Source organism: Embleya sp. NPDC055664 (assembly GCF_053618075.1).
This window is the reverse complement of record NZ_JBSHGZ010000012.1, coordinates 164,027-221,697: the sequence shown is the minus strand read 5'-3', so window position 1 is coordinate 221,697 and position 57,671 is coordinate 164,027. Positions and strand designations below refer to the sequence as shown.

Here is a 57,671-nt window from a genome sequence, read left to right as displayed (position 1 = left end):
CCATCCAGGACCTGCCGCTCACGGGCGGCTCGATCGCCAATACGCCGATGGCGGTGTGGCTGCCGGCGGGTGCGCACGCGTTCAACGTGCTGCTGATGAAGCAGTTCTTCGACGGCATTCCGAAGGAACTCCTCGAGGCGGCCCGCCTGGACGGCGCCGGTCCGTGGCGGATCCTGACCCGCATCGTGCTGCCGATGTCCCGGCCGATCCTGGCCGTGGTGTCGTTGCTCGCGGTGATGAACGCGTGGAAGGACTTCCTGTGGCCGATGATCGCCATCACCGACACGGAAAAGCAGCCGCTGGCGGTGGCGTTGCCGAGGCTGGCCGACACCTCGAACCAGAGTCTGCTGATCGCGGGCATGCTGATCGCGATCATCCCGCCGGTGGTGGTGTTCCTGGTCTTCCAGCGGCAGATCGTGCGCGGGATCGCGTTCACGGGGCTGAAGTGAGGACGACGGTGCGGGATTCGGTGGGTCGTGTGCTGGTCACCGGTGCGGCCGGGCGGCTCGGTGGCGCCGTGCTGGACGAGTTGGCCGCTCGTGGGGTGGCGGTCACCGCGCTTGCGGTCGAGGAGGCACCGGGGTTGGCGGCCGATCGGGTCGTCGTCGGTGACGCCCGGGATCCGGGGGCCGTGGCCGATGCGCTCGACGGGGTCGACGCGGTGATCCACCTCGCCGCGCTGGCCTCGCCCGAAGTCGCGGCGCCGGAGGTGGTGTTCGGGACGAATACGCAGGCCACCTTCGTGGTGCTGAACGAGGCCGGGCGCGCGGGAGTGGGGCGGCTGGTGCTGGCGAGCAGTCTGTCGATCACCGGACTGCCGTTCGCCCGGTCCACGCCTCGGCCGCGACCGGCCTACCTGCCGCTCGATACGGCGTTGCCGTCGCGGATCGAGGACCCGTACGCGCTGTCCAAGCAGGTCGACGAGGCCACCGCCGCGATGATGCATCGGCGGTACGGGATGGCCTTGGCGGCGCTGCGCTTTCCGTTCCTCGGCGACCGGGACCGACTCGCCGCGCACGCCGCGCGGTTGGCGCGGGATCCGGCGAGTGGGGCGGCGGAGGTGTGGAGCTACCTCGATCTGCGCGACGCCGCTCGGGCCTGCGTGCTGGGGCTGACGGGGCGGGAAGTGGCGGGCGCTCCGGTGTTGTTCGTCGCGGCGCCGGACACGCTGTCGGCCACGCCGACGCGGGAGTTGTTGGCCGCCCACCTGCCGGATGTGCCGTGCCGGGTGGACTTTGCGGGGCATGCGGTGCCGATCGACCTGGCTCCGGCCCGGGCGGTGTTGGGCTTTACGGCGCGGTATCCCTATCCGGTCGAAGGGCGGGGTGAGGCGCGAGAAATGAGCGCTGATTCTCGTTCGAACCCCCTTGCACAGGAGCGACGCCCATGACTGACGCGGAGAGGCCCGTCCCGACTCCGGCCCCAACCCCGATGGCTCCCATGGTGGAGACACAGGCCCCGTGGCCCGCGCGGGACTCGTTGCGGATCACCTCGGTGCGAGCCATCGTGACCGCGCCCGGTGGGGTGCCGCTCGTGGTGGTGCGGGTCGATACCTCCGAACCCGGGCTGTACGGGCTCGGCTGCGCCACCTTCACCCAGCGCTTCCACGCGGTGACCGCGGCGGTCGAGCAACATCTCGGGCCGATGGTGGTCGGTCGGCATCCGGCCGACATCGAGGACATCTTCCGACTGCTGCACTTCTCGTCCTACTGGCGCGGCGGGCCCGTCCACAACAACGCGCTGTCCGGCATCGACCAGGCCCTGTGGGACATCGCCGGCAAACGGTTGGGCGTTCCGGTGTACGAACTGCTCGGCGGTCGGGTGCGCGGCGGTGCGGCGGTGTACACCGGCGCCCGGGGCGGCAGTGTCGAGGAGTCGATCGAGCGGGCCGCGGCGTTGGCCGAACAGGGTTACCGGCACGTGCGGTTGCAGTGCGGCGGCCCGGGGCTCGGTACGTACGGCGCCGAGGGTACGCCGGGCGGCTATCCCGGCAGCCCGTACCCGGACGGGTGGGACGTCGGCCACTATCTCCGCACCACGCCAGGCCTGTTCGAGCGGGCACGTGAGGTATTGGGCGACGACATCGGCCTGTTGCACGACGCGCACAACCGGCTCACCCCGAAAGAGGCCGTGGGGCTGGCCCGTTCGCTGGAGTCGTACCGGCTGTTCTTCCTGGAGGACCCGCTCGCGCCGGAGCACTTCGACCGGCTGCCGGAGGTGCGCGCCGCGGCGCCGATGCCGATCGCCTCCGGCGAATTGGTGACCTCGATGACCGACGCCACCCGCCTGGTCACCTCCGGCGGCGTCGACTATCTGCGGGTGCACGTCTCGGCGGTGGGCGGACTGACCCCGGCTCGCAAGCTGGCCACGCTGTGCGAGCTGACCGGGGTCCGCACGGCCTGGCACGGGCCGCCGGACGTGTCGCCCGTCGGCGCGGCGGTCAACCTGACGCTGGACGTGACCAGTCCCGCGTTCGGTATCCAGGAGCAACACGTCTACCCCGAACGGGTGCACGAGGTCTTCCCCGGCACGCCGCGCACGGTGGACGGCTATCTCACCCCCTCGGACCGGCCCGGCTGGGGTGTCGATCTGGACGAGGCCCAGGCGGCGAAGTACCCGCCGCAGACCCACCTGCACGAGCGTTGGGCGGCCCGCGTGCGGCGTCCCGACGGTGGGTTGGAAGCTCCGTGAATCACCCACCGTTACTGGATATACTCGATTTCCATCTTGATCTGATGCGTATTAGGCGGCCGTTGCCGCCGGGCACTTGGAGGATGACATGAAGCCGAGCGGCGGGCCCGGGCGGCCGGCCGGTTCACGGACGAACCGGCCCCGTCAGGCGGACATCGCCCGCCTGGCCGGCGTCTCGCAGCCGACGGTGTCCCTGATCCTCAGCGGCGGCTCGGCGGCGGTGGGCATCGCCGACGAGACCCGGCGCAAGGTGATGGCCGCCGCCGAACAACTCGGCTACGTGCCCGACCCGATAGCGAAGCGACTGGCGGCCGGGCAGAACAACCTGCTCGGGCTGTACACGTTCACCGCGACATTCCCCACCGAAATGTCCCACGCCTACCACCCGTTCCTGGTCGGCATCGAGCAGGAGTCCGCGATTCAGGGCTACGACCTGCTGATGTTCATCGCCTCCAGCGTGACCGGCGAACGGCCGCACGCCGAGGTGCTGAACCGGGTCCGGCTGGCCGACGGCTGCCTGTTCATGGGTCGGCATCTGCCGATCCGGGAGATGGACCGGCTCCTGGCCACCGATCTGCCGGTGGTCTACCTCGGCCGACACGACGACTTCGGCGACCGGCTGCCGTATGTCGGCGCGGACTACGTGACGGCGACGGCGGAGGTCGTCCGTCACCTGGCCGAGCTGGGTCACCGGGACATCCTGTACGTGCGCGAACTCGACGACGCGATCAGCGCCGTGGACCGCGAGGCGGGCTTTCGGCGCGGGATGGCCGAGTGCGGACTCGCGCTCGACGAGGGCGCCGTGGTCCGTACGGACGGCTCCGATCTGACCACCGATCGGCTGCGCGGCTGGTACGAGCGGGGCGTGACCGCGATCGTCACCGAGGCCACCGACACCGACGCGGCGCATCGGGCGCTGCTGGCCGCCGCCTCGGAGGCGGGATACCGCTTCCCCGACGACCTGTCCCTGGCCACCCTCGGCGCCCCCGAATACACCGAGCAGGGACCGCCGGCGCTGACCGGATTCGTGGTGCCGCGCCGGGAGATGGGCGCGGCGGCGGTGCGGTTGCTCACCGGGTTGATCGCGGGGGACGCGGACAACGATGCGCTGCCCAGGCATCAGTTGATGAGCTGTGCGCTGGAGATCGGGCGGACGGCCGCCCGGGTGCGCTGAGTTCGTCGCCGATGCTCGCGAGCCGTTCGGCCGAACGGCGATGTCGGTGCGCCCTGTTCGGCGTTTGTTCGGCGTACGCCCGGCGTTGCATGTGCTTATTCGATTCCGTTCACGAAGGGCTGCACCATGTCCGAAATCAATACCGAGATACTCGTCGTCGGCGGTGGACTCGGGGGAGTCGCCGCCGCGTTGGCCGCGTGCCGTGCGGGGCGCAGGGTCGTGCTCACCGAGGAGACCGACTGGATCGGCGGCCAACTCACCGCGCAGGCCGTGCCGCCGGACGAGCATCCCTGGATCGAGAGCTACGGCGCCACCGCGACCTATCGCGAACTGCGCACCGCGATCCGCGACCACTACCGGACCTGGTATCCGCTGACCGGCGCGGCGGCACGGCGGCGCGACCTCAACCCGGGGGCCGGCTATGTGAGCAAGCTCTGCCACGAACCGCGCGTCGCGCTGGCCGTGTTGCAGGCGATGTTGGCCCCGCATCTGGCGTCCGGGCGGTTGCGCATTCTCCTGGAGCACGTACCCGCCGAGGTGTTCACCGAGGGCGACCGGGTGTCCGGGGTGACCCTGTGGGGTCTGCGGACCGAGGAGTCGCACACCGTCACGGCGGACTACGTCCTGGACGCCACCGAGACCGGCGAGTTGTTGCCGCTGGCGAAGGCGGAGTACGTGACCGGCGCCGAGTCCCGGGAGGAGTACGGCGAACCGAGCGCGCCCGCCGAGTGCCGGCCGCTGAACATGCAGGGCATCACCTACTGCTTCGCGATCTCGCACCACGAGGGCGAGAACCACGTGATCGACCGGCCCGCCGACTACGACTTCTGGCGCTCGTACCGGCCGGACTTCTGGCCGGGACCGCTGCTGGGCTTCCTCGCGCCGGACCCGCGCACGTTGAAGCCCGAGGCCCGGACGTTCGATCCGGGTCCGACCGGCGATCCGCTGGCGATCACCGCCGACCAGAGCGCCAACGCGGGCGGCGACGACCTGTGGTTGTTCCGACGCATCCTGGCCAAGGGGCTGTTCGAGCCGGGCGCGATCGACTCGGACATCACGCTCGTGAACTGGCCGTTGAACGACTACTGGTTGCGGCCGATCATCGAGGTCGGCGCCGACGAGGCCGCCGCCGCGCACCGCGAGGCGAAGCAGTTGTCGTTGTCGGTGCTGTACTGGCTCCAGACCGAGGCACCGCGCCCGGACGGTGGCCGGGGGTATCCCGGACTGCGGCTGCGGCACGATGTGGTGGGCACCGCAGACGGGTTGGCCAAGTCGGCGTACGTGCGCGAGTCGCGCCGGATCCGCGCGGTGACCACGGTGACGGAGCATCACGTGTCCCGGGACATCCTGGGCGGGGACACCATCCACCACTTCCCGGACTCGGTGGGGGTGGGCGCGTACCGGATCGACCTGCATCCGTCGACCGGCGGCGACAACTACATCGACGTGGCCAGCGTGCCGTTCGAGATTCCCCTGGGCGCGCTGCTGCCGATCCGAATGCGGAATCTGCTGCCGGCGGGCAAGAACATCGGCACGACGCACATCTCGAACGGGTGCTACCGGCTGCACCCGGTGGAGTGGAACGTGGGCGAGGTGGCCGGCCGGCTGGCGGCATACTGCCTGCGGCGGGGCGTCGAGCCACACGCGGTGCGCGAAGACCCCGCGCTGTTCCCCGAGTTCGCCGCCGAGTTGGACGCCGCCGGGGTGGAACGGCGGTGGCCGGCGCCGGCGGGGTATTGAGTCGCTGCCCGTGGGCCGCCGTCAGGGTGTACCGGCGGAGCGGCCCACGGCGGGGCGGGTCGGTTCTCGGGTCGGCGCGCGCAGGTTGCTCCGCGGGTCGGTTCTCGGGTCGGCTCACCGCCGGGTTCGCCGGTTTGGAACCGGTGTTCGTCTCAGGATCCGGTGTTCTCCGGAGTCGTGTCGTGGCGCTGGAGGAGTTCGATCCAGTAGCAGGTCCATCGGTGGAGTCGGTCGATCATCGGGCCTCCCCTGAAAAGTTGCCGGCAGCGTCCAGCATGGCACGGGCCGGCGGGGGAGGCTGGCTCCGGTGGTCGATACCCGAGCGACGCGTCGGCGACGATGGCGCGGTGGATGCCGGTGTGGGTGGGGGCTCCAAGGGTCCTTTGAGGTTGGGGCGTTACACATGAGCCGTGACTGCGTCTGTTCTGGTTGTCGATGACGAGCCGAATATTCGGGACCTGCTGGCTCGAACCCTGCGGCTGATCGGGTTCGATGTCCGGGTGGCCGGTGACGGGCGGGCGGCGCTGGCCGCCGTGTCCGCCGCCGCGCCGGACCTGGTGGTACTCGACATCACGCTCGGTGATCTCGACGGTGTGGCGGTGGCGCGCCGGCTTCGCGCCGATGGGCACGACGTCCCGGTGCTGTTCCTGACGGCGCGCGACGCCGTCGAGGACCGGATCGCCGGCCTGGCCGCGGGGGGCGACGACTATGTCACCAAACCCTTCAGCCTGGAGGAGGTGGTGCTGCGAATCCGCGCCATCCTGCGGCGGACCCGCGCCGGCTCCGAGGCGCCCGCGGACGAGGTGGTGCGCTTCGCCGACCTCGAACTGAGCGACGCCACCCACATCGTGCGGCGCGCGGGTCGGGTGGTCGACCTGTCGCCGACCGAGTTCCGGTTGTTGCGCTACCTCATGGAAAACGCGGGCCGCGTGCTCACCAAGGCGCAGATCCTCGACCGGGTGTGGCGCTACGACTTCGGCGGTGACGGGCGGATCGTCGAAAGCTACATCTACTACCTGCGCCGGAAGATCGATCGGGACGGGCCGCCGCTGCTGCATACGCTGCGCGGGGTCGGCTACTCGCTGCGCCTCCCGCCGGAGGACGTATGACGAGCACGGGCCGCGGCGAAGCGGTCCGCCGCGCCGTGCCCCGGCCGGTCGCCGTACGCGGGTGGAGTCTGCGGTTTCGGCTCGCGGTGATCGCCTGCGCCCTGACCACGGTGGCTCTCCTGGCCGCGAACACCGCCGGATTGATGCTGCTCAGGGCATACCTGGTGGACCGGGTGGACCGGCAGTTGTCGGCGGTGGGCAGCGGGTTGTTCGTGGACAAGCCCGGCAAGGACGAACTCCTGGGCGAGGCGTTGAAAGAGAGCGCCGGGCGGGCCGACAGCGGCTTTCAGGGGTTCATCGGCGGTTGGTCCGGCAGCCAGACGCGGATCTACCTGATCGGACCGGACGACACCCGGCAAAACCTCCCGTACGGGGCGGTCGGCGCACCCCGTCTGCCGAGCCGGACGCAACTCGAACGGCGCGCCGGCCAGAGCGCGTTCACCGTGCCGGACCGCGACGGCGGCGACTCGTGGCGTGTCCGGGTACGGGCCGACCGGGACGGTACCCGGCTCATCGTCGCGGCCACGTCGATGGATTCGGTCGAGGCGACCTATCGGCGCATGGTGCGGATCGACCTGGTCGTCACGCTCGGAGCCCTTGCGATGCTCGGCGTCGCCGCGTGGGCGACGGTGCGCGCGGGGCTACGCCCGCTGACCCGGATGGAGGTGGTCGCCGGGCAGATCGCCGGGGGCGACTTCGCCCGGCGGGTACCGGACGCGGACGCGCGTACCGAGCCCGGGCGGCTCGGGCTGGCCATGAACACCATGCTGGATCGTGTGGACAGCGAGATCGCCGCCCGTCGTGAATCCGAACAGCGCCTGCGCCGGTTTCTCTCCGACGTCTCGCACGAGTTGCGGACTCCGCTGACCAGCATCCGCGGGTTCGCCGAGTTGGAACGGCGGCAGCGAGGGGATACCGGACATCCCGGCGACGGCCTCGCCCGGATCGAGGCGGAGGCGGCCCGCCTGGGCAGGTTCGTCGACGACCTGCTGAACCTCGCCCGGCTCGACGAGCACCCGCGCCTGGACGTCGGTCCCGTCGATCTGCTCGATCTGGCCGCGCAGTTGTTGCCGGAGGTGCGGGTGAGTGCTCCCGACCGTCCGCTCATGCTCGCCGCGTTGGACGAGGACAGCCGGATCCTGGTGCCGGCCGTCGTCGCCGGCGACGAGTCGCGGCTGCGTCGGGCGATCGGCAACCTGCTGGCCAACGCGGTGCGGCACACCCCGGACGGCACGCACATCCGGATCCGGGTGGGCGTCGCGACTCCCGCCGCGCAGGTGGCGGCGGTGTCCGGCGCGGGGTGCGAACTCGCCCCGGAGGAGGCCGTCGCGGTCGTCGAAGTCGCCGATACGGGGCCGGGAGTTCCGGCCGAGCACGCCCCCCACGTCTTCGATCGGCTGTATCGCGGCCGGTCCGGGCCTGGTGGTGGCAGTGGAGCCGGCCTCGGCCTGGCCATCGTCGCCGCCGTGGCCGCCGCGCACGGTGGGCGGGTCGAACTGGCTGCTCCGGGGCCGGCGGCGGGTGCGGTGTTCCGTCTTCTGCTCCCCCTCGCGGAGGGGCCGGTCGAGCCTTCGCAGACTGCCGGCTCGCTTTGAGTCGGGGCCGAGGTCCTCCCGAGGCGCGACGCACAGGATCTCCTGCGTGCCCGGCGACAGCCGCCGGCGGCACCGAACGAGGAGCACCGACGATGCGATCCCTGACGCCTGCACGGCCCGCCCGCCCGGTATCGGACCCGACACCGCCGGCGGGGCGGCGCCCACCGCGCGCTCGGCGCTTTCGGGCCGCCGCGGCGGCTGCGGTGGTCGTGGTGCTCCTGCCGGCCACGGCGGCGTGCGGAGGGGGCTCGGAGGGCCGGAAGGTCGCCAGTGCCGACGGCGGAACGAAGCGCACCGCCGACGCGCCCGGGACCGGGGACGGGCGGGACGACACGGCCCGCGCCCGGGACTTCGCCAAGTGCATGCGCGACAACGGCGTCCCGGTCCAGGACCCTGATCCGAACACCGGCAAGCTCGACCTCGGCCCCCTGCGCGGTGGCGCGGACGCGCCGACCGTACGCAAGGCCATGCAGGCGTGCCGGGACCGGGCCCCGCAGTCCGTTACCAACGGCTCGAAGCCGACCGAGAAGCAGTTGGAGGCGATGCGGCAACTGGCCCGGTGCATGCGTGATGCCGGGATCGCGTTCAACGACCCGGGCCCGGACGGGTTCGACAAGAGCTCGTTCCCGACCGGTGCGCCCGGGTTCGCCGCCGCGATGCAGAAGTGCCAGGCCGGCGCACCTGCCGGCGGTGCGAAGTGAACCGCCGGCTCCGGGGAGGCATGGTGGCGGCGGCGATCGTGGCCGGGGTCGGCACGGCGGGTGCGGTGGCGACCGGCGTCATCGGTGCGGCGCCGGCGGATCGCCACCCTTCCGCCGCCGAGCGGCCCGCGACGGCGACCGTCGAACGGGTGACCCTCGTCCGGTCCCAGACGGTGCCGGGCACGCTGGGCTATGGGGCTGCCACCTCGGTCGAACACCCTTCGGTGGGCGGGCAGTCGGGGGGTGGTCAGACGGGCGGCGGCTCGACGGGTGGTGGGTCGACGGCCGGCGGACAAACAGTCGGGGGGCAGACGGGCGGCAAACAAGCGGCGGGTGGTCAGACGATCGGTGGGTCGACGGCCGGTAGGCAGACGGTCGGTGGGTCGACTGGTAGTGGGTCGACGGCCGGTGGGCAGACGGTTGGCGGGTCGACCGGTGATGGGCAGACGGCGGGTGGGCAGACGGTCAGCGGGTCGACAGGCGGTGGGGCGACGGCCGGTGGGCAGACGGGCGGTGGGGCGACAGGCGGTGGGCAGACGGTCGGTGCCGCGACGGGCGGTGGGGCGACAGGCGGTGGGCAGACGGCGGGCGGCCCGGCCGGTCACGAGCAGACGGTCGGTGGGTCGACCGGCGGCGGACAGGCGAGTGGTGGGCAGGCCGCCGGTGGGCGGAGGGTTGAGCGGCAGATCGTCGATGGCCAGACGGGCGGTGGACGACTGACCTGGTTGCCCGCTCCCGGGGCCGTTGTGGAACGCGGCAAGCCGGTGTACGCGGTCGACGAACAACCCGTGCCGCTGCTGTACGGCTCGACGCCGTTGTATCGGGATTTGTCCGCGGACATGGATGGTCAGGACGTTCGAGTCGTCGAGGACAACCTCGCCGCTCTCGGCTACACCGGGTTCACCGTCGACGACCACTACACCTCCGGGACGGCCGATGCCGTGCGCAAGTGGCAGCGGGATCTCGGTATCCCCGACACCGGCATCCTCGGGCCCGGCCGGGCGGTCGTCGCCCCCGGCGCCCGTCGCGTCGCCACGGTCGCCGCAACTCCCGGCCGTGCCGCGGCCGGTCCCGTATTGACCTGGACCGGCACCGAGCGCACCGTTGCCGTGGACCTGAACGTCCAGTACGAGGACCTCGTGCAAACCGGCACCAAGGCCACGGTCAAACTGCCCGACGGGACCACCGCGGAGGCCCAGGTCACCGACGTGGGCACCGCGGCCTCGGCCCCGCCCGGAGCCGGCGGTGCGGGCAATGGTCGCCCCGCCGACGGGACTTCGGCCCGGCCCCAGGACGCCACCCTCCCCGTTGCCCTCGCCGTCCCGCAGCAGGACAGGCTGGGTCGTTTCCAGGCAGCGCCGGTGGAGGTCACCCTGGTTGCCGAAACCCGGTCCAACGTGCTCGCCGTTCCCATCAATGCGCTGGTGGCACTGCGTGAGGGTGGCTACGCGATCGAGGTCGTCGGCACCGGACCCCCCGGAAGCCCCGGGGACTATCGCCCGGTGACGCTGGGCATGTTCGTCAACGGTCGCGTCGAAGTATCCGGTCCCGACATCGCCCAGGGCCTGGCCGTGGTGGTGCCCCGATGACCGCGCCCGCTCCGCTGGTCGAACTCGTCGCCGCTCGTAAGGACTACGGCACCGTCACCGCCCTGGACGCCACGCACCTCACCGTCGTGCCCGGGGAACTGGTGGCGGTGGTCGGCCCCTCGGGGTCCGGCAAGTCCACGCTGCTGACCATCATGGGCACGCTGAGCCGGCCGAGCCGCGGCCGGGTGCGCATCGCCGGACACGACCTGGACAGCCTCACCGATCGCCGACTGTCGGCCCTTCGCGCCACCACCATCGGCTTCGTCTTCCAGCAGTTCCACCTGCCTCCGGGTCCGGTTCTGGATGCCGTCGCCGACGGCCTCCTGTATCGGGGCGTGGCCCGCCGACGCCGCCGCGAACTTGCCGAAAAGGCGCTGAACCGGGTCGGATTGGCCGACCGGGTCGGGCACCACACCCACCAACTGTCCGGAGGACAGAAGCAGCGGGTGGCCATCGCCCGCGCCGTGCTCGGCGATCCTCCCCTGCTGCTCGCGGACGAACCGACCGGTGCCCTGGACTCCCGTTCCGGCCGGGTCGTGACGGAACTGCTCCGCGAACTCCACCGCGACGGGACGGCCGTGGTGATCATCACCCACAACCAGGACATCGCTGCCGCAGTGCCCCGCCGGATCGCGCTCCAGGACGGCCGGATCGTGCACGACGGGGTGGCGGATGTGGCGGATGTGGCGGATGTGGAGGCCATTCGATGAGCCGAACACGCCTCGCTCGCGTTCCGGGTGCCCAACCGGCAGGCCGGTCTCGGTCGTGGTCGCGGTCACAGCCTCGGCCGACTCGCATGAAAGCCGCCGATGTCCTGCGTGTCGGGGGCGCCGGACTGCGCAACCGTCCGACCCGGGTCCTGCTGTCGGCGCTCGGCATCGCGCTCGGCGTCGCGGCGCTGATCGCCGTGGTCGGCGTATCGGCGTCGGGGCGCGAAAACCTCGACCGCCGCCTCGACGCCCTCGGCACCAACCTCCTCACCGCCGCGCCCGGGAAGACCGCCACCGGCGCCGCCGCCGGACTGCCCCCCGACGCAGTCGCCATGGTCGCGCGCATCGGCCCGGTGGAGGCGGTATCCGCCATCGGCAAGACCGGTGCCAAGGTCTACCGCAACGACCGCATCCCGTCGCAGGAATCCGGCGGCATCGGCGTATACGCCGCCCGCCTCGATCTACCCGCGACCGTCGGCACATCCCTCGCCCACGGGACCTGGCTCAATCCGGCGAACGAGGGCTACCCCGCGGTCGTGCTGGGGCCGGTCGCCGCCGCGCGACTGGGCGTCCGGGCCCCCGGGCCCGACGTGCAAGTGTGGCTCGGCCGACGGTGGTTCACCGTGATCGGCATCCTGGCCCCGACGCCGCTGGCCGGCGAACTCGACACCGCCGCGCTCGTCGGCTGGCCCGAGGCCCGGCGCGACCTCGGCTTCGACGGCAACCCGACCACCGTCTACACCCGCGCCGACAATGCGTCGATCGCCGATGTGGCCGCAGTCCTGGGCGCCACCGCCAATCCGGCCAACCCGAACGAGGTGGAGGTGTCCCGCCCCTCCGACGCCCTGGCCGCCCGCGAGGCGGCCGACGACGCACTCAACGGCCTTCTGGTCGGGCTGGGTTCGGTCGCGTTGCTCGTCGGCGGCGTCGGTGTGGCCAACACGATGGTGATCTCCGTCCTCGAACGCCGCGCCGAGATCGGCCTGCGCCGCGCACTCGGTGCCACCCGAGGCCACATCGGCACGCAATTCCTCGCCGAGGCGCTGCTGTTGTCGATCCTCGGCGGCGCCGGCGGCATCCTCCTGGGTTCCGCGGCGACGGTCGGATACAGCACGTACCGGCACTGGCCCGCCGTGGTACCTCCCTGGGCCATGGCCGGCGGCCTCGCCGCGACCCTGGTCGTCGGCGTCTGTGCCGGGCTCTATCCGGCGCTGCGGGCGGCCCACTTGGCGCCCACCGAAGCGCTGGCGGCGGCATGACGTCGGCGCGTCGTCAGCCCAGGTAGCCGAGGGCGGCCACCGCGCCGAGGCCGCCGGCGCCCATGAACAGGGGCATCAGGACCTTGACTTCGACCTTGGCGCCGGCGCGGAAGCGCATGGACTTCGGGGGGCCGAGGGGGTACCAGCGTTTGCGGCCTATGGGGATCGGCCACAGGATCGGGCAGCCGGACACGGTGAGCGCGTCGCCGATGCAGTGGGTGAGGGCGCCGAGGGCGATCGGGAGGCCGACCCACCAGTACTCCTGGCCGGGCCCGGTGAAGAACCAATCGGAGCCGTTGCCGGGGCGGTTGAGGATTTCGACGAGCATCCAGGTGCTGGTTCCGCCGAGCAGCCAGACGAGGATGTCGCTGTGCAGGCGGGCGGCGCGCCACAGGAGCCCCTCGATGGCCAGGACCATGTGCACGAACAGCACGCCCAGGACGCCCCACCGGCCGCCGTAGGCGCAGATGGCCGAGGCGGCGACGCCGACGAGTCCCGCCCAGACCCAGGTATGGGTGAGGGTGCGGTGGCCACCGTTGCGGCGGGGGTCGCCCTTCATGCGGGTGGCCCTGTACGTGGCGCTCGCGAGGGCGTCGACGACGCCGCAGAGGACCATGGATATCGGCCCGAAGGAGCGGGAGACGGTGGCGGCCTTGTGGTCCAGGTCCGGCCCGAGCGCGGCGCCGGCGCAGATCAGGCCGCCGACCACGAGGACGGGCCAGGGCATCGGTTGGCCGTAGGCGTCGGCGGCGGCTCCGACGCCCATCCAGGCGCAGGCTCCGGACAGCGAATGGGCCGGTCCCATCATGCGGTTGGTGCTCCTTTGGTGCCCGGGCGAACCCCGAGCCCGCACAGTGGGGGCAGCTTATCGGTGGCGATCATGGGGAGTTGCGCGGGCGCACCGGGGAACGCCTGTGCATCGCGCCCGCGAACGGGCCCGTCGAATATGCAGCCCCACCGCAAGGGGCCCCGGCCGGGCCGACGTTCGAGGTTGGCTCCCGCGTACGTCGCGCGGAGACCCGCCGGCGCGACAGCGGTGAGGTCATCGGCGTGCGAGTCGCCGAGGAGGGACCGATCCTGACCGTCCGCCGCTGGTCGGACCGCGCTCTCTACGACGCCCCCGTGTCCGAACTCATTGCCGACCCGGTCGTGTTCCCGACTCGGCCCCTCCGACCGGACCGCGCGAACCCTTGGCCTTGTGAATTCAGACCGCCACGAAGCGACGGGGCCCGCCCGCGCGTACGACCCGTCCGAAGCGCAGGTCCGGGAAGTGGGCGCCGATCACCAGGTCTTCGGTGTCCGCAACCTCGTCGGCGATGCGGTTGCGCACGGCCGTAGCCGCCACCGGATCGATATCGAAGACCACCTGCCAGTCCGGCTCGCCCAGTTGCACCACCGAGTGCACGACATCCCCCAACAACAAGGCGCGTTCCCCGCCGGACGAGACGACATAGACGGTCGAGCCGGGGGTGTGACCGGGGACGTACCGGGCGTCCAGGCCCGGCGCGACCGTGAAGTCACCGTCGAACGGCTCCAGTCGGGGTTCGATCGGCGTCAGCTTGTCGATCGCGCCGGCGTTCGCGGTCGGGCCCGTCACGAAGTGTTCCCAGTCGGCGCGATGCAACCGGTAGGTCGCGTTCGGGAAGACGATCCGCCCGTCGTGGCTCGCCCACCCGACGTGGTCGAAGTGCAGATGGGTGAAGACCACGTCGGTCACATCGGCGGGGGTGATGCCGTGTGCGGCCAGGGAGCCGAGCAGGTTTCCGCCCGCGTACTTGCCGTCGTCCACATCCCCCACGCCCGCGTCCACGAGCACGATCCGCTCGCCGGTCCGCACGCAGAATCCGCCGAGCGGCAGCTCCAGCGTCCCGTCCGGGCCCAGGTGCTCGGCATGGCACGCCCACGCGTCGGCGACACCGGGCCGACTCAGGATGTCCGCCGCCACCTCCACGCCGACCCCGTCTCGCACGGGGATCACCTCGATGTCCCCGACCTTCACGCGCACCCCCACATAGCCTTCATGGTGAGGCCCAACGAACCGGCTGAGGCGGTTATTCCCTCGATGGCCGAACATCCGACGGTCTGCGCTGCCGCTGCATGCGCGGCATCGACGGGCCGACGGTCGGCTCGCGCCACGAGGCGGCCGGTGCCGGTGCCGCTGTTGGCTCCCGGGGCGGCGAGGGCTCTGGGCGGTGTGGGAGCGAGGCTGACACCGGGGGAGCGAGCGAGATCGGGTCGAGTCCTCCAGGCAGCCTTTCCGGGTGGGGCGGGCAGGGCATCGCGAGGTGCGGTGGGCGTGTGCGGGGCGTGAGTTCACGAAACCGGATGGCGTGGAGTGCCGTGGTCTCGGTGTGGGAGAAAACCGCAGGTCAGCGCGAAGTGGGAGTGTTTGAGGTGCCTCGGGATCCGGACGTGGTTCGTGGTGGCTCCGGCCCGTGGTGGGCCGGCGTGGTTCCTACGCTCGGTCCTATGTCGGATGCGGTGATGCCGGAACCGATCGCCGCTCGTCGTGCCGAGCGGGACGAGTCGGTGGTGGCCGAGCGTGTCGTACAGCGGATCAGCGGGCAGATCTACGCGGCACAAGTCCGGTCTCGTAGGCGATGATCGCCAGGTGGACGCGGTCCCGGGCCGCGAGCTTGGCGAACAGACGCGCGACATGCGTCTTCGCCGTCGCCGCGCTGATCACCAACCGCTCGGCTATCTCGGTGTTCGACAGTCCCTGTCCGACCAGTGCCAGCACCTCGCGCTCCCGGTCGGTGATCCCCGCGATGAGACGCGAGTCCGTGGCGGGCTCGGTGTCCGGTTCGGGGGCCGCCGGGCCGGACGTTCCGGCGAAGTCCGCGATCAGCCGTCGGGTCACGCTCGGCGCGATCAACGCGTCGCCGGCCGCCACCACGCGGATCGCGTCCAGGATCGCGTCCAGGGCCATGCTCTTGAGCAGGAATCCGCCGGCCCCGGCACGCAGTGCGCCGTAGACGTACTCGTCGTCGTCGAACGTCGTCAGCACCAGCACCTTGGGCGGGTCCGGCTCCGCGGTCGCCTGCCGGGTCGCCTCGATCCCGTCCATGCCCGGCATCCGGATGTCCATCACCACGACGTCCGGCCGCAGCTCACGCACCAGGCGCACCGCCTCGTGGCCGTCGCCGGCCTGTCCGACCACCTCCAGGTCGTCGGTGTCGCCGATCAGGATCCCGAGCCCGACCAGCATCAGCGGCTGGTCGTCGACCAGCAGCACTCGCACGCTCATGCCGGAAGCCTCGCCGCGACCCGGAATCCGCCCTCCGGACGCCGGCCGGCGCTGAACTGGCCGGACAGCAACGTCACTCGCTCGCGCATACCGAGCAGGCCGAAGCCGCTCCCACCGGTCGCGGAGTGCCTCGGACGGCCCGGCCCGCCGAGACCGTCGTCCCCGTCGTCAACCACCTCTATGCTCACTCCTTCCGGCTCGTAACCGACCGCGACCCGGCACATCCGCGCCCCGGAATGCCGCACCACGTTCGTCACCGACTCCTGGATGATCCGGAACGCCGACAGTTCGATCTCCTGCGGCAGTGGACGCTTCTCGCCCCGCCAGGTCACGTGGACCCGCACTCCGGCGTGGGCCGTGCGTTCGGCCAGCTGCGGGACGTCGGCCAGGCTGCCGGCCGGCGCCAGCGGGGCGGCCTGCGGCATGGCGTCGTCCGGCTCGGCGCGGCGTAGCGCCCCGAGCATGCGCTGCAGCCCGAGCAGCGTCTCCCGGCTCGTGGTCTCGATGCCGATCAGCGCCTGCCGCGTCTGCTCGGGCTTGGTCTCCACGACCCGCGCCGCCGCTCCCGACAGCACCGTGATGATCCCGATGCTGTGCGCGACGCTGTCGTGCAGTTCACGGGCGATCCGCAGCCGCTCGGCCATGACGGCGTGGGCCGCGGTCTGTTCGTCCAGGGCTCCGAGGTATTCACGGCGTTTGCGATACACGCCTCCGAAGACCCACGCGACCGCGAACCACAACGCGAGCCACCCGGCCCACTGGAGCGCGTCGCCGACGGAGTGCCCGCTGATGGGGAGGTCGTTGACGAACGCGGCCACGACGCCCGCGACGGAGCCGATGGCGGCAGCCTTCGGCCGCCGGGCGGCGATGTACCCGTTCAAGGCGACGAGCAGGATGAACACGGCCAAGGGCCGCGCGCCGAAAATGTCGCCGAGGGCCGACTCGCCCAGGACCGTCGCGAAGACGGCCACCGGCATACGGCGCACCAGCAGGACGGGAAGGGCGAGCACGACGCAGAGACCCGTCGTCTCGTAGCGCCCGAGGTCGGGGAATCGGAACAGGCCGTCGTCAGGGCTCGGCGTCGTCAAGGCGAGCATCAGCATGTAGATGCCGGCGATCGCCAGCACCACGCCCTGTGACATCAGCCAGGTCACGCGCTTCGATGTCGACAGACGCCGGAGAAGCTCTTCCACACGGAGATCGTATTCAGTGGCGTCGGCTCCGCGCGTCGCCCCGGGGATGTACGCGGGTACACCGCCGGGCCGATGACCTCGGGAGAGGTGACATCCGTCGGCCGACGCGAGGCGTCCCGGCCCGTTCCTAGGTTCATGGCCATGACGAATCCGCCGATGATCGCTCTCCAAGACGCGATGAAGAAGTACGACGACGGCCCGCCCGCGCTGGCCGGTGTGACCTTGTCCGTGGCGTCCGGTGAGTGCGTGGCGATCCTCGGCCATTCCGGCAGCGGGAAGTCCACGCTGCTGAATCTGATCGCCGGTCTGGACAAGCCGTCCAGTGGCACCGTGACCGTCGACGGCATCCGCGTCGACCGGCTCGGTGAGGCCGGTTCGGCGAAGTACCGCCGGGCTTCCATCGGCATGATCTTCCAGTTCTTCAATCTGCTCGACGACCTGACCGTGTCGGACAACGTCATGGTTCCGGCGCAGCTGGCCGGGATGGGCAAGGGCGAAGCGAAGCGGCGGGCCGTCGAGTTGCTCGGTTCGCTGGGCATCGACCGGCATGCCGAGGCCTACCCGCAGCGGCTGTCCGGCGGGCAACGGCAGCGGGTGGCGGTGGCCAGGGCCCTGATGAACCGGCCGGCTCTGCTGCTGGCCGACGAGCCGACCGGCGCGCTGGACTCGCGCTCGGCCGAGGACGTGCGTCGGCTGCTGATGGACCTGAACGACGAAGGGCAGACCATCTTGTTGGTTACCCATGATGTGCAGCTGGCCGCCGTCACCGCGCACCGCACCATCGAGTTGGTGGACGGTGCGGTCGCGCGGGACGTCGTCAACAACGGCAGCGGTGCCGGCCCGGCCGCCCACACGTCGCCGACCCGTCCGGCGGGAGCGATCGGATGACGCTGCGCAAGCCGCCGATGCCCCGGCGCCTCTTCGAGGCCGGATTCCACGCGATGGCCCGCATGCTGCCGGCGGTGAGCCGGTGAGCGCGCTCGGCAAGGTCGTACGCTCCGGCGTCGGCCGACGCCGGCTCCAGTCCCTCGTCATGGCTCTGACGACGTTCGCCACGGTGACGTCGTCAGTGCTCTGCCTCGGTCTGCTGACCGTCGTGCAGGCCCCGTTCGAGCACGCCTTCAAGGCCCGGAACGGGGCGCACCTGGCGGTTCAGTTCGACAGTTCGAAGGCCACGGCCGCGCAGGTCGCCGCCACCGCGCACACCGCCGGCGTCACCGAGGCGGCCGGACCTTACCCGGTCGTCGCCGCCCTGGACACGATCGTCGGCACGGACTGCCCCAAGAAGGATTTCGCCGGTCGCGACAACCATCCGATCACCGTAACCACCCGGCCCGACCCGGGGAGCACCTCCGGGATGGACCAACTCGTGCTGACCCGGGGGCGCTGGCCGGCCGGCCCGGACGAGATCGCCCTGCCGGCGCAGAACTATGCCTACGCCTGCTTCGGCTCCTCGGTGGTGTTCTCCTCCCTGCCGGGCAAGCCGTCGTTCCAGGTCGTCGGCTTCGGCGGCTCGGTGACCAGCAGCGCGACCGCCTTCGCCACCGCCGACGGTTTCGCGCGGCTCACCGCCGCCGGGGCCAAGTCCGACGAGCAGATGCTCTACCGGTTCGCCAAGGCCGGCACCGACGCCGACATCGCCGCCGACAAGCAGGCGATCGCCGCCGCCGCGCCGGCCGGCTCGGTCGAGGCCGGACAGTCGTACCTGACCGCGGAGCAGCAGGCGACCGGCAACGCCAAGGCCTACGTGCCGTTCCTGATCGCCTTCGGGATCCTCGGGATGTCGATGTCGGTGCTGATCATCTCGATCGTGGTCAGCGGGGCTGTGGCCTCGGGAATCCGGCGCATCGGGATTTTGAAGTCGCTGGGCTTCAGCCCTTCGCAGGTGGCCCGCGCCTACACCGCGCAGGCCATGATCCCCGCGATACTCGGTGTGGTGCTCGGCACGGTGTTCGGCAACCTCCTGGCTGTACCGATTCTGGACGGGGCCGGCAAGCAGCTCGGCGGGGCCGGTGCCACGATCCCGTTGTGGGTCAGCGCCGTGGTGCCGCTGGGCACGCTGCTGATCGTCGGCGTCACGGCTTTGGTCCCGGCGCTGCGGGCCGGCCGGATGCCGGCGGTGCGGGCTCTGGTGGTCGGCCGCGCCCCCAAGGCCGGGCGCGGCCAGGCGGCGCATCGTCTGGCCGCGCGGCTGCCGCTGCCCCGGGCCGTGTCGCTGGGGCTGGCCCAGCCGTTCGCCCGGCCGGCCCGGGCCGTACTGGTCGGTGCGGCGGTGCTGTTCGGCGTGGTGAGTGTCACGTTCGCGGTGGGGCTGGAGTCCGGGTTCAACAAGTATCTGGACAGCAGCACCGCCGGCTTCAACGTCGGGTCGAAGGTCGTGGAACCCGCCGCCGACGCAGACGTGCCCCGGGGTCTCTACGGGCCCAACGACCCGCGCAGGCCGCACCTGGATGCCCCCAAGGTGGCCGCCGCGCTTGCCGGGATCCCGGGCACGAAGGCCGCGTTCGGCTGGGGCGAGAGCGGCGCGACCATCGTCGGCGCCCCGCCCGGCGGCGAACCTCCGACGGTGTTCTCGGTCACCGGCGACTTCTCCTGGACGGGCATGGAACTGTTGTCCGGCCGCTGGTTCTCGGCGCCCGGCGAGGCCGTGGTCGGCGACAAGCTGGCCACGACGGCGGGGATTCACGTCGGTGACAACGTCACCGTGGTGCAGCAGAGCCGGCAACTGCCGCTGAAGGTCGTCGGTATCAACTTCGACACCAACGTGGGCGACTATACGGTCATGACGGATGCGGCCACCTTCACCGCCGCCGGCCTGGACCCGCACATCGAGCAGTTCAACGTCGAGTTGGCCTCGAACGTCAGCGGTTCGCACTGGTCCGCCTCGGCCGCCGCCGCGCTGACCCCGCTGAATGCCTCGGTCCGGCCGATCTCGAACGGGGGCAAGGCCATTGTGGTGCTCATCATGGGCACCCTGGTGGCCATGCTCACGCTGATGATGGTGGCGGTCGCCGCGCTCGGGGTGCTGAGCACGGTGGTGCAGGACACCCGGGAGCGGGTTCATGACCTGGGGATCTTCAAGGCCCTCGGGATGACGCCCAAGCAGACCATTGCGATGGTGCTCACTTCGGTGTCCGTCACCGGCCTGATCGCCGGGCTGATCGGGGTTCCGCTCGGGGTCGCGGTGGAGAAGGCGACGCTGACCGCGATGGGGCACGCGATCGGCCGGCACCTGCCGCCGAGCGTGTCCCACGTCTACACCGCAGGGCTGCTCATCCCCCTGCTCGCCGGCGGGATCGTCATCGCCCTGCTGGGCGCACTGCTACCGGCCGGTTGGGCGGCAAAGACCCGGACCGCCACCGCGCTGCGGACCGAGTAGGACCGAGCAGAGTTGCCGGTCCCGGCATCGGCCCGTCGAGTTCACCGGTCCGGCTGCTGCGCCTGGTCGACGATCCGAGGAGCCAGGGGCCGACGTTCGATGACGGGCCGCGCGGTTCGGCGGCGCCGTAGGCAGCGCCATAGTCGGCGGTCGGGACGGGTGCACGTGGGCCGGCCTACCCCCACCCGCCCCGACCCGTCGTCGTGAAGCCGCCTTCGTACGCGGCGATCACCGCCTGTGTGCGGTCGCGGACGCCGAGCTTGGTGAGGATGCGGGCCACGTGGGTCTTGACCGTTTCCGGGCCCAGTCCCGTGCGTTCGGCGATCTCGGTGTTGGCCAGGCCGGCGGTGATCAGGCGCAGGACCTCCTGCTCGCGCGGGGTGAGCCGGGCGATGCGCGTGCGCAACTCCGCGTTGTGGGCCCGCTCTTGGGTGCGGGCGAGGGCCAAGTCGCGGATGGCGGCCGGGAAGAGCAGCGAGTCGCCTCGGGCCACGGTACGGATCGCGTGCACCATGTCGTCGGCGCGGGCCCGCTTCAGGAGGAAGCCGTGGGCGCCGGCGCGGAGCGCGTCGTAGACGTATTCGTCGTTCTCGAACGTCGTGACCACCAGCACCTTCGGCGGGTTCGGCGACTCGCGCAGGACGCGTGCGGTGGCCTCGATACCGTTCAGGTCGGGCATCCGGACGTCCATCAGCACCACGTCGGGCCGCAGTTCGCGGACCCGATCCACCGCCTCCGCGCCGGTCGCCGCCTCGCCGACCACGGTCAGGTCGGGTTCGGCGTCGACGATCGCGTACAGGCCCGCGCGGACCAGGCTCTCGTCGTCGGCGATCACTACGCGGGTCGGGTGGGTGCTCACGGGTGGCCTTCCAGGGGTATTCGGGCGCTGAGGTGCCAACGGCCGTCGCGGGGACCGGCGGTGAAGGTGCCACGCAGTACGGCGACGCGCTCGGCGGTGCCGCGCAGGCCGCGTCCGCCGCCGTTTCGGGTGAGTCGGGTGCCGGTGGTGGGGTTGTTCAGGTCGATCGTCAACTCGCCTTGCGCTACTCGGAGATGCAGACTGACCGGCACCTCGCCCGCATGCCGCAGGACGTTGCCGAGGCCCTCCTGGACGATCCGGTACGCCTCGCGCGAGACCAGGCGGGGCAGCGCCGCGACGCCGTCGGCCGGGTCGAGGCGGAGGTCGACGTCGGCGCCGGCTGCGCGGGTGCGGGCGACCAGCTCGTCGAGGTTGGCCAACGAGGGCACGGGCGTGGCGGGTTCGGGGGTCTCCTCGCGCAGGAGGCCGAGGACGTGGTCGAGTTCGGCGACGGCGTCGCGGGCGGTGTCCTCGATCGCGGTCAACGCGCGGGCGACGAAGGCCGGATCGCGGTCCAGCAGGCGGCCGGCGGCGGCTGCCTGGATGCCGACCGCGCTGAGCGCGTGGCCGACCGAGTCGTGCAGGTCGCGGGCGATGCGGGCACGTTCGGCGAGGCGTTCGGCGCGCTGCTCGGCGAGGGCCAGGCGGTCGGCGGGGGTGGGGCCGAGCAGGATTGGGGCGATCCGGGCGAGCCAGGCGCCGGCGGCGGCGGATACCGGCAGGGGGAGCAGGATCAGGGCGAGGCCCAGCGGGGCCCACGCGAGGGGGAGTGAGGTCGCCGGTTCGGCCCAGCCGAAGACGTCGGCCAGGTTCGCGAAGAGCGGCAGGAGGAGCAGGACCAGCCCGCCGGGGGGCGCGGCCAGCGACACGCCGGCCACCACGCCGCCCGCGAGCGCGTGCAGGGTGAACCACGCGGCGGCCCGTCGGCGGGCGGCGGCGCTCGTCGCGGGCAGGCTCAGTACCTCGCCGGTCGGCGCGCACAACACCCGCGCGGCGCTGCCTTCGAGGGTGCGCACCAGCGGGACCAGGCCGGCCGCCGCGACGAACGGCAACGCCAGGGCCAAGGCCAGGAGTTGCGAGGTGAGCGGCTCCGCCGGGGTGTCGCGCGGCAGTCCGGTCGCGGTGAGCACGGTGAGCGCGGCGAGGTGGAACGGGGTCAACAGGGCGCCGCCCAGAACCAGATGTACCCAGCGCAGCCGGGCCCGCCGACCGAGCAGCCGGCGGGTGAGGCGACGCACCATCAGGTCGCCCGCGGGGCGGGGGCAGGGGCGGTCGCGGTGGCAAGTTCGAGGACGGTCGGCTCGGGGAGCGTGGTGCCGCCGGTGTACTCGCTCAGGAAGAACCAGCCGATGGTCAGGACCAGGACACCGGTGATCATTTCGGCAGTGTAGACAAGGTGCAGAAGCGCGGATGTGCGCTCCGCCATCCGACTGCCGGGCGCCGCGCCGGCGCTGATCAGGCCCATCCAGCCACCCCACCCGAACGCGCTGCCCGCACCGAACCAGACCATCGCCAGCGGTCCGCGCACCCGGGCGCCGCCGATCCGATACACCAGCAGGAGCAGACCCACCCCGCCCACGAGTGCGAGGCCGCCCTGGACGCCGTCCATCCATCGGCCCGACGCGTCGCGGTCCGCGATCCAGCCTTCGCTCATCCCCACGTCGGCGCCCAGCCCCCAGGCCAGTCGCGCGACGCCGACGAAGCCGAGCAGCGCGGCGGCGGCCGTACCGAGGAAGCGCTGCGCGTCGCGGGTGCCGGCCGGGTCCGGGAGCGCGCGGACCCGGGTGCGCAGGAGCGCGCCCCAGCGCTCGTGGGCGTACAGGGTGAAGGCGGCGAGCAGTACCGCGCCCTCGACGATGAAGCCGCCGTAGACCACGCCGTACACCCACGGGCGCAGGAAGTCGTCGCCCGCGAACGGGTTGCCGGTAAGCCCGACCGCCGCACTCGGCAGGTCGGCCGGCACGACCAGCATGATCACCACGAGCAGGCCCGACGCGACCCACAGCGGCAGCAGGATCAGCCAGGCCCGGACGCGGACCTCGCGGGGGCGGGCCAGGGTGTAGGCGATCAGCGCGGCGATGGCATCGAGGAGAAAGGTGAACGCGTTGGCCGCCACCCACTGGACTCGGTCGAGGTCGTCGGGGTGGACGACGCCCACGTCGATGCCGAGCACCCAGAGCAGCTTGAGGGTCAGGTAGGGGGAGCAGGCGGCGACCGCGAACCAGGCGAGGCGTTTGCGGAGGTTGTATGGGGGTGGGGCCGGTGTGGGCTGTGCGCTCCCAGGAGCGGGTGCGGCCGGTGCGGGTGCCGCGGGCTGCCCGGGCGACCGGGGAGTCGGCGAGGCGGATCGTGGAGCGGTCGGGTCGGTGAGCGCCGGGGTTTCCATGACCGCAACCCTCGCGGCGGCGGCCCGTGTGGCGCGTCGGCGCGAATGTGGAAGCCGGTCCCCCGGATGGGGGACGGGGCGGTCGTCCGGACGCCAACGGGGCGGTAGCCCGGAGGCGCCTGCGCGACGCGCTCGCGGCTCGCGGCGAGCCGGCCCGGCGCGGGCGCGTCTCGGGCTCGGGCGCGGCCCCCGGCGTGGCCCTCGGCGTCGCCCCCGCGGCGTCGCCTACCCGGCGTCGCCCACTCGGCGTGGCCCTCGGCGTCGCCCCCGGCGTCGCCCACTCGGCGTGGCCCTCCGGCGCCGCCCGCCTGCCGCCCCACCCCCGGGCCGAGGACGCGCTTGCGGCTTTGGCCCGGTTCGCCCTCCCCGCCGCCGATCCGGGCCTCCCGAAGCGGCCGACGCCTTCTGTAACAGCCCCGCTCCGATTTCACACCCCCGCGCCCGCGCCGGACGGTGTCGGACAGCGCCGGATCGTGCCGGGCCGCGAGTCTCCGACTCCGACCAGGCATCCCCGCATCACCCCGGGGCCGCTGCGAATTCGGCCACCCGTCGGCGCGTCAGCGCCCACGAGGTCGTCGTCGGCCGGGGATCGACGAGCGCAGCGAGGTGAGCGGCCGGAGGCCGCCGCCCCGGCCCGCAGGGCCGTTTCCACAGCGGCCGGAGGCCGCCGGAGAATTTCGTGCATGGCAGGATTGCGCCGGTGAGGATCCCCACGCTTCGTCGTCGACGGCACACCGAGGACACCGGCTCGTTCGCCCGGGTCGATCGGCGTACCAAGGACCTCACCAAGCGGCTCCGCCCCGGCGACATCGCGATCATCAACCACGTCGACCTCGACCGGGTCGCCGCCGAGGCGCTGGTCAAGTGCCGCCCGGCCGCCGTGGTCAACGCCGCCGCCAGCATCAGCGGGCGCTACCCCAACATCGGGCCGCAACTGCTCGTGGAGGCCGGCGTACCGCTCCTGGACGAGGTCGGCGGCAGTGTGCTGGACCGGATCCGCGAGGGCGAGCTGGTCCGGGTGGAGGACAACGTCCTCTATCGCGGCGACGACCCGATCGCCGTCGGCACGCTGCTCGACGCGGATTCCGTGGCCGCCGCGATGGAGAAGGCCCGCGCCGGGCTGTCCGAGCAGATCGAGGCATTCGCCGAGAACACCCTCAAGTACATCCGCGAGGAGCGCGAACTCCTCCTCGACGGCGTCGGCGTCCCCGAGATCCGCACCCGGGTCGACGGCCGCCAGGTGCTCATCGTGGTGCGCGGCTACCACTACCGCGAGGACATCGCCGCGCTGCGCCCCTACATCCGCGAGTACCGCCCGGTGATGATCGGCGTCGACGGCGGCGCCGACGCGCTGCTCCAGGCCGGCTACAAGCCGGACATGATCGTCGGCGACATGGACTCGGTCTCCGACCAGGCGCTGCGCTGCGGCGCGGAGATCATCGTGCACGCGTACCGGGACGGCCGCGCCCCCGGGATGGAACGCCTCGACGAACTGGGCGTGGAGGGCATCGCCTTCCCCGCCACCGGGACCAGCGAGGACATCGCGATGTTGCTCGCCGACGACGGCGGCGCGAGCCTGATCGTCGCGGTCGGTACGCACCTCACGCTCGTCGAGTTCCTGGACAAGGGCCGGGCCGGCATGGCGAGCACCTTCCTCACCCGGTTGCGGGTCGGCGGCAAGCTCGTGGACGCCAAGGGCGTCAGCCGTCTGTACCGCAGCCGCATCTCCACGACTTCGCTGCTCATGTTGTGCCTCGCCGCGCTGATCACGATCGCGGTGACCGTGCGGGTGACCCCGCTCGGGCGCGCGTACTTCCACGTGTTCGGGGCACAGTGGGACGCCTTCGTCTACTGGCTCCAGGGACTGTTCAGTTGATCGACTTCAGATACCACGTCGTCTCCATCATCGCGGTCTTCCTGGCCCTGTCGGTCGGGCTCGTCCTCGGCGCGTCCTTCCTCAAGGAGGCCGCCGTCTCCGGGCTCGACCAGTCGGTTCAGGACCTCGCCCGGAACAACGAAGGGCTGCGTCGCGAAGTCGACCGGGCGAACGCCGGTCAGCGCTACCTCAACGGCATCATGGGCACCGTCGGGCCCGAGCTGACCAAGGGCCGGCTCGCCGGGCACAAGGCGGTCGTGGTCGCGCTGCCCGGCGCGGACACCAAGCTGGCGGACAGCACGGTCAAGCTGCTCGACGGGGCGTCCGCGACGGTCACCGGCCAGGTGTCGGTGAAGGGGCAGTGGACCGACCCCAAGCGGGAGAACGAACTGGTCGCGGCGCTGGGCACGAACGCGCTCACGTTCCCGACCGGGTCGGCGACCGAGCGGGCCGCGAAGGTGTTGGCGGGGGCGATCACCGACAAGACGCCGCCGATACAGAGCGGGACGTCGGGGGGTACGCCCGGCGGTTCGACCACGCCGCCCGCGTCCGGGGCGCCGGCCACGGGGGCGCCGGCCTCCGGGACGCCCGCGACGGGGACGCCCGGGTCGGGCGCGTCCGCCGGGGCCGGCGGGACCACCTCGGCGCCGCCCGCCGGCGGGGCGAACACGGGCCAGCAGCCCGGGACGGGCACCACCACGCCGGGTACACACAACGCGCAGGCCGCGGCCGAGGCGCTGACCCGGCTCAAGGAAGCCGGCTTCATCGACGTCAAGGACAATCCGGCCGTCGGCGCCGACATGGTCGTGGTGATCGCGCCCTCGGGAGCCACCTCCGGCGACGACCCGGGACGGACGAACAACGCGTACCTCGCGCTCGCCCGGGCGCTGGACGGCGGCGGCAACGGTACGGTCATGGCCGGCACCGCGTCCGCCGCGCAGGAGAACGGCGCGATCTGGGCGCTGCGCCGTAACGATCAAACAGCCAAGGCCGTTTCCACCGTGGACACCGCCGACACGCCCGTGGGTCAGGTCGCGGTCGTGTGGTCCCTGGTGGTCGAGGACAAGCAGGGCATTTCGGGTCAGTACGGGACGACGGGCACCACCGACGGTCCGCTGCCGGAGCTGCCGAAGAAGGAGACGCCGTGACGAAGGCCGCCGTGACGCCGGGCGCCGGTACGGGGGGCGCCGTGTCCCGTCGGGGTCGAGCCGGTCGGCTGGTGACCGGCCTGGCCGCGACCGGCGCGGCCCGGACCGCGTACGCCGCGCTGACCCGCCGCGCCCCGGGCGGCGCCGCCCTCTGGGAGCGGCGCAACCACCGGGGCGAGACGCTGACCCTGCTGGAGGGGCCGGCCGCGGCGATCGGCGCTACCGTGGCCGCCGCGTGCGCTCCGGGCGTACCGGGGCGGTGGCGGGCGGCGGGTGCGCTGGCGGCGGTCGCGGGGGCCGGGTTCGGGACGTACGACGACCTGGCCGGGTCGACCGACCGGCGCGGCTTCAAGGGCCACCTCGGGGCGCTCGCCAAGGGCGAAGTGACCAGCGGGGGCGTCAAGATCGTGGGGCTGGGCGCGGCGGGGCTTGCGGCGGGCGCGCTGGTTCAGCGGCATCCGGTGGATCGGCTGCTGGCCGCGGTGGTGGTGGCCGGGACCGCGAATCTGATCAACCTGTTCGACCTGCGTCCGGGGCGGGCGGCCAAGGCGGTGCTGATCGCAGGCGCGCCCGGGCTGGTACGGGGCGGCGCGGCGGCGGCTCTGGCGGCGGCGCCGGTGGGCGCGGCGGCGGCGCTGCTGCCCGAGGACCTGGGCGAGCAGGCGATGCTCGGCGACGCGGGCGCGAACGCGCTGGGCGCGGCGCTCGGGGTGGCCCTGGCGGCGGGCGCGTCCCGGACAGGACTGCTGACCAAGGCGGCGGTGCTGGTCGGCCTGACGGCGGCGAGTGAGCGGGTCAGCTTCACGAAGGTCATCGCGGGCAACCGGGCACTGAACACGATCGACATGCTGGGCCGCCGACCGGCGCCGGCCGCGAACGCGGGGCCGGGGCCGGGATCGGCCAAGGACGCCGGCTCGGTCGCGGCGCCGGATGCGGGGTCGGGTTCGGCCGCGGGTGCAGGGTCGGGGCTGACCCCGGACGCCGGCGTGGCCACGGAGACCGGCGCGGAGTCCACCGCGGACGCCGGCCCGGGGTCGGTCACGGACGCCGGAGCGGGTGCGGAGCCGAGCGCGGCAACGGGCGCCGGCACGGCCGGCGACGCCAACGTCGTGCCCGGGCGGCCGGGTGTCGAGGGGTCCGTCGCGTCGGCATGACGATCGGCCGCCCCCACCATCGCCCGCCGACCGGCTCGGTCGGTCGCCGGTGACCGCCCCTCGCGACGACGTTTCGGTGGTGGGCGGCTCCGGTGCCACGCGGGCGGTTCGGGGGCTGGCGGGGGCCGCCGCGTTGATGGGGCTCGTCACCGTGTTCGCGCGGTTGGCCGGGTTCGGGCGGCAGTTGGTGTTTTCCGGGACCGTGGGTGACACCGCTCTCGGAACCGCCTACAGCACCGTCAACTCCGTTCCCAACATCGTCTTCGAGATCGTCGCCGGCGGGGCGCTCGCGAGTGTTGTCGTGCCGGTGCTGGCCGGTCCGGTGGCCCGGGGCGCCCGCGAGGACGCCGGGCGGATCGCGTCCGCGCTGCTGACCTGGGTCGTGCTGGTCCTGACGCCGATCGTGCTGCTCGGGGCGTTGCTGGCGCGGCCGATCGCCGAGGTGCTGCTGGCCGGCAAGGCCGACGGGCCCGGGGTGGTGGACGTGGCCGCGCGGATGTTGGTCGTGTTCGTGCCGCAGGTGCTGCTGTACGGGGTCGCCGTGGTCGCCGGCGGCATCCTCCAGGCGCATCGGCGCTTCCTGGCCGGCACCCTCGCGCCGCTGGTGTCCAGCCTCGTGGTGGCCGGCACCTATCTGCTCTTCGCGAACCGGTACGACGTCGACCTCGACGACCTCGCGCACCTGCCCCGCGGCGCCGAATTGACGCTGTCCCTGGGGACGACGGCGGGTGTGCTGGCGCTGGCGCTCGTCACCGTCGTGCCGCTGCGCTCGACCGGGCTGCGGCTGCGTCCGACGTTGCGCTTTCCGGACGGGGTGGGCCGCCGGGTACGCACCCTCGCGCTGGCGGGCGTCGCCACGCTGGTCGCCCAGCAGGCCGCGACGATCGCGGTGATCCTGCTCGCCAACGGGCGCGGGACGCACGGGTCGCTCGTGGTGTACCAGACGACCTGGATGGTGTATCTGCTGCCGTACGCGGTCCTGGCCGTGCCGATCGCCACCGCCGCCTTCCCGCGCCTGAGCGCGCACGCGCACGACGGCGACCGGGACGCGTTCGCCGACGCCGTGGCCGCGACCACCCGGACCGTGCTGCTGGTCGGCGCGGCGGGCACCACGCTGCTCTTGGCCGCCGCGGCGCCGGTGGGGCGGTTCTTCGCGCTGTTCATGGCCGGCTCCACCGAGGCGGACCAGATGGCGTGGGCGCTGGCCGCGTTCGCCCCCGGGCTGATCGGGTACGCGCTGGTCGCGCACCTGAGCCGGGTGCTGAACGCGTCCGGGCACGGGCGGGCCGCCGCCGGGTGTGTGGTGGTCGGCTGGTGTGTGGTGGTGGTCGCCGACGTGATCCTCGCGTACGTGTTGCCCGCGCGCTGGACGGTGGCCGCGCTCGGCCTCGGCAACTCGATCGGGATGACCGTGGCGGGCCTGCTGCTGGCGTATCCCGTCGCCAGGACGGCCGGGCCCCGGGCACTGCCGATGCGGGCGCTGGGCCGGGCGGCGATCGCCTCGGTGGTCGGTGCGGCGGCCGGTGGCCTGGTCGGATTCGGGGTGTCGCGGGCATTGGGCACCGGGGGCATCGTCTTTACGTTGATCATCGCGACGGTTGCCGCCATCGTGGGCACCCTGGTGTTCGCGGGAGTCGTCCTCGCCACCGTCGGCGAGGCCGTGAAGGCGGCGTTGCCCGGGCGGCGGACGGCCGAAACGGAAGGGGAGCAGCGACGTGGACACGACGACTGAGTCGCGGGAGCGTACCGAGCCGGCCCGGCTGCGGGCCGTCCTGGTGCTGGCCACGTCCACCGGCGGGATCGGCGCGCACGTGCGCTCGCTGGCGGCCGGGCTGGTCGGGCGCGGGGTCGCGGTGACGGTCTGCGGGCCGGCCTCGACCGAGGAGCACTTCGACTTCGCGGGCACCGGCGCGCGGTTTCGGGCGGTGGAGATCCCGGCCGCGCCGCGGCCCTCGGACCGGGGCGCGGCGCGCGAGTTGCGGGCGGCGTGCGCGCACGCGCACGTGGTGCACGCGCACGGGCTGCGCGCCGGGTTGGTGGCGGGCAACGCGCTCGGTCGGCATCGCGTGCGGCGGACGCCGTTGGTGTTGACGCTGCACAACGCGGTGTTGGCGGGCGGTGCGAAGGGTGCGCTGACCCGGGTGCTGGAGGGGCGCGCGGTACGGGCGGCCGACGTGGTCCTGGGCGCGTCGGCCGATCTGGTGGACCGGGCGCGGCAGTTGGGGGCGCGGGACGCGCGGCTCGGCCCGGTGTCGGCGCCGCCGTTGCCGCCGGCGTCCCGGGACCGGGGCGCGGTGCGGGACGAATTCGCGGCGGGGGATCGGCCGTTGGTGGTCGCGGTGGGCCGGTTGGCGGCGCAGAAGGCGTATCCGGTGTTGCTGGACGCAGCGCGGGAGTGGGGCGAGGTCCGGCCGGCGCCGTTGGTGGTGGTCGCCGGGGACGGGCCGTTGCGCGAGACGCTTCAGGAACGTATCGACGCCGAGTCGTTGCCGGTTCGGTTGCTGGGGCATCGGTCGGATGTGGCCGACCTGTTGGGCGCGGCGGACGTGGTGGTGCTGCCCAGCCGGTGGGAGGCGCGGGCGCTGGTCGCCCAGGAGGCGCTGCGCAGCGGGGTGCCGCTGGTGGCGACGGCGGTCGGGGGAGTGCCGGAACTCGTCGGCGAGGCGGCGGTGCTGGTGCCGTACGGCGACGCCGAGGCCCTGGCGGCCTCCGTCACCGCGCTGCTCGCCGACCCGGACCGCCGCAGCGAACTCGCGGCCGCGGGCCCGGTCCAGGCCGCCACGTGGCCCGGCGAACGCGAAACCATCGCCCAGGTCCTCAGCATCTACGAGGAACTGGGCCCGGTGTAGCCGGCCGGCCCCGGCTCCGGTTCGCCCAACCCGCCCCACGCACGCCTTTCGGCCGCCCCCGCCGCCGACCGCCCGGCGTGGCCCGCCCCCTCGGCTCAACGCCGACGCGGGCGACGAACCGGTCGGCTCGTCGCCCGCGTCGGCGTCGGTGGATCGGGCGGGGGGCGTGGTGTCCGGAGGTACCACCCGGAACCGGTACGCACACCTGCACAGCGCGCCCACCGGCTTCGAACGCCACACCGAATCGGGCCGGCCCGCGGGATCCCGCGCGACCCGGCCCCTACTCCGCCGCCACGACCGCCCCCGCGCGCATCGTCGCGGTCAGCCGCAGTGCCGTGTCGATCAACGGCACGTGGCTGAACGCCTGCGGGAAGTTGCCCACCTGGCGCTGGAGGCGCGGGTCCCATTCCTCGGCGAGCAGGCCCAGGTCGTTGCGCAGCGCGAGCAGGCGTTCGAACAGCTCGCGCGCCTCCTCGACCCGGCCGATCATGGCCAGGTCGTCGGCGAGCCAGAACGAGCAGGCCAGGAACGCGCCTTCGTCGCCGGGCAGGCCGTCCAGGCCGACGCTGGTGCCGTTGGTGGGGTAGCGGCGTACGAAGCCGTCCTCGGTCAGTTCGCGCTGGATCGCCTCGATCGTGCCGATCACCCGTTTGTCCTCCGGCGGCAGGAAGCCCACCTGCGGGATCAGCAGCAGCGAGGCGTCCAGCTCGGTGGAGCCGTAGTACTGGGTGAAGGTGTTGCGCTCGGCGTCGTAGCCGTACGCGCACACCTCGCGGTGGATCTCCTCGCGCACACCCTTCAGGTGCTCCAGCATCTTCCCGGTGTCGGAGTCCTCGGGCTGGTCGACCAGCATCTTGATGGTGCGGTCCACCGCGACCCACGCCATCACCTTGGAGTGCACGAAGTGCCGGCGCGGCCCGCGCACCTCCCAGATGCCCTCGTCCGGGTCGCGCCAGTGCTGCTCCATGTAGTCCATCAGCTTGAGCTGGAGCGCGTGCGCGTGGTCGTGGCCCTCCATGCCGGCGACCCGGCCCAGGTGCAGCGCGTCGACGACCTCGCCGTAGACGTCGAGCTGGAACTGCTCGGCGGCGGCATTGCCGATCCGTACCGGGTGCGAGCCCTCGTAGCCGGGCAGCCAGGTCGCCTCGTACTCGGTGAGCCTGCGCTCGCCGCCCACGCCGTACATGATCTGCAGATTCTCCGGGTCGCCCGCCACCGCCCGCAGCAGCCACTCGCGCCACGCCTTGGCCTCGTCCACGAAGCCGGTCTTGAGCAGCGCGCCCAGCGTCATCGCCGCATCCCGCAGCCACGTGTAGCGGTAGTCCCAGTTGCGCACGCCGCCCACGTCCTCGGGCAGCGAGGTGGTCGGTGCGGCGACGATGCCGCCGGTGGGGGCGTACGTCAGCGCCTTGAGCGTGATCAGCGAGCGCACCACCGGCTCGCGCCACGGGCCCTGGTAGGTGCAGCGGGTCATCCAGTCGGCCCAGAAGACCTCGGTGTCGGCGAGCGCGGCGAGCGCGTCGGTGCGCAGCGGGCCGTCGACGTGCGAGGGATGCCACGTGAGGGTGAACGTGACCCGGTCGCCCTCCCCGAGGGTGACGTCCGAATAGGTGGTCAGCCCGCGTCCGTAGGTCTCGGTGTCGCTGTCGAACCACACCGCGTCGGGCCCGGCGACCGCGACCGTGCGGCCGTCCGCCTCGCGGCGCACCCAGGGCACGACCTTGCCGTAGTGGAAGCGCATGCGCAGCTCCGAGCGCACCGGCACCTGGCCGGACACGCCCTCCACGATCCGCACCACCACCGGCGCGCCGATCAGGGCGTCGGCCGGCGGCATGAAATCGATCACCCGAACGGTGCCCCGGGGGGTCTCCCACTCCGATTCGAGGATCAGCGAGTCGCCGCGATAGCGGCGGCGTGTCGCGGGGCCGCCGGAGAGCGGCGCGACCCGCCACGAGCCGTGTTCCTCGCTGCCGAGCAGGCCGGCGAACACGGCGGGCGAATCGAAGCGGGGGAGGCAGAGCCAATCCATGGAACCGTCGCGGCCCACGAGAGCGGCGGTTTGCATGTCCCCGATGAGGGCGTAGTCCTCGATGCGGCTGGTCACGGGCAGCGCTTTCCGTTCCTGGTCGTCCTGTGAGGCCGGTGGTCCCGTCGTGCGCGGCGGGGATCGGCCGGGGGCTGGGCACGTACGAGGGGTCGGCTCGTACGGGTTGCTGTGTTCGGTGCCGGCGGGTCGTGCTGTGTTCCGGTACCGGTGGGTCGTGCTGCGGGTGCTGCTGCGGGTGGTACGTACCCTGCGCGCCGATGTCGTGTTCTGGTCGGCGATCGATCGATTCGTTGCCTCGGTTGCCTTGATCGATTCATTCCAGGGTGCACCACGCGCGCGTGATCGACCGCCGGAACGGTGGTCGGATCGACCGGTACTCCCGAAATGTCGTCCCGTCGGGATCCGGGGGACGCGCACCCGTCGCGCGCGTGGGTTCCGCTGCGCGCGGGTGTCGGCGAACGGAGAGAGGCTCGCGCGCCGCCTGCGTAGCATAGTGCGCCGTCGGCGCTGAAACGTGCCTGCTTTCGCCGACCCGATCGTTGACTCTGCGTGGAATCCGACTCGGCCGTTCCGTCGGCATGCGTCCGGATTCTCCCGTGCGTTGTCACTCTGGGCAATCGCCGGGTGGTGTCGCAGTTGTTCCGCCCCGGGTGCGGGACCTCGACCCCCGACGCTGTTAGGCTGGTATCCCGTGGACTTGGTGGGACTGTTCCGGGCCCGCGTCGGCCCAGCAGCGTCCCCTTCGATATCCCTCGGATGTCCCCAGGACATCCCCCTCATCGCAACCACGGGAGCCCTTCCTTGGCAGTGCCTCAGACGCCCAGTCGCACCCGGCAGGCGAAGCACCTCTTCGTCACCGGAGGCGTCGCCTCCTCGCTTGGCAAGGGGCTCACCGCGTCGAGCCTCGGAGCGCTCCTCAAGGCGCGCGGCCTGCGGGTCACGATGCAGAAGCTCGACCCCTACCTCAACGTCGACCCCGGCACGATGAACCCCTTCCAGCACGGCGAGGTGTTCGTCACCAACGACGGCGCCGAGACCGACCTGGACGTCGGCCACTACGAGCGCTTCCTCGACGTCGACCTGCACGGCTCGGCCAATGTGACGACCGGTCAGGTCTACTCGACGGTGATCGCCAAGGAGCGCCGCGGCGAATACCTGGGCGACACCGTCCAGGTCATCCCGCACATCACGAACGAGATCAAGTCGCGGATCCGGGCGATGGCCGTGGCCGACGTCGACATCGTGATCACCGAAGTCGGCGGGACCGTCGGCGACATCGAGTCGCTGCCCTTCCTGGAGTCGATCCGCCAGGTCCGGCACGAGGTCGGCCGGGACAACGTCTTCTTCCTGCACGTCTCGCTGCTCCCGTACATCGGCCCCTCGGGCGAGCTGAAGACCAAGCCGACCCAGCACTCGGTCGCCGCGCTGCGCAGCATCGGCATCCAGCCCGACGCGATCGTGCTGCGCGCCGACCGCGCGGTGCCGCAGGACATCAAGCGCAAGATCTCGCTGATGTGCGACGTGGACGAGGAGGCCGTGGTCGCGGCCATCGATGCCCCGTCCATCTACGACATCCCCAAGGTGCTGCACTCGGAGGGCCTGGACGCGTACGTGGTGCGCCGGCTCGGGCTGAACTTCCGGGACGTGGACTGGACCGAATGGGACGACCTGCTGCGCCGGGTGCACCAGCCCGAGCGCGAGGTCACCGTCGCGCTGGTCGGCAAGTACATCGACCTGCCCGACGCCTACCTCTCGGTCACCGAGGCGATCCGCGCGGGCGGCTTCGCCAACAACGTGCGCACCCGGATCAAGTGGGTGACCTCGGACAACACCGCCACGCCCGAGGGCGCCGCGCGCGAACTCGGCGACTGCGACGCGGTGCTGATCCCCGGCGGCTTCGGCGACCGGGGCGTCGAGGGCAAGGTGCAGGCGATCGCGTACGCCCGGGAGCACCGGATCCCGACCCTGGGGATCTGTCTGGGCCTGCAGTGCATGGTGATCGAGGCCGCGCGCAACCTGGCCGGGCTCGACGGGGCCAACTCGCTGGAGTTCGACTCCGAGGCCGCGCACCCGGTCGTGGCCACCATGGCCGACCAGCTCGACATCGTGGCGGGCCAGGGCGACCTGGGCGGCACGATGCGGCTCGGGCTGTACACCGCGGACCTGGCCGAGGGCTCGATCGCGCGCGAGGTGTACGGCGCGGCCCGCTCCGAGGAGCGCCACCGGCACCGCTACGAGGTCAACAACGCCTACCGGACCCGGCTGGAGGAGACCGGCCTGGTCTTCTCCGGGCTCTCCCCCGACGGCCGACTGGTGGAGTACGTCGAACTGCCGCGCGAGCAGCACCCGTACTTCATCGCGACCCAGGCCCACCCGGAGCTGAAGTCGCGCCCGACGCGCCCGCACCCGCTGTTCGCGGGCCTGGTCGCGGCGGCGGTCCGCCGGATCAAGGGCGAGGACCGGGTCGTGGAGACGACCTCCTGACCGATCGCCCGCCGTAGGATCGCTCGACGCGCCCGACCGCTCGACCCGCCCGAGCGCTCGACGACCCGGGAAGCCACCCACCCGCGCACGCGGGCGGGTGGCTTCCCGCGTTTCGCCGGTCTTCGGGGTCGGTGCGATCACGGTCCTGCTCGTGGCCGGCGCGCGGTCGAAGACCATTAGGCTGGCCGATCGGGGCGGCGGTATTCGGCCGGCGGCCGGGTGAGAGGGAGCGCATCGTGAACGACCCGCGGATTCGGGCGAGGATCGGCGACACCCCCGAGTCGTGGCCGGTCTCGGCGAGTGAGACGCCGTTTCGGGGGCGGGTCTGGTCGATGCGCAGCGACGTGGTCGAGATGCCGGACGGGAGCAGCGCGCGGCGCGACTACCTGGACCACCCCGGCGCGGTCGGCGTGGTGGCGCTGGACGAGCAGGGGCGCATCCTGGTGCTGCGGCAGTACCGGCATCCCGTGCGGCAGAAGTTGTGGGAGATCCCGGCCGGGTTGTTGGACGTGGCCGGCGAACATCCGCTGCACGCGGCCCGGCGGGAGTTGTTCGAGGAGGCGCACCACGAGGCCGCCGTCTGGAACGTGCTGGTGGACATCTACACCACACCCGGCTCCTCGGACGAGGCGATCCGGGTGTTCCTCGCGCGCGGGTTGTCCGAGTCCACCGCCGAGCGGTTCGCGGTGGAGCACGAGGAGGTCGGGATGGAGCTCGCCTGGCTGCCGGTGGACGAGGCGATCGAGCTGATCCTGGCGGGCGAGCTGCACAATCCGACACTGGTTTCGGGAGCGTTGGCGCTGGCTGCCGCGCGGGCGGGGGACGGGTTGGACGCGCTGCGGGCCGCGGACGCGCCCTGGCCTGCTCGACCGTTCTGACCGGCCGCGGTCGGGTCCTGGTGGGCCCGGGATATTTGTGCCCACTCGCCCACCCGTCGCCTCGGGGGCGAAAGGCTGCGGATTTCGTGACTCGGGGTTGGCGAGTCGGGCCCTGTGGGCCCGTGCGTGGTCGTAATCTGCGCGATGGGTGTGGGTGAGACAGGGGGCGTCTGCGGTGGGTGTGACCGGGGAGTCCGAGGTCGCGTGTGCGTCGACCGAGGGGCTGGTTCCCGGAATGCGCGCGCCGGTCCCGGCGTTGCCCGCGATCGTGGACCAACTGCCGCCCGGCGGACCCGACTTCGTCGGGCGTACCGACGAACTCGACACCCTCTATACCTGGGTGACCGGACCCGGCGCGGCGATCCCCGCGCAACTGGCGCCGACCGACCCGGAGCACCCCGGCACCACCCGCACGGTGTGGCTGCCCCGGGACCGGGTGGTCGCGATCACCGGACCGGTGGGCGTGGGGCGGACCGAGTTCGCGGTACGGCTCGCCCATCGGCTGGCCCCGCACTTCCCCGACGGGCGGCTCTACGCCCGGCTCACCGGGCCGCGCGGTGAGCTGATCCCGCCGGGCGACGTGCTGGAGTCGATGTTGTACGCGCTCGGCACGGCGAGCATCCCCTCCGCGCACGAGGAGCGCATCCGGCTCTTTCGCGAGCACCTGGACGGCAAACGGTTCCTGATCCTCCTCGAGGACGTGACCGGGACGCCGCAGTTGCGGCCGCTGCTGCCGGAGAGCCCGACCGCACTCGTCGTGGTCACCTCGGTGGCCCCGCTCACCGGCCTGGGGCGGGCCGCGGCGGTGCGCAGTTGTGCGCTGGACATGCTCGACCCGCGCGCCGCGGCCGAACTGCTCGGGAACCTGGCCGGGCACACCCGGGTCGCGTGCGATCCGCGGGCCGCGGACGAGTTGGCCGCGCTGTGCGACCACCACCCGGCGGCGCTGCGGATGGCGGGCGCGTGGTTGCGGGCCCGGCCGCGCTACGCGATGGCCGACGTCGGGCGGCGGTTGCGGGCCGAGCGGTTGCGGCTGCACGAGCAGGCCGGGGACGACCTGGCGGTGCGGGCGTGCTTCTCGCTGATCCATCGTGAACTGGTGCCGTCGGCCGCCCGGTTGTTGCGGCTGCTTGCGCTGGTGCCGGGGCGCGAGTTCGGCGCGGACGCCGCCGCGGCGCTGGCCGACTGCGGGCCGGACGCGGCGACGCGGTCGTTGATCGAGCTGCGCGAGCTGCACCTGCTGGAGCAGGGCTCGGTCCCGGGCCGCTTCCGCTTCCACGATTTGGTGCGCGGCTATGTACAAGAGCGCCTGGACGCGGAGGAGCGGCCCGGCGAGCGGCGCAACGCCCGGGTGCGGCTGCTCGACCGGTATGTGCGCCTGGCCCGCTCGGCGGAGCGGATCATCATCGGCACGGGCGGTCCGGACCCGGCCGCCGACGTGCGCTTCGACAGCGCCGACGAGGCCCGCGCGTGGTTGCGCGACGAGCGGCCCGAACTGCTGGCCGCCGCCCGGGTGGCCGCCGCGGCCGGACTGGACGCGGCGACCCGCCGGCTGGTCTCGGTGCTCACCCGGCTCCTGGACCGCCGCGCGCACTGGAGCGACGTCCGCGAACTGCACGAACTCGCGCTGACCACCGCGCGCCGGGCCGGCTCCGGCCGGCAGGAGGCGGTGGCCCTGCTCAATCTGGGCAACCTGCACGTCGCGCGCGCGGAGCTGGAGGAGGCGCTGTCCTGCTACCGCGCCGCGCTGGAGGTCTCCCGCGGACTGGGCGACCCGGCCGGCGAGGGGCGGGCGATGGTCAACCTCGGCAATGCCTACGCCGACCTCGGCGACCTGCAGCGGGCCGCCGACTGGTACGACCGGTCGCTGCTGCTGCGCCGCACCATCGGCGACGCGGCCGGCCAGGCGCGGGTGCTCTCCCACCTGGGCCGGCTGCACGCGCGGATGGGCCGCTTCGAACAGTCGGTGCGCGACCACCGGGCGGCGCTCGGGGTGCGTCGGCGGATCGGCGACCCCGCCGACATCGGCCGGGTGCTGGCCGACATCGCCGCCGTGCTGGGTGAGGCGGGCCGGGTGCCGGAGGCGCTGACGGTGTACCGGGACGCGATGGAGGCGTTTCGCGCGGCCGGCGACGAGCGGCTGGAGGCGCTGGCGCTGTTGCAGAGCGCCGAGCTGGCGCTCGATTCGGGCGACGCCCGGGACGCCCGATCGCGCCGCCGGCAGGCATTGGCCCTGCTCGTGGACGCGGGCGCGCCCGAGGCCGACGAGGTTCGCCGCTTCCTGGGTGACGAGTAGACCCCTTGTGGGTACTCGCTGCTGTCCAAAGTTTTGGGCGCAACCTACGAAATAGACAAGCGGTCCGGTCCTCACTGCCACTTTGTAAGGTTGGCGGGGGGTTCCAACCGCACTAAGCTAGGGACACCACGAGGTACAGCGTGCTTTCGCATGCTCGGGCTCGCTGGTGCCCAACCCTCTGTCGACAGGACTTGATAGCCGTGAAGGTCGGTATCCCCCGCGAGGTCAAGAACCACGAGTACCGCGTGGCGATCACGCCCGCCGGCGTGCACGAGCTGGTGCGCAACGGTCACGAGGTCTTCATCGAGCACGACGCCGGCGTCGGCTCGTCCATCCCCAACGAGGAGTACGTGGCCGCGGGGGCGACCATCCTCGGTACGGCGGACGAGGTCTGGGCGACCGGCGAGCTGATCCTGAAGGTCAAGGAGCCGATCGCCTCCGAGTTCGGCCGGCTCCGCAAGGACCAGACGCTGTTCACCTACCTGCACCTCGCCGCAGGCAAGGAGTGCACCGAGGCCCTGCTCAACGCCGGGACCACGTCCATCGCCTACGAGACGGTGCAGCTGCCCAACGGCGCGCTGCCGCTGCTCGCGCCGATGTCCGAGGTGGCCGGTCGGCTCGCGCCGCAGGTCGGCTCGTACCACCTGATGGCGCAGGGCGGCGGTCGCGGCACCCTCATGGGTGGCGTCTCCGGCGTCTACGCCGCGAAGGTCGTCGTGATCGGCGCCGGTGTCTCGGGGATGAACGCCGCGGCGATCGCGCTCGGCATGCAGGCCGAGGTGCTGCTGCTGGACCGGAACATCCAGGCGCTGCGCGACGCGGACCGGATCTACCAGGGGCATCTGCAGACGGTCGCGTCGAACACGTACGAGATCGAGAAGGCCGTGCTGGACGCGGACCTGGTCATCGGCGCGGTGCTGATTCCGGGTGCGAAGGCGCCGAAGCTGATCACCAACGAGCTGGTGTCGCGGATGAAGCCGGGCTCGGTGCTGGTCGACATCGCGATCGACCAGGGCGGGTGCTTCGAGGACTCGCACGCCACGACGCACGACGACCCGGTGTACAAGGTGCACAACTCGATCTTCTACTGCGTGGCGAACATGCCGGGTGCGGTGCCGCACACGTCCACGTATGCGCTGACGAATGCGACGCTGCCGTACATCGTGCAGTTGGCGAATCGTGGGTGGCGTGAGGCGGCGAAGGCGGATCGGGCGCTGGCGCTGGGTCTGTCGACGCATGAGGGTCGGCTTACGAACGCGGCTGTGGGCGAGGCGCTGGGGATTGACGCCGTTTCGCTCGAAGAGGTCCTGGGTTCCTGACCTTTGCTTGGTCGGGCTTGAGGGCTGCGGTTTACCTGCTTGGCCTCAAGCGCCGGCCGGGCTGGGGTTGGCTTGGTTGGGGCTTGAGGGTTGCGGGTTGCCTGCTTGGCCTCAAGCGCCGGCCGGGCTGTGTGGCCTCATGCGCCGGCCGGGCTGGGGTTGGCTTGGTTGGGGCTTGAGGGCTGCGGGTTGCCTGCTTGGCCTCAAGCGCCGGCCGGGCTGAGTGGCCTCATGCGCCGGCCGGGTTGCGTGGTGGTTTGGCTGGGGCTTTCGGGCTTTGGGTTGCCTGCTTGGCTGAGGTTGGTCTGGTCGGGCGGTTGGTTGGTCTCTGGTCGAGGCCGTGCGCATGCCGTACACCCCCAATGACGTGGGTGTGCGGCATGTGGTGTTTTGGGCGCCAGAATTAGGGGCGTGGAGACTGTTGTTGAGGAGTACTTGGGGTATTTGGGGCTTCGGCGTGGGTTGGCTCGCAATACGTTGATTGCTTATCGGCGGGATCTTGGGCGGTACCTCCTCTATTTGCGTGGGCTCGGGATCGAGGGGTTGGGCGGGGTTCGGGGCGCGGATGTACGGGGGTTTGGTGGGGCGTTGCGGGATGAGGGGTTGGCGCCGGCTTCCGTGGCGCGGGCGCTTGTGGCCGTGCGTGGGGTTCATGCGTTTGCGGTGAGTGCCGGGTTGGTTGCCGTGGATGTGGCGTGTGGGGTTGCCGCGCCGGATCCGGTGGTTTCGGGGCGGCGGCGTGGGGATGTGCTGTCGGCGGAATCGGTGGAGGCGTTGTTTGTCGCGGCCTCGGCTGCCTCCGGGGTGTTCGGGCTTCGGGATCGGGCCCTGGTCGAGGTGTTGTATGGATGTGGGGCTCGGGTTTCGGAGGCGGTGGGGATGGACCTCGCCGATGTCGATTTGGCGGCCGGGACGATCGGGCTCCGCGGTTCGGGTGGGCGGCGGCGGGTCGTGCCGTTGGGGGCGAGTGCCCTGGCGGCGCTCGATGTGTACCTGCTGCGGGCGCGCCCGGAGCTGGCCGCTTCGGGTTCCGGTGGCGCCGCCGTTTTTCTCAACGCGCGAGGCGGCCGACTGTCACGGCAGAGCGGATGGGCCGTGCTTGCCGACGCGGCCGGCCGGAGTGCTCCGGAGCGGGGCATCTCCCCACGTACACTTCGGAGTTCGTTCGCCACACATTTGCTCGACGGTGGGGCCGATGTCCGGGTCGTCCAGGAACTCCTGGGTCATTCCTCGGTGTCCACGACCCGAGTCTACGTGCGCCAAACCCCCGATGAACCACATCAGATGTACTGAGGATCCCACCCTCGGGCGCTTGACTGGATCACCTCACATGTTGCATACGTCGGGCGGTTCGCCTTGCTGCGACCGTCCGCAACGCCATAGAGTCGCGATCCGTCGGCAAGGACTCAGGCTGACGAAGCAAGAAATGACCTGGTCGGCAAGGAGGTAAGACGACTTGTGAACGAGTCGACATTTGCTCCCGGGGGTGCCCAGCCAGGGGCGGCGCCGGGCCGTGCAGCGCCGACTACCTCTTCCTACGGGCCCGCCGACGGCCCGCAGGACCAGCAGGGGACGCGCACGGACGCCGCCGTCCAGGCGGGCCACACCGCCCCGGCCGGCCAGGCCGGGCCCGACGGGCTCGATGGCCCGGACGCGCACGAGTACGCCTACGATATGTACTACTACGACGACGAGTTGCGCTACGCCGAGGAACTGCGTGGCGGACCGTTCGACCCCGACGCGGACTACGAACCGGATCCGGAATACGCCGCGACCCTCGCTCCCGACGCCGCCACGCAGCGGCGCGAGCGGGTCGGCCCGACCGGCCGCGCCCTTCCCTACTTCCCGATCCCGGCGCCGGTGAGCGAACACGGGCCGGCGAAGATCATCGCGATGTGCAACCAGAAGGGCGGCGTCGGCAAGACCACGTCGACCATCAACCTGGGTGCCGCGCTGGCCGAATACGGTCGCCGGGTCCTGCTCGTGGACTTCGACCCCCAGGGCGCGCTTTCGGTGGGCCTGGGCGTCAACCCCATGGAGCTCGAACTCACGGTCTACAACCTGCTGATGGAAAGTCATCTCAGCGCGGACGACGTGCTGCTGAAGACGATCATCCCCGGCATGGACCTGTTGCCCAGCAACATCGACTTGTCGGCCGCCGAGGTGCAACTGGTCACCGAGGTCGCCCGCGAGACCACACTCTCGCGCGCGATCCGGCCGCTGGTCAACGACTACGACTACATCATCATCGACTGCCAGCCCTCGCTCGGTCTGCTCACGGTCAACGCGCTCACCGCGGCGAACAGCGTCATCGTGCCGCTGGAGTGCGAGTTCTTCGCGCTGCGCGGCGTGGCGCTGCTGACCGAGACGATCGAGAAGGTGCACGAGCGGCTGAACCCCGACCTCGTGCTCGACGGCATCCTGGCGACGATGTACGACGTCCGCACCGTGCACGGCCGCGAGGTCCTGGCCCGGGTCACCGAGGCGTTCGGCGACCAGGTCTTCCACACGGTGATCGGGCGCACTGTCAGGTTCCCCGAGACCACCGTCGCGGGCGAACCGATCACCACCTACGCCTCCAACTCGGTGGGCGCCGCCGCCTACCGCCAGCTCGCCAGGGAGGTGCTCGCCCGGTGTCGCGCCGAGTGAGTCTCCCGGGTGCCGACGAGCTGTTCCGCACCACCGGCGGCGCGATGTTGCGACAGCAGCAGAGTGCCGGCGGCGACGCGGGAGAGCAGCGCGGCACCGTACCCGCGCAGGTTCCACCGGTCGGGGCCACACCCGACAGCACCGAGCGACACGAGTCGTCCGGTGCGGACGGCGGATCCGGCGAGGCCGAACAGCACGCCGTACAACATCCCGTGCCCGGTCGCCGCGAGGCGCCCACGCCGTCGGGGGCGTCGTCGATGTCCGCCGCCGCCGCGGGGGTCGACCCGACCGCGCGTCCGGCCCATCGGCGCACCCGTGCGCAGCGCCGCCCGAGCGGGCGCGAGCGACACGACGAGAAGATCACCGTCTACGTCTCCGCCGAGGAACTGATGGACCTCGAACACGCGCGGCTGAGCCTGCGCGGCGACTACGGCCTGGCCGTGGACCGCGGGCGGATAGTGCGCGAGGCGGTCGCGGTGGTCCTGGCCGACCTGGAGGCGCGCGGCGAGGCGAGCATTCTCGTCCGCCGGCTGCGTGGCTCTTAAGCGACAAACCCGATTCGAGCGGATGCCCGCTCGGTGAAGTCTCGACGGACCCGCCGGTCCCCTGAGTGGCCCAATTCGGACCACCGCCCGGCGGGTCCGTGCCGTTTCCCGCAGTCGCGGCCCGCACCATTGAGCGCACGATGTCCGACACCCACGGTTCCGCCCGCCCCCGACGCGCGCTCGGGCGCGGCCCGGGCCGGCCCGCCGCTTCGGTCGGGCCGGACGGGTCGCCGCCGCCGACGTCCGCCGCCGGGGCCGGATCCGGATCCGCCGATCCCGAGGCGGGGCCCGCCCCGGTCCGCGTCCCCGGGCCCGCCTCGCCCCCGCCCGCCGAGGCGCCGGCGCCGATTCCGGTACCGGACGACGGCACCGGCTTCCGGGTCAGCCTGGACAACTTCGAGGGCCCGTTCGACCTGCTCCTCGGCCTGATCACCAAGCACAAGCTGGACGTCACCGAGGTGGCGCTGTCCCGGGTCACCGACGAGTTCATCGCGCACATCCGGGCCCAGGGGCCGGACTGGGACCTCGGCCAGGCCACCGAGTTCCTGCTGGTCGCGGCCACCCTGCTCGACCTCAAGACGGCCCGGCTGCTGCCCGCCGCCGAGGTCGAGGACGCGGAGGACCTGGCCCTGCTCGAAGCCCGGGACATCCTGTTCGCCCGGCTGCTCCAGTACCGGGCGTACAAGCAGATCGCCGGCATCCTGGCGGACCGCTGGGCCGAGGAGTCCCGCCGGTATCCGCGCGACGTGCCGCTGGAGCCGCGCTACCAGGGGCTGCTGCCGGAGGTGGTGATCACCACCGACCTGGAGCGGTTCGCCCGGATGGCGGCCAAGGCGATGACGCCGAAGGCGCCGAAGGTGGTGTCCATCGAGCACATCCACGCACAGCGGGTGAGTGTGCGCGAGCAGGCGGCGATAGTGGTCGAGCGGCTGCGCCGGATGGGCAGCGCGACCTTCGCCGAGCTGGCCGCCGACGCGCCGGACACGCTGCACGTGGTGGCCCGGTTCCTGGTCCTGCTCGAACTCTTCCGCGAGTTGGCGGTGGGGTTCGACCAGGTCGAGGCGCTGGGGGAGCTGACCGTGAAGTGGATCGCGAGCGCCGCCGAGGACGTGGCGGTGAGCGCGGAGTTCGACGAATTCGACACCGTGCTGCGGGACGCGGACGAGGAGGAGGGCACGTGAACGACGACGGCCGGCGGCGCGAACCGGGACTCGAACCCGGGGGCGAACCCTTGGTCGACTCCGGGGTCGAATCCGCCGTGGGACCCGAGGCCGCCCCCGAGCACGATCCGCCGCCGGCGCCCGTCGAGGCCGCGGTGCCCGCTCCCCGGGCTGCGCGGGCCAAGACCCCGCCTCCCACCCTCCCGGTGTCCGACAGTCCGCTCGCGGCGGCCCTGGAGGCCGTCCTGATGGTGGTCCAGGAGCCGGTGTCCGAACACCTGCTCGCCGAGGTGCTGGAACACCCCCTGCGCGAGGTGGCCGCCACGCTGCGCACGCTGGCCCTGGAGTACACCACCCAGGGGCGCGGCTTCGACCTGCGCGAGGTGGCCGGCGGCTGGCGCTTCTACAGCCGTCCCGAGCACGCCGCCGCGGTCGAGCGCTTCGTCCTGGACGGGCAGCAGTCCCGGCTCACCCAGGCCGCCCTGGAGACGCTGGCCGTGGTCGCCTACCGCCAGCCGGTCAGCCGCGGCCGGATCGCCGCGGTGCGCGGGGTCAACTGCGACGGGGTGATGCGCACGCTGCTGGCGCGCGGGCTGGTCGAGGAGTACGGGGTCGAGTACGAGACCCAGGCCACGCTGTACCGCACCACCGAATACTTTCTGGAGCGGATGGGCCTGCGTTCGCTGGACGAGTTGCCGGAATTGGCCCCCTTCCTGCCCGAGATCGAGGCCCTGGAGGCCGAGGGCGGGGCCAGTCCGGAGCTGCTGCCGACCCGCGCGGCGTACCCGCTTGCGCGGAGCGGGGATACTGGGAGGGATACCGGGGCGGTGCACACCGATCCCGACGACGGCGAGACGACTACGGAAGATTGATGGCACCCACCAACAGGCAAGGCTCCGGCGGCAACGACCGAGGCAAGGAACGCTCGGTGAACAAGCGCGGGGGCACCGGGCGCGGCAGCAACACTCCGCAGCCCCGGCGGGTCGCCGACGACAACCGTCGCGGCGGCGCGGGTGGGCAGCCGAAGTCGGGCGCCGCGGGCGGCAAGGACCGCCGCCCCTCGGCGAGCACGGGTCGCCCCGACCGCCGGCCCACCACGATGCGCAACACCGAGCGCAACGAGCGGGAGAAGCAGGAGGGCGTGCGGCTGCAGAAGGTGATGGCCGACGCGGGCATCGGCAGCCGCCGGCACTGCGAGAACCTGATCGACGCGGGCCGGGTCCAGGTCAACGACGAGCGGGTCACCGAGCAGGGCATGCGGGTCGACCCGGACACGGTGGAGATCAAGGTCGACGGGATGCGCATCCCCACCCGCCCCGCCGAGACCTACATCGCGTTCAACAAGCCGACCGGCGTGGTCTCCACCATGTACGACCCGGACGGCCGGTTCACCCTCGCCGACTACATCACCGAGTTCGAGCAGCGCCTGTTCCACGTCGGTCGGCTGGACACCGAGACCGAGGGCCTGATCCTGCTCACCAACCACGGCGAGCTGTCCAACCGGCTCACCCACCCCCGCTACGAGGTGCGCAAGACCTACCTCGCCTCGATCCAGGGCCCGATCCCGCGCGACCTGGGCAAGCGGCTCAAGGACGGGGTCGAACTGGAGGACGGCGTCGCGCGCGCCGACAGCTTCCGGATCGTGGACAGCGTCGGCAACAACTACCTCGTCGAGGTGGTCCTGCACGAGGGCCGCAAGCACATCGTCCGGCGCATGCTGGCCGAACTGGGCTTCCCCGTCGAGCGCCTGGTGCGCACGCAGTTCGGCCCGATCCAGCTCGGCGACCAAAAGCCCGGCCGCACCCGCCGGTTGTCCAACGACGAGATCGGGCTGTTGTTCCGCCAGGTCGACCTCTAGGCCCTGGCCGGCGCCATCGGCACGGGCAGCCAACTGCCCTGACGGCCGCGGCAGTTCCACTTCCGGGTGGAACCGCTGCGGCCGTTGTTCGTATCTGGCCGATTCGGTTCCGCCGGACGGTGGGATGGTGCATCGTGGAAGCCCGCACGGGGGGTAGTGGCCGATAACGGTTCGGAACCGGGCGTGTTCCAGTGATCGCGAACGGTGCCCGCGACCCCCCGCACAGCTGCTAGAACGTTGCCGAACACCCGAGGTGTGCCCCGCGCACGGCGGGGCCGACAGCAGGGGGGACGCCACAGTGGTGCTGCCTGTCCGCCGGGGAGCGCCGCGGCCGGCGCCCTCCACACGGCGTTCACGACGGTCGGCCGGAGCGATCGTGCTCGGCGCGCTCGTACTCGCGCTCCTGCCCGGCGCCGCCCGCGCCGCCGACCCGCCGGGGGGAGATCCCAACCTCAAGGTCGCGCCGATCTCCTATGTGGTCCTGGTCGACGAGTCCGGCAGTCTCAAGGGCTCCGATCTGGACCGGGAGAAGGACGCCGCCGGCCTCGCCGCGATCGGCGAACTCTCGCCCGAATCCCGGGTCGGCATGGTCGGCTTCGGCAGCGGCGCCGGATTCAAGCCCGCGGTGGACGTGGTCTGTCCGATGATCCCGGTGTCCGACCCGGCCGCGGCCGGGTGCGCCGGCAAACTGCGCCCGCGCACCGACCAGGAGGGCAACAACACCGACATCCCGGCCGCGATCAAGCAGGGCGTGAGCATGCTCCGCTCCGCGCCGGCCGGGCAGCCCAAGGTCTTGTTCATCACCACCGACGGCGCGATGTCCGTGCAGCCGAACGAGGGCTACGGCGCCGACGCCGCGCGGATCCCGGGCGAGTTGGACAAGGCGCTGACCAGTGCGCTGGCCGAGGCCAAGGCGGCGGGCGTACAGATCTGGCCACTGGGTTTCGGCGCCGGGATCGACACCGCGCAGCTGAACCGGATCGCGAGCGGCGGGGCGCCATCCTTCTGCTCGGCCCGCCCCGAGGACGCGCCGAAGGCGTCGGTGATCAAGGATTCGGGCGAGGTCGTCCAGACGCTGCGCAAGGCGTTCGGCAGCGCGCGCTGCGCCGGGGTGACCCAGACCGCCTCGACCGACGTCAACGGCGAGGCCGACCTGGAGGTGACGATCCCCGCGATCGCCACCGACGTGGTCATCCAGGTACAGAAGGCCAACCCGGACATCGACGCCACCTTCTTCGACCCCGACGGCAAGCAGGTCGACGCCGCGCCGGGCACCGAGCGGCGCGGACAGGGTTCGCGGACCGAGACGCTGCGGGTGTCCGACCCGATCGCCGGCAAGTGGCGGATCCACCTCAAGGCGCGCGCCGGCGCATCCGGGCCGGTCAGCGCGGCGGCGTTGTGGCAGGGCGTGGTCAAGTCCTACGTGCAGCTCAACCCGCCGCAGCCGAGCGTGGGCGAATCGGTCCGGTTCAGCGTCTTCCTCCAGACCCGGGAGAAGAACCTCACCGATCCCGCCGCGCTCAAGGGCGTCACGGTGGCCGGGCACGTCGAGGGGGCCGGCCTCAAGGCCGACATCCAGCTCAAGGCCGGTGACAAGGGCGAGTTCTACAGCGACTACCGCATCCCCGGCGGCACCGCGGGCGATGTGCGCTTCACCGGCACCATCACCGCGCCCGGCGTGACCGGCGCCCAGGAGGTCAAGACGGTCACCCTGGGCCAGGGCCCGGCGGCCGTGGGCGTCGAACTCAAATGGGGCGACACCACCATCGAACCCGGCGGCAGCGTCGCCGGCACCGTGCAGTGGAAGGTCACCGACGGCAAGCCGCACACCCTGCGGGTGGTCGCCGACTTCCCGCCGAACGTCGGCATGCGGATCACCGGCGGCGAGCAGCGGGTGAGCGCCGGCTCCGACGCGTTCGGCTTCAAGCTGACCTTCGGCGACAACATCGCCAAGGGCGACCACACCGGCCGGGTCCGGGTGGTGGACACCAGTGACGGCGACAAGGTCCTCGCCGACACCACCCGCACCATCACGGTCGAGCCGCCGCCGGGCTTTTGGGACCGGTACCTGTGGCTGGTGATCGGGGCCGTCGTGCTGATCGCGCTGCTGCTCGGCCTGTTCGGCTACCTCGCCAAGCGGCGCGGGCGGGCCCGGCGGATCGGGCCGATCGTGTTGCGCCTGTACCGCGACGGGCAGCAGATCGGGGTGGAGACCCGGCCGCTGGACGAGCGCGCCGAGGCGATGTGGTTCAAGCTCGACACCACCGCCTTCCCGCCGCAGTTGATCCCGCTGTACCAGCACGAACCCGGAACCGCGTGGACCGTGCGGCGGACCGCCGCGACCGGCACCCTGGACGTGGAGACCCCGCTCGGTACACGTCTGCAGTTGGACATGGGCCGCCCCACCGAGATCGAACCCGGACTGGCGCTCGGCTTCGCCGACGAGCGGGTGCAGGCCGGGCCGGCCGACGGGGCGGGCGGTGCCGCCGATCCGTACGGCGGCGGCGGGGGTTCCGCCGACCCCTACGGCGGCTACGGCGCGGCCGCGCCCACGGCCGCGCCGCCGCGACCGTACGGCGGCGAGGGGACCTACGGCGCGGAACGGCCGTACAACCCCTACAGCCCGTACGGTTCGGGACCGGCCGCGGAGCCCGGCTCGGGTCCCGGGGCGAACCCGGGCCCCGACGACACCACGTTCGGCTACGGACCACCGCGTTAGTCCCCGGCGCGGGGTCGAAGGCACCTGAACTCGCACGTCACGCACTTTTCGAGGAGGGCCCGTGGCAGCGCAAGGCCGCAGGGGCATGTCCATCCACCAGTCCATGCTGTTCGTGGGCCTGGGCGGTACCGGATGTCTGATCGGAGCCGAACTCGAGCGACGGCTGCGCGAGGAGTTGTGCGGCGCGGACGGCACGGGGCTGATGCAGCGGCTCGGTGGCCAACTCGCCCCGTACCAACTGCCCAACTGCATCCAGTTCGTCTACGCCGACCTGAACGAGAACGAGTTGCAGCGGCAGCGGTTGCGCGCCGCGCCGCCCGCGCACCGGGCCGCCGCCGACCGCAACGCGCACCTGACCACCCAGCTCGTGCCGCCGCTGAACACCTATCCGGAAGTGGCCCGTTCGCTGCGGATCAACGCGGCGGAGGAGACCATCCCCTGGCTGCCCGCCCGCGAGGGCGAGCCCCGGGTGACCCCGCTGCGGCGCGGCGCCGGGCAGTTGCCCACCGTCGGGCGCGCCGCCCTGTTCGAGACCTTCCGGCACGGACTCGCGCCCGCCATGGACCCGCTGCGCCGTGCGGTCGGATTGATCAGCAACGGCAACGACCACCTGATGGCGCTCAGCGGCAGCCAGAACAACCGCAACACCTGCGACGTGTTCGTCGCCTTCTCCATCGCCGGCGGCACCGGGTGCGGGATCTTCTACGACTACCTGCACCTGATCGGCGAGGCGTTCTCGCAAGGCTACGACGGGATCAAGATCTACCCGCTGGTGCTGATGCCGTCCGCGTTCGACGAGGAGCGCGGGGGCGGGCGGCCCGCCGTGCTCAACGCCGGACGTGCGCTGCTCGACCTGTTCCAGCTGGTCGACGACCAGAACGGGCAGTACGCGCAGGAGGAGTTGGACACCGGCCTGGGCGCGCCGGCGGGCAACCTCGCGGTGCGCTACCCCGGTCTGGAGTCGACCCGGCTCAAGGCCGGCACCGTGCAGACCGGCTTCCTGTTCAGCCGCACCAGCGGCATCGAGCGCGAGGACCTGCACCGCTCGGTGGTCTCGCTGGTGATGTCCCTGATCGGGACCGGACTCAACGCCGGCGGGCCGGAGTTGGAGAACGCGGTCGTCCAGGGCGACCTGTACCAGTCGTTCGCGGACAGCTTCATCAACGAGGGTGTGCGACGCGAGGTGCCCGCACCCAGCGGGATCGGCGCCTGCGGGGTCTCCACCAGCCTGGTCGCGTCGATGACCGTGCCGGTGGACGAACTCGCCGACATCGTGGCCGGTCGGCTGCTCGCCCAGGCGGTGCGCGATCTGACCTCGGACGTGCGGGTGTCCGCCGAGGCCAACCTGGAGCAGATCAAGTCGTTCATGTCGGTGTCGGGCCTGAGCGAACTGTGGTTGTGCGCACCGCCGCACGTCGCCGACCCCGCGCCGGCCAAGGGCGCCGCGGGCATCATGCAGGCGCTCAACGCCCGAACCCGGGCGATGGAACAGGCGTTGCGTCAACAGGAGGCGCAACTGCGCACGCATACCGCGCAGTTGGCCGAGGAGTTCAACCACGCTCGCGGAATCCGCCAACTCCTGGCCGACGGTGACCTGTTCCGGGCCCGGCGAGTGCTCTTCGGCGACCGGCGGCTCTACCACGACGCCGACCGGCCCGGGGTCGCCGGTCTGCTCGCGCACTGCAGCACCGAGCCCACCCCGCCGGCCGGGGTCAACGTCAACGCGCCGCACATACCCGCCATCAAGGACCGCGCCGGCGGGGTGGTCAAGGCCAAGTGGGGCGACCCCGAGGTGCAGCGTGCGCTGGCCACGCAGCAGCGCTGGTTCGAGTGGCGTTCGCGGCGCAACTGGCATGCCCAGTGGGGCGCCCAGGCCGAGGTATGGGACCGCAAGATGGTCTACCTGCGGCATGTCGTGGACGGTCTCGCCCAGGCGTTCAACGACCACCGCGACACCGAGGAGGCCAACTTCTCCCGGGCCACCCGCGAGTTGTACCGGCAGCGCTCCGGCGTGTCCTACCTGCTGCCGCCGCAGGGCAACCTGGAGTCGTTCTACCGCCAGGTGTTGCGCCGCTTCGTGGACCGCGAACGGCTGCCCGAGACGTCCGGCGCCGCGCAGATCGTCGGCAAGCTCCTCGGCGCGGGCATCTGGCAACGCGCCTACGAGATGGGCGAGGAGCGCGAGGGCGGCCCGGCCGCGGTCACCTACGTGCGCGACCAGATCAAGCAGCAGGTCAAGACCCTGTTCGTACAGGCCGGCGAGCTGAACGCACAGCCGCTGCTGCCGCCGGTGCGCGACCTGCTCACCCGCGCCGCCACCAAGCGCGGCGCCTCGGTGGGCGAGGAGGACCTGGAACAGTTCGTGCAAAAGCTCGCGGGCATGTTGCCCAACGGCTTCTCGCCCGAGGGCAGCGGCGAGCTCAAGGTGCTGATCGCGCACCCGGGCACCGCGCACGATGCGGACGTGCGGCAATACCTGGAACGGATGCTCAACATTCCCAACGAGCCGTCCCGCAAGATCGAGTTCCGCGCGGTCGAGCAGGAGTCGATCGTGGTGGTGCTCTTCCGCAGCGCGATGAGCCTGACCGAGGTGCCCGAGGTGCGCCAGGTGCTCGCGCAGTGGTCGCGCTCGCTGGACCGGCAGGATCCGGTCGACTTCCTCAAGTGGCGGCAGCGGCTCGGCTTCACCTACGACTGGCTGGCCACCACCGAGGGCCATCGGGCCTACATCCTGCACCGGCTGTTGTGCGCGATGTGGAACGGCCAGGTCGAGGTGGCGCGCGGGGACCGGTCCTCGCCCGAGGTGGTCGACATCCGGCTGCCGCACGGGTCGACGGTGATGAAGCTGCCGCTGCGCCCGTTCGACCGGGCCTCCTCGTGGGGCAGCCTGCTGCGCGCCTACGAGGAGTGGACACTGACCGACGACGCTTCGGTGCGGCGGGAGTTCGCCAAACAGCTGATGCTCACCTACCCCGAGGGGCTGGGCTCGCGCGTGCGCGAACCGGCGCCGCTGTACCGGCACTTCGTGCACGAGGTGGCCCCGCGCCAAGTGCGCACGCTGCAGGAGCTGCGCGATCGGCTGCCCGAGCGCAGCCGGGGCTGGGCGGAGGAGCTGCTGCGGCTGTGGGAGGTCACCCTGCCCGCCGCGCTCGACCTGTCGTTCTCGCACCAGGGCGCCAACCGGGACTCGTTGCGCGAGCTGGAGTATCGGGACGAGGAGGACGGGGGCTACCCGGGCGCGGGGTACGACGACGCGCGCGGGGACGGGTGGGATCGCGCGGCGGACGAGCGCGGCCGGGAGCGGGACCGCCGGCGGGACGAGCGCGACGACGCGTGGGACCGGGAGGCGGACGAGCGGGCTCGGGCGCGGGAACGCGACCGGGACCGGGACCGGGACGAGCGTGGTGCGGAGTGGGAGCGGCGCGGGCCCGAGCGGGTGCGGGACGAGCGGGATTCGTGGGACGAGCGGAATGCGCGGGATGTACGGGAGGGGCGCGGTCTTCGGGATCGGCGGGACCGGCGGGACGGGCCCGATGCGCGGGACGTGCGTGATGCGCCGGAGGTGCGGGGTCTTCGCGGAGAGCGCGATCCGCGCGAAGTTCGGGACGTGCGCGAGGTGCGGGACGAGCGGGACCGGGTGCGCGAGGACCGGGAGCGGGAGCACGAAGTCCGGGACCGGGAGCGGCGCGAGGCGCGTCGGCCCCGGGAGGATCGTGCGGACCCGCGGGAGCAGGAGCGCGAGTGGCGGCCCGTTCGGGAGCCGGATGGCCCGGTGTTCGAGAAGGAGGACCGGGAGCGACGGGACGTACCGGAGCCGCGCGGCCGGGACGCGTGGCGCGACGCGGACCCGCCCGAGACGACCCGACCGAGCCTGGACAAGCCGGCGCCGCGGCGCGACGACCGGGACGACCGCGATGCCCCGGAGCGCCGCGGGCGGACCGGGCGGGACGACCCCTACGACCCGTATCCGCCGGCGCTGCCGCGCGCGGATCGGGACGCGCGCGGAGCCCGGGACGCGTACGACCCGCACGCCGCGCGGGATCCGTACGACCCGCACGACCGGCCCGGCCCGGGCGAGCCGGATCCGGACGACGGCACGATCCGCCTCGACGGCCTGGACCGCACCCGGCGGCTCGACCCGCCCGAGGACCACGACGAGCGCGAACTGCCCGGGGGTGGCTGGTGACCGACACCGCCGTTCCGGGCGCGGGCGTCCCGCGCCCGCTGGTGATCGTGGTCGACCTGCGCACCGAGTACGACACGGTGATGGCGGCCCGGACCTTCGCCGACGTGCAGACCGCCTACGCCCGCACCCGGGTGCCCGCAGGGACCCGCAACGTGGACGCCGACCGGGTGCTCGTGCTCGACTCCGTCGACGAGTTGGTGGCGCACCGGCACGCGTACGAGCGGATCTTCGCCGGCATGTACAGCAAGGTCGTGTGCGTCGCGGTCGGCGCGCCCGTGGACGGCTCGATCGTGCTGCGCCGGCCCGGCCAGCTCGCCGGCAGCGACGCGGCCACGCTGTGGGTCGGCGACGTCCGGGGCACCGAGTGGGCGCCGGGGCGGGCACCCGGCGTGGTGCTCACCCCCGACGACGCGGACGCGCTCGCGCCGCTGGTCGACGTGCTGAGCCAGCCCGAGGTGTTCGACCAGGTGCTCGCCGGGGTGACCGAGATGCCCCGCTCGATCGCCGCCCCCGGGATGAACGTGTTCGTGCACCGGATCCGGGACGACGCGGTACGGCGGGCCCGGATCCGCGCCGTGCAGCGGCTGGCCGGCGCCGAGGGTGGGGTCGACGAACCCTGGCCGGAGCCGTTGGCGGCGCTGGCCGACGAGCAGGGCGCCGGGTTGGCCACGACCACCGGCGGGGTGCGCGAGTGTGTGCGGCCGGACGGGGCGCTCGGGGTGCGATGGGCGCATGCCGAGCAGGGGTTCAAGCGGGCCCAGCAGCGGCTGACCGTGCTGGCCGCGCCGGTCGCGCTCTACGGCTCGGCCGGGCGCGGCGGGCGCTCGATCGACGGTGAGATCGCCGACGCGGCGACCGTGCTGCGCGACTACCGGGACCTGGTCCGGCAGACCGTGGGCCGGGGCGCGGCAGGCTTCGACGCGGACGGGCGGGCCTGGCTGGACCAGGTCGGCGTGGTGATCCCGGAGCCGCCCGGGCTCGGCGCGAACTCGGTGGCCGCGGCCCTGTACACCCGTACCGCCGCCGCATTCGACCGTCCCGAGGGGCTGCGCGGGCTGGCCGAACGGCTGCGCGAACTCGCCGACCGGATCACCCCCGGGGCGGGCGCCGCCCGGGCCCACGAGGTGGACCAGAGCTGCTCGGACGGCTTTTTGACCCGCTACCTGCGCCCGGCCGCGTTCCCGCTCGGCCCCGGCCATGTCGGCATCGTCGGCGGCCTGCTGCTCGGCGCGTTCCTGACCGCCCTGTGGCCCGCCTTCGGCGTGGTCGGCGGGGGGCTCGCGGTGGTGCTCGCGCTGCTCGGGTCGATCCTGATCACCGCCCGGCGCCCGGACCGCGAGGGCCGGGCCGTGCTGCCGCCCGAGGCGCTGCCGATGATCGTGGTCACCGGCCTGGTCGCGCTTGTCGGCGCGGTCTGCGGGGTGCTCGCGGGGCGGGCCTGGGATCCGCCGACCGGCGTCGGGCCCCTGGCCCTGGTGCTCGGCCTGGGTGTACTGCTCGTGCTGCCCGGCCTGGACTGGCGGTTGCGGGTGCGGCACTGGGAGCGCGTGCTCGGCCTGGGCGCGGCCACCCGCGCGCTGCACGGGCTGCACGCGCTGCTCGTGCGCACGGTGTGGAACGACTGGGCGCTGGCCGGTCCGCGCCGCGAGGCGGTGGACCGGGCCACCGTGCTGGCCGCGTTGCTGGAGGAGAGCGCCACGCTTTTGACCGACGATGCGGCCGCGCTGGAGCGGCAGTTCACCGGCGAGCCGGCCGGACCGGATCCGGCCGCGCAGAACTTCGGCACCGGCGGCCACCCGACCCCGGGCTTCCTCGGCGCGCCGCCGTATCCCGGCGCGGAGTCGTTCGGCACGGGCGGCCATTCGGCCCCCGGCCGGCCGGCGCCGCCGTCGGGCCCGCCGCCGGGCGCGGCCGGGGCGAGCCTGTACGACACCGTGCTCGGCGACCTCGTGGACGCGCTGCATGCCGCGTTCGAGCCGCTGTGGTCGCTCCTGGAGCGCGACCCGGCGGAGGCCTCCCGGCGCGGCGCGGCGCCCGAACTGCGGCCCGTGCTGCGCGCGTACACCGACCACCTCGCGCACAACGGGGTACAGGCCGCGCCGCCGTTCGGCCGGCAGGGCCAGGACCGCCCGCACGTCGGCGAGGCGGTCGGCGGCGACGCAGACCGCATCGCCGAACTGCTCGGGCAGCCCGCGGCGCACTCGATGTTGCAACTGTGCGCGAGCGACCAGTTGGTCCTGCTCGACCACGCGCCGACGCACACCGTCAGTGTGCGCTTCGCCCCGCGCGGGGTGCGCCCCGCCGTGCGCGAGGCGCTGCGCGAGCGCCGCGCCGGGCACACGATCGAGCACGAACTGGTGTGGACCGGCGGCGGCCGGATGGCCGGTGTGCTGCGCCTGCTGCCGCTGCTGCCCGGCTCGGTGGACGACGCGCGGATCTGGGAGGAGAGCGCCGGCGGCGCCGACCGACCCGGTGCGGGTGACGACCGGTACGACGGCGGATGGGCGCCGTGAGCGGGGGCACGGGGCAGGCGGGCGAGCCGTCGGGCGAGGGCAAGCTCGGCTACACCGACCCCGAGGGCTATTCGGTGGAGCGCCGGGTCGAGTTCGGCCCGGACCGCCCGGCCCCACCCGGGCAGCCGTTCCGGATCCGCGACGTGCGCGACGTGGAGGACGGCAGCGTCTTCGTGCAAAAGCGGCTCGGGCGGCTGGACCCGCGGCGCCGGGTGGGCGCCGAGGCGAGCCTGGAGACCGAGATCCGGGTGCTGCTGCGCCTGGTGCGCACCTTCGGCGGCGCCGGGTATCCGCGCGAGCTGGTCCGGGTGGCCGGGCACGACTTCGACGGGGTCGAGCCGTTCCTGCTCCTGGAGGCGAGCCCCTGCCCGCCCGCCGAGGACGTGGTGGGCAAACTCCTCAGCGAGGAGCAGGACGCGTTCCGCCGGGCGATCTTCCGTACCGTGCGCTACCTCGAGTCGGCCGGCGTCGTGCACGGCGACCTGACCCCGAGCAGCGTGCGCTGGCAGCGCGAGCAACGCCGGCTCCAAGTGGTCGACTTCGGGCACGCGGCGCTGGCCGGCGAGCCGCGCAGCAGCCTGGGCACCGCCATGTGGGCCGCGCCGGGGCCGCTGCGCGGGCCCGGGCCGGCCGATCCGCGTGACGACGTCTGGTCGGCCGCGCAGGTCGCCTACCACGTCACCACCGGACGCCCGATCCGCCAGGGCCGCGTCCCGGTCGGCGTGGAGACCCAGGGCCTGCTGCTCGACCTGTTCCAGGGCGTGTTCGAGGCGGAGGCGGTGCGCCGCCCGGGCGCCGCCGAACTGCTGCGCCGACTCGGCGAACCGGACCCGTACGTGGCGGGCCACGCCCAGTACGACCCGCTCGCCGAGGGGCGGCGCGGCTACGAGGCGGCGATGGAGCGCAAACGGCAGCGCATGCCGCTGCCCGGGCAACCGCAGCCGGCGCACCGGGCGGGAACCCGGGACCGACCGCCGCCCGTGCTGCCGCCCAGGCCCCCGGAGCCACCGGGCAGGCCCGGCGAGCCGCCGAGGACCGGTCGGTTTCGGCTCTTCGGGAAGGACCGGATGGGGTGAACGTGACGGGCCGGGTCGGACCGGGCGCATCGGATGAGTCGAACGCGACGGCAGGTGAGGTCGGCTGATGTTGCATCAGATCGTGTACCGCTGGGACCCGGACGGGCTGCTCGGGCGCCGCGGCATCGTTCCGGTCGCCACCTCGCTGGGCCGCGACGAGGTGTTCGGTTGGCACACCCGCACCGGGCTGGCCGAGGCGGTCACCATGGACTACGGCGACCCCGCGTGCCCGGCGTCCAGCGTGTGTCTGCTCGACACCCCGCTCGGAGTGGCGCTGATCCGCCGGGAGTTCTCCGCCGACGCGCGCCGCCAGCGGCTGAACAACTCCGCCCACGTGCTGGTCGGCCCCCGGGACTCGATCGCGCCGTTCGACGCACTCGCGTGGGGCTCGCTGGAGCGGCGCGCGCCCGGGGCACTGGACCTGGACCGGGTCCAGCCGGGCTACGGCCTCAAACCGCTGCCCGACGAGCGCCTGGCCGCGGCCTTCGAGGTCGCCGCCGGCGACCTGCACGAGCAGTCCCAACGACTGGCCGACCCGCTCGAAGTGCTCGTCGCCGCCGTGCTGCGCCGCCCCCGGGCCCGGCTGGCCCTGCTGCCGGCCGGCGCCGAGGACGCCACCGTGCTGCTGTGGGGCCTGCAACACCTGCTCACCGCGCTGCTCCCGGGACCGTGGACGTTCTCCACCTTCGAGGTCGACGACGCGCTCGACGACCCCAACGGGGCGCCGCGCTTCATCGCGCTGCCCCGGGTGCCGTCCGGTCCGCCCGGGCCGCGCGTGCGGGTCGATCTGACCGGCCACGGCGAGCCGTTCGACCCGCACCGCGAACTGGCCCGGCGGATCGTCCGGCACTACGTGGGCTCCGGCTGGGCGGGCTTCCACCGGCTGCTCAACGTCCCCACCGAGGTGCACACGCTGCCCGAGGCGGACCGGGTGAACGCGATCCGGCAGCGGCTGGACGCGCTCGGCACCCGTCAGGAGGCCCGGACCACCCGACCGCGCGAGGAGTCGGCGATGGGCCAGGCGCCCGGGCCGGTCGGCGCCCCGCCCGGGACCACCGGCCCGTCCGCCGGCCGGACCGAACCGCGCGACACCCGCGAGCCCACGCGCGGGGCGAGCGAGACGATCACCGTCGTCACCCCGTCCCCCGGCGCCCCGGCGGCCGATCCCACCGACTCGAATCGACCCGTGGTGCGCTGCCCCTTCTGCCTGGACCTGGTCCGCTGGAACGAGAACGACCTCTACGAGCGCGACGCGCGGCTGCGCTACGCACGGGTCGACCTG

Annotated in this window: 42 protein-coding genes (2 of these 42 running past the window's edge); 34 read left to right on the top strand and 8 right to left on the bottom strand. The window is 72.6% G+C overall.

Features of this window, described 5'->3' with window-relative positions:
* The 12 genes from ACWGR4_RS21945 to ACWGR4_RS21890 form a co-directional block, all read left to right on the top strand.
* Positions 1-449: the 3' portion of a carbohydrate ABC transporter permease gene (locus tag ACWGR4_RS21945; RefSeq protein WP_452134228.1), read on the top strand. 406 nt of this gene lie to the left of the window's left edge; 449 of the gene's 855 nt are visible here — the last part of the coding sequence; its start codon lies beyond the left edge, outside the window; its stop codon occupies positions 447-449.
* Positions 450-457: 8 nt separating this feature from the next.
* The gene (locus tag ACWGR4_RS21940; protein WP_452131474.1) at positions 458-1,390 is read left to right on the top strand and encodes an NAD-dependent epimerase/dehydratase family protein; all 933 of its coding nucleotides are present in this window, start codon (positions 458-460) and stop codon (positions 1,388-1,390) included.
* 50 nt (positions 1,391-1,440) lie between these two features.
* On the top strand, positions 1,441-2,691 hold the full coding sequence (locus ACWGR4_RS21935; protein ID WP_452131475.1) for an enolase C-terminal domain-like protein: 1,251 nt from the start codon (positions 1,441-1,443) through the stop codon (positions 2,689-2,691).
* Positions 2,692-2,779: 88 nt separating this feature from the next.
* Positions 2,780-3,865, top strand: coding sequence for a LacI family DNA-binding transcriptional regulator (locus tag ACWGR4_RS21930; RefSeq protein WP_380008572.1), 1,086 nt, complete (start codon positions 2,780-2,782; stop codon positions 3,863-3,865).
* 126 nt (positions 3,866-3,991) lie between these two features.
* Positions 3,992-5,605, top strand: coding sequence for an FAD-dependent oxidoreductase (locus ACWGR4_RS21925; protein ID WP_452131476.1), 1,614 nt, complete (start codon positions 3,992-3,994; stop codon positions 5,603-5,605).
* A 410-nt stretch (positions 5,606-6,015) separates the two neighbouring features.
* Positions 6,016-6,714, top strand: coding sequence for a response regulator transcription factor (locus ACWGR4_RS21920; protein WP_452131477.1), 699 nt, complete (start codon positions 6,016-6,018; stop codon positions 6,712-6,714).
* Positions 6,711-8,309, top strand: a complete 1,599-nt coding sequence (locus ACWGR4_RS21915) for an ATP-binding protein (RefSeq protein ID WP_452131478.1) — start codon at positions 6,711-6,713, stop codon at positions 8,307-8,309. Before ACWGR4_RS21920 ends, ACWGR4_RS21915 begins: the two co-directional genes overlap by 4 nt.
* Positions 8,310-8,401: 92 nt before the next feature.
* Entirely contained in the window at positions 8,402-9,010 is a 609-nt protein-coding gene (locus ACWGR4_RS21910) for a hypothetical protein (RefSeq protein WP_380008561.1), read from the top strand.
* A gap of 192 nt (positions 9,011-9,202) precedes the next feature.
* Positions 9,203-9,730 carry a histone H1-like repetitive region-containing protein gene (locus ACWGR4_RS21905; protein ID WP_452131479.1) on the top strand — a complete coding sequence of 176 codons (528 nt, stop codon included), beginning with the start codon at positions 9,203-9,205 and terminating at the stop codon, positions 9,728-9,730.
* A gap of 26 nt (positions 9,731-9,756) precedes the next feature.
* Entirely contained in the window at positions 9,757-10,599 is an 843-nt protein-coding gene (locus ACWGR4_RS21900; protein WP_452131480.1) for a peptidoglycan-binding protein, read from the top strand.
* Positions 10,596-11,309: an ABC transporter ATP-binding protein gene (locus ACWGR4_RS21895; RefSeq protein WP_452131481.1), complete on the top strand. Its 714-nt coding sequence runs from the start codon at positions 10,596-10,598 to the stop codon at positions 11,307-11,309. Before ACWGR4_RS21900 ends, ACWGR4_RS21895 begins: the two co-directional genes overlap by 4 nt.
* A gap of 86 nt (positions 11,310-11,395) precedes the next feature.
* On the top strand, positions 11,396-12,568 hold the full coding sequence (locus tag ACWGR4_RS21890; protein ID WP_452131482.1) for an ABC transporter permease: 1,173 nt from the start codon (positions 11,396-11,398) through the stop codon (positions 12,566-12,568).
* Positions 12,569-12,581: 13 nt separating this feature from the next.
* Here ACWGR4_RS21890 and ACWGR4_RS21885 read toward each other — a convergent pair whose 3' ends face one another.
* From ACWGR4_RS21885 to ACWGR4_RS21870, 4 genes are all read right to left on the bottom strand, one after another.
* A complete protein-coding gene (locus ACWGR4_RS21885; protein WP_452131483.1) occupies positions 12,582-13,376 on the bottom strand; it encodes a metal-dependent hydrolase in 795 nt (264 codons plus the stop codon).
* A gap of 396 nt (positions 13,377-13,772) precedes the next feature.
* Entirely contained in the window at positions 13,773-14,567 is a 795-nt protein-coding gene (locus ACWGR4_RS21880; protein ID WP_452134227.1) for an MBL fold metallo-hydrolase, read from the bottom strand.
* 558 nt (positions 14,568-15,125) lie between these two features.
* The gene (locus ACWGR4_RS21875) at positions 15,126-15,815 is read right to left on the bottom strand and encodes a response regulator (RefSeq protein WP_452131485.1); all 690 of its coding nucleotides are present in this window, start codon (positions 15,813-15,815) and stop codon (positions 15,126-15,128) included.
* Positions 15,812-17,008, bottom strand: a complete 1,197-nt coding sequence (locus ACWGR4_RS21870) for a sensor histidine kinase (RefSeq protein ID WP_380008531.1) — start codon at positions 17,006-17,008, stop codon at positions 15,812-15,814. Before ACWGR4_RS21870 ends, ACWGR4_RS21875 begins: the two co-directional genes overlap by 4 nt.
* A gap of 141 nt (positions 17,009-17,149) precedes the next feature.
* Between ACWGR4_RS21870 and ACWGR4_RS21865 the strand changes: the two genes are divergently transcribed.
* The gene (locus tag ACWGR4_RS21865; protein ID WP_452131486.1) at positions 17,150-17,896 is read left to right on the top strand and encodes an ABC transporter ATP-binding protein; all 747 of its coding nucleotides are present in this window, start codon (positions 17,150-17,152) and stop codon (positions 17,894-17,896) included.
* A gap of 82 nt (positions 17,897-17,978) precedes the next feature.
* Positions 17,979-20,387, top strand: a complete 2,409-nt coding sequence (locus ACWGR4_RS21860; RefSeq protein ID WP_452131487.1) for an ABC transporter permease — start codon at positions 17,979-17,981, stop codon at positions 20,385-20,387.
* A 175-nt stretch (positions 20,388-20,562) separates the two neighbouring features.
* Here the strand turns inward: ACWGR4_RS21860 and ACWGR4_RS21855 are convergent, their stop codons facing one another.
* The 3 genes from ACWGR4_RS21855 to ACWGR4_RS21845 are packed head-to-tail and all read right to left on the bottom strand — an operon-like array spanning position 20,563 to position 23,632.
* Positions 20,563-21,246, bottom strand: coding sequence for a response regulator transcription factor (locus ACWGR4_RS21855; protein ID WP_452131488.1), 684 nt, complete (start codon positions 21,244-21,246; stop codon positions 20,563-20,565).
* Positions 21,243-22,487 (bottom strand): sensor histidine kinase, encoded by a 1,245-nt coding sequence (locus ACWGR4_RS21850; protein WP_452131489.1) that lies wholly within the window; start codon positions 22,485-22,487, stop codon positions 21,243-21,245. Before ACWGR4_RS21850 ends, ACWGR4_RS21855 begins: the two co-directional genes overlap by 4 nt.
* A complete protein-coding gene (locus tag ACWGR4_RS21845; RefSeq protein WP_452131490.1) occupies positions 22,487-23,632 on the bottom strand; it encodes a hypothetical protein in 1,146 nt (381 codons plus the stop codon). Before ACWGR4_RS21845 ends, ACWGR4_RS21850 begins: the two co-directional genes overlap by 1 nt.
* A gap of 700 nt (positions 23,633-24,332) precedes the next feature.
* On the opposite strand from ACWGR4_RS21845, the gene steA reads away from it, so the two are divergent.
* The 5 genes from steA (at position 24,333) to ACWGR4_RS21820 (ending at position 30,659) form a co-directional block, all read left to right on the top strand.
* Positions 24,333-25,508, top strand: a complete 1,176-nt coding sequence (gene steA, locus ACWGR4_RS21840) for a putative cytokinetic ring protein SteA (protein WP_380008513.1) — start codon at positions 24,333-24,335, stop codon at positions 25,506-25,508.
* Positions 25,505-26,656: a copper transporter gene (locus ACWGR4_RS21835; protein WP_452131491.1), complete on the top strand. Its 1,152-nt coding sequence runs from the start codon at positions 25,505-25,507 to the stop codon at positions 26,654-26,656. Before steA ends, ACWGR4_RS21835 begins: the two co-directional genes overlap by 4 nt.
* Positions 26,653-27,810: a hypothetical protein gene (locus ACWGR4_RS21830; protein ID WP_452131492.1), complete on the top strand. Its 1,158-nt coding sequence runs from the start codon at positions 26,653-26,655 to the stop codon at positions 27,808-27,810. Before ACWGR4_RS21835 ends, ACWGR4_RS21830 begins: the two co-directional genes overlap by 4 nt.
* A 79-nt stretch (positions 27,811-27,889) precedes the next feature.
* Positions 27,890-29,542, top strand: a complete 1,653-nt coding sequence (gene murJ, locus ACWGR4_RS21825) for a murein biosynthesis integral membrane protein MurJ (protein WP_380008504.1) — start codon at positions 27,890-27,892, stop codon at positions 29,540-29,542.
* Positions 29,526-30,659, top strand: coding sequence for a glycosyltransferase family 4 protein (locus tag ACWGR4_RS21820; RefSeq protein WP_452131493.1), 1,134 nt, complete (start codon positions 29,526-29,528; stop codon positions 30,657-30,659). Before murJ ends, ACWGR4_RS21820 begins: the two co-directional genes overlap by 17 nt.
* Positions 30,660-30,939: 280 nt before the next feature.
* Here the strand turns inward: ACWGR4_RS21820 and ACWGR4_RS21815 are convergent, their stop codons facing one another.
* Positions 30,940-32,763, bottom strand: a complete 1,824-nt coding sequence (locus tag ACWGR4_RS21815; RefSeq protein WP_452134064.1) for a glycoside hydrolase family 15 protein — start codon at positions 32,761-32,763, stop codon at positions 30,940-30,942.
* A gap of 750 nt (positions 32,764-33,513) precedes the next feature.
* On the opposite strand from ACWGR4_RS21815, the gene ACWGR4_RS21810 reads away from it, so the two are divergent.
* From ACWGR4_RS21810 to ACWGR4_RS21740, 15 genes are all read left to right on the top strand, one after another.
* Entirely contained in the window at positions 33,514-35,190 is a 1,677-nt protein-coding gene (locus ACWGR4_RS21810; RefSeq protein ID WP_380008634.1) for a CTP synthase, read from the top strand.
* Between the two features lie 236 nt (positions 35,191-35,426).
* A complete protein-coding gene (locus ACWGR4_RS21805; protein WP_380008495.1) occupies positions 35,427-36,068 on the top strand; it encodes an NUDIX domain-containing protein in 642 nt (213 codons plus the stop codon).
* Positions 36,069-36,243: 175 nt separating this feature from the next.
* Positions 36,244-38,364: a tetratricopeptide repeat protein gene (locus ACWGR4_RS21800; RefSeq protein ID WP_380008492.1), complete on the top strand. Its 2,121-nt coding sequence runs from the start codon at positions 36,244-36,246 to the stop codon at positions 38,362-38,364.
* A gap of 200 nt (positions 38,365-38,564) precedes the next feature.
* Positions 38,565-39,683, top strand: a complete 1,119-nt coding sequence (gene ald, locus ACWGR4_RS21795) for an alanine dehydrogenase (RefSeq protein WP_078977799.1) — start codon at positions 38,565-38,567, stop codon at positions 39,681-39,683.
* A gap of 411 nt (positions 39,684-40,094) precedes the next feature.
* Positions 40,095-40,976, top strand: a complete 882-nt coding sequence (locus ACWGR4_RS21790) for a tyrosine-type recombinase/integrase (RefSeq protein WP_452131720.1) — start codon at positions 40,095-40,097, stop codon at positions 40,974-40,976.
* 381 nt (positions 40,977-41,357) lie between these two features.
* Positions 41,358-42,332: a ParA family protein gene (locus ACWGR4_RS21785; RefSeq protein WP_020555592.1), complete on the top strand. Its 975-nt coding sequence runs from the start codon at positions 41,358-41,360 to the stop codon at positions 42,330-42,332.
* A complete protein-coding gene (locus ACWGR4_RS21780) occupies positions 42,317-42,877 on the top strand; it encodes a hypothetical protein (RefSeq protein ID WP_380008488.1) in 561 nt (186 codons plus the stop codon). Before ACWGR4_RS21785 ends, ACWGR4_RS21780 begins: the two co-directional genes overlap by 16 nt.
* A gap of 140 nt (positions 42,878-43,017) precedes the next feature.
* The gene (locus ACWGR4_RS21775; RefSeq protein ID WP_452131719.1) at positions 43,018-44,058 is read left to right on the top strand and encodes a segregation and condensation protein A; all 1,041 of its coding nucleotides are present in this window, start codon (positions 43,018-43,020) and stop codon (positions 44,056-44,058) included.
* Positions 44,059-44,285: 227 nt separating this feature from the next.
* On the top strand, positions 44,286-44,909 hold the full coding sequence (scpB, locus tag ACWGR4_RS21770) for an SMC-Scp complex subunit ScpB (RefSeq protein WP_452131722.1): 624 nt from the start codon (positions 44,286-44,288) through the stop codon (positions 44,907-44,909).
* Positions 44,909-45,895 (top strand): pseudouridine synthase, encoded by a 987-nt coding sequence (locus ACWGR4_RS21765; protein WP_380008482.1) that lies wholly within the window; start codon positions 44,909-44,911, stop codon positions 45,893-45,895. The genes scpB and ACWGR4_RS21765 overlap by 1 nt, the downstream gene beginning before the upstream one ends.
* A 376-nt stretch (positions 45,896-46,271) precedes the next feature.
* On the top strand, positions 46,272-48,614 hold the full coding sequence (locus tag ACWGR4_RS21760) for a VWA domain-containing protein (RefSeq protein WP_452131718.1): 2,343 nt from the start codon (positions 46,272-46,274) through the stop codon (positions 48,612-48,614).
* Positions 48,615-48,675: 61 nt separating this feature from the next.
* A complete protein-coding gene (locus ACWGR4_RS21755; protein ID WP_452131717.1) occupies positions 48,676-52,800 on the top strand; it encodes a tubulin-like doman-containing protein in 4,125 nt (1,374 codons plus the stop codon).
* The gene (locus ACWGR4_RS21750) at positions 52,797-55,313 is read left to right on the top strand and encodes a hypothetical protein (RefSeq protein ID WP_452131716.1); all 2,517 of its coding nucleotides are present in this window, start codon (positions 52,797-52,799) and stop codon (positions 55,311-55,313) included. Before ACWGR4_RS21755 ends, ACWGR4_RS21750 begins: the two co-directional genes overlap by 4 nt.
* Positions 55,310-56,389: a protein kinase domain-containing protein gene (locus ACWGR4_RS21745; protein ID WP_452131715.1), complete on the top strand. Its 1,080-nt coding sequence runs from the start codon at positions 55,310-55,312 to the stop codon at positions 56,387-56,389. The genes ACWGR4_RS21750 and ACWGR4_RS21745 overlap by 4 nt, the downstream gene beginning before the upstream one ends.
* A gap of 67 nt (positions 56,390-56,456) precedes the next feature.
* Positions 56,457-57,671 carry the 5' portion of a TRAFAC clade GTPase domain-containing protein gene (locus tag ACWGR4_RS21740; RefSeq protein ID WP_452131714.1) on the top strand. 978 nt of this gene lie beyond the right edge of the window, so the window shows 1,215 of its 2,193 coding nt (coding positions 1-1,215); it begins with the start codon at positions 56,457-56,459; its stop codon lies beyond the right edge, outside the window.

What these genes read in the sequence shown, in the direction of transcription:
- ACWGR4_RS21775 (WP_452131719.1), top strand. Translation starts at nt 43,018, where the DNA reads ATGTCCGACACCCACGGTTCCGCCCGCCCCCGACGCGCGCTCGGGCGC.
- ACWGR4_RS21765 (WP_380008482.1), top strand. Translation starts at nt 44,909, where the DNA reads ATGGCACCCACCAACAGGCAAGGCTCCGGCGGCAACGACCGAGGCAAG.
- ACWGR4_RS21925 (WP_452131476.1), top strand. Translation starts at nt 3,992, where the DNA reads ATGTCCGAAATCAATACCGAGATACTCGTCGTCGGCGGTGGACTCGGG.
- ACWGR4_RS21865 (WP_452131486.1), top strand. Translation starts at nt 17,150, where the DNA reads ATGACGAATCCGCCGATGATCGCTCTCCAAGACGCGATGAAGAAGTAC.
- ACWGR4_RS21890 (WP_452131482.1), top strand. Translation starts at nt 11,396, where the DNA reads ATGAAAGCCGCCGATGTCCTGCGTGTCGGGGGCGCCGGACTGCGCAAC.
- ACWGR4_RS21910 (WP_380008561.1), top strand. Translation starts at nt 8,402, where the DNA reads ATGCGATCCCTGACGCCTGCACGGCCCGCCCGCCCGGTATCGGACCCG.
- ACWGR4_RS21850 (WP_452131489.1), bottom strand. Translation starts at nt 22,487, where the DNA reads ATGGTGCGTCGCCTCACCCGCCGGCTGCTCGGTCGGCGGGCCCGGCTG.
- ACWGR4_RS21930 (WP_380008572.1), top strand. Translation starts at nt 2,780, where the DNA reads ATGAAGCCGAGCGGCGGGCCCGGGCGGCCGGCCGGTTCACGGACGAAC.
- ACWGR4_RS21785 (WP_020555592.1), top strand. Translation starts at nt 41,358, where the DNA reads ATGTACTACTACGACGACGAGTTGCGCTACGCCGAGGAACTGCGTGGC.
- ACWGR4_RS21905 (WP_452131479.1), top strand. Translation starts at nt 9,203, where the DNA reads ATGGGGCTGCCACCTCGGTCGAACACCCTTCGGTGGGCGGGCAGTCGG.
- scpB (WP_452131722.1), top strand. Translation starts at nt 44,286, where the DNA reads ATGGTGGTCCAGGAGCCGGTGTCCGAACACCTGCTCGCCGAGGTGCTG.
- ACWGR4_RS21895 (WP_452131481.1), top strand. Translation starts at nt 10,596, where the DNA reads ATGACCGCGCCCGCTCCGCTGGTCGAACTCGTCGCCGCTCGTAAGGAC.
- ACWGR4_RS21845 (WP_452131490.1), bottom strand. Translation starts at nt 23,632, where the DNA reads ATGGAAACCCCGGCGCTCACCGACCCGACCGCTCCACGATCCGCCTCG.
- ACWGR4_RS21915 (WP_452131478.1), top strand. Translation starts at nt 6,711, where the DNA reads ATGACGAGCACGGGCCGCGGCGAAGCGGTCCGCCGCGCCGTGCCCCGG.
- ACWGR4_RS21935 (WP_452131475.1), top strand. Translation starts at nt 1,441, where the DNA reads ATGGTGGAGACACAGGCCCCGTGGCCCGCGCGGGACTCGTTGCGGATC.
- ACWGR4_RS21885 (WP_452131483.1), bottom strand. Translation starts at nt 13,376, where the DNA reads ATGATGGGACCGGCCCATTCGCTGTCCGGAGCCTGCGCCTGGATGGGC.
- ACWGR4_RS21875 (WP_452131485.1), bottom strand. Translation starts at nt 15,815, where the DNA reads ATGAGCGTGCGAGTGCTGCTGGTCGACGACCAGCCGCTGATGCTGGTC.